The organism is Pseudomonas sp. IT-P4 (assembly GCF_949767755.1).
In the GTDB taxonomy this organism is placed as follows: domain Bacteria; phylum Pseudomonadota; class Gammaproteobacteria; order Pseudomonadales; family Pseudomonadaceae; genus Aquipseudomonas; species Aquipseudomonas monachiensis.
The window spans coordinates 57,672-115,342 of sequence record NZ_CATKPX010000111.1; the positions used below are offsets into that span (position 1 = coordinate 57,672).

General features: G+C 60.6%; 44 protein-coding genes, 4 tRNA genes and 1 pseudogene (2 of these 49 cut by a window edge). 16 read left to right on the top strand and 33 right to left on the bottom strand.

The genetic code is table 11. The features are described 5' to 3' along the window. Positions 1 to 10,207: the 5' portion of a peroxidase family protein gene (locus ACM6IT_RS28260; protein ID WP_414919134.1), read on the bottom strand. It extends 425 nt beyond the left edge of the window; only the first 10,207 of its 10,632 coding nucleotides appear in the window; the start codon lies at positions 10,205 to 10,207; the stop codon falls past the left edge of the window. A gap of 153 nt (positions 10,208 to 10,360) precedes the next feature. On the opposite strand from ACM6IT_RS28260, the gene ACM6IT_RS28265 reads away from it, so the two are divergent. The 6 genes from ACM6IT_RS28265 to ACM6IT_RS28290 all read left to right on the top strand — a co-directional run bounded on the left by ACM6IT_RS28265 (position 10,361) and on the right by ACM6IT_RS28290 (position 17,691). Continuing rightward, positions 10,361 to 10,567, top strand: a complete 207-nt coding sequence (locus ACM6IT_RS28265; RefSeq protein WP_056722315.1) for a hypothetical protein — start codon at positions 10,361 to 10,363, stop codon at positions 10,565 to 10,567. Positions 10,568 to 10,878: 311 nt separating this feature from the next. Next, complete coding sequence (locus tag ACM6IT_RS28270; RefSeq protein WP_056722316.1) at positions 10,879 to 12,615, top strand: type I secretion system permease/ATPase; 1,737 nt, start codon at positions 10,879 to 10,881, stop codon at positions 12,613 to 12,615. Positions 12,616 to 12,621: 6 nt separating this feature from the next. Further along, positions 12,622 to 13,962 carry an HlyD family type I secretion periplasmic adaptor subunit gene (locus ACM6IT_RS28275; protein ID WP_056722318.1) on the top strand — a complete coding sequence of 447 codons (1,341 nt, stop codon included), beginning with the start codon at positions 12,622 to 12,624 and terminating at the stop codon, positions 13,960 to 13,962. Between the two features lies 1 nt (position 13,963). Beyond that, a complete protein-coding gene (locus ACM6IT_RS28280; RefSeq protein ID WP_056722321.1) occupies positions 13,964 to 15,292 on the top strand; it encodes a TolC family outer membrane protein in 1,329 nt (442 codons plus the stop codon). 224 nt (positions 15,293 to 15,516) lie between these two features. Beyond that, positions 15,517 to 16,647 (top strand): nitrilase-related carbon-nitrogen hydrolase, encoded by a 1,131-nt coding sequence (locus ACM6IT_RS28285; protein ID WP_409078858.1) that lies wholly within the window; start codon positions 15,517 to 15,519, stop codon positions 16,645 to 16,647. Between the two features lie 3 nt (positions 16,648 to 16,650). After that, positions 16,651 to 17,691, top strand: a complete 1,041-nt coding sequence (locus ACM6IT_RS28290) for an AraC family transcriptional regulator (RefSeq protein WP_414912735.1) — start codon at positions 16,651 to 16,653, stop codon at positions 17,689 to 17,691. 3 nt (positions 17,692 to 17,694) lie between these two features. On the opposite strand, the gene ACM6IT_RS28295 is transcribed toward ACM6IT_RS28290, so the two are convergent. The 12 genes from ACM6IT_RS28295 to ACM6IT_RS28350 all read right to left on the bottom strand — a co-directional run bounded on the left by ACM6IT_RS28295 (position 17,695) and on the right by ACM6IT_RS28350 (position 28,543). After that, entirely contained in the window at positions 17,695 to 17,967 is a 273-nt protein-coding gene (locus ACM6IT_RS28295) for a hypothetical protein (protein WP_156385718.1), read from the bottom strand. 55 nt (positions 17,968 to 18,022) lie between these two features. Then, the gene (locus tag ACM6IT_RS28300; RefSeq protein ID WP_056722327.1) at positions 18,023 to 18,862 is read right to left on the bottom strand and encodes a DUF2242 domain-containing protein; all 840 of its coding nucleotides are present in this window, start codon (positions 18,860 to 18,862) and stop codon (positions 18,023 to 18,025) included. A gap of 203 nt (positions 18,863 to 19,065) precedes the next feature. Continuing rightward, positions 19,066 to 20,937 (bottom strand): SurA N-terminal domain-containing protein, encoded by a 1,872-nt coding sequence (locus ACM6IT_RS28305; RefSeq protein WP_414912737.1) that lies wholly within the window; start codon positions 20,935 to 20,937, stop codon positions 19,066 to 19,068. Between the two features lie 234 nt (positions 20,938 to 21,171). Next, complete coding sequence (locus tag ACM6IT_RS28310) at positions 21,172 to 21,444, bottom strand: HU family DNA-binding protein (protein ID WP_002552737.1); 273 nt, start codon at positions 21,442 to 21,444, stop codon at positions 21,172 to 21,174. 149 nt (positions 21,445 to 21,593) lie between these two features. Continuing rightward, positions 21,594 to 23,990: an endopeptidase La gene (gene lon / locus ACM6IT_RS28315; protein WP_056722330.1), complete on the bottom strand. Its 2,397-nt coding sequence runs from the start codon at positions 23,988 to 23,990 to the stop codon at positions 21,594 to 21,596. A 252-nt stretch (positions 23,991 to 24,242) separates the two neighbouring features. Beyond that, the gene (gene clpX / locus ACM6IT_RS28320) at positions 24,243 to 25,526 is read right to left on the bottom strand and encodes an ATP-dependent Clp protease ATP-binding subunit ClpX (protein WP_008048848.1); all 1,284 of its coding nucleotides are present in this window, start codon (positions 25,524 to 25,526) and stop codon (positions 24,243 to 24,245) included. Positions 25,527 to 25,637: 111 nt separating this feature from the next. Next, positions 25,638 to 26,273, bottom strand: coding sequence for an ATP-dependent Clp endopeptidase proteolytic subunit ClpP (gene clpP / locus ACM6IT_RS28325; protein WP_015094302.1), 636 nt, complete (start codon positions 26,271 to 26,273; stop codon positions 25,638 to 25,640). A 93-nt stretch (positions 26,274 to 26,366) separates the two neighbouring features. Next, positions 26,367 to 27,677 (bottom strand): trigger factor, encoded by a 1,311-nt coding sequence (gene tig, locus ACM6IT_RS28330; RefSeq protein WP_414912738.1) that lies wholly within the window; start codon positions 27,675 to 27,677, stop codon positions 26,367 to 26,369. Between the two features lie 386 nt (positions 27,678 to 28,063). Continuing rightward, positions 28,064 to 28,139, bottom strand: a tRNA-His gene (locus tag ACM6IT_RS28335). A gap of 78 nt (positions 28,140 to 28,217) precedes the next feature. Next, positions 28,218 to 28,302 (bottom strand) — tRNA-Leu (locus tag ACM6IT_RS28340). Positions 28,303 to 28,358: 56 nt separating this feature from the next. Further along, positions 28,359 to 28,434, bottom strand: a tRNA-His gene (locus ACM6IT_RS28345). Between the two features lie 32 nt (positions 28,435 to 28,466). After that, a tRNA-Arg gene (locus ACM6IT_RS28350) sits at positions 28,467 to 28,543 on the bottom strand. A 274-nt stretch (positions 28,544 to 28,817) separates the two neighbouring features. Here ACM6IT_RS28350 and folD point away from each other — a divergent pair. Both folD and pbpG read left to right on the top strand, forming a co-directional pair. After that, complete coding sequence (gene folD, locus ACM6IT_RS28355) at positions 28,818 to 29,672, top strand: bifunctional methylenetetrahydrofolate dehydrogenase/methenyltetrahydrofolate cyclohydrolase FolD (RefSeq protein ID WP_046043051.1); 855 nt, start codon at positions 28,818 to 28,820, stop codon at positions 29,670 to 29,672. A gap of 235 nt (positions 29,673 to 29,907) precedes the next feature. After that, positions 29,908 to 30,846 carry a D-alanyl-D-alanine endopeptidase gene (gene pbpG, locus ACM6IT_RS28360; protein WP_056722336.1) on the top strand — a complete coding sequence of 313 codons (939 nt, stop codon included), beginning with the start codon at positions 29,908 to 29,910 and terminating at the stop codon, positions 30,844 to 30,846. A gap of 56 nt (positions 30,847 to 30,902) precedes the next feature. Here pbpG and ACM6IT_RS28365 read toward each other — a convergent pair whose 3' ends face one another. The 3 genes from ACM6IT_RS28365 to ACM6IT_RS28375 all read right to left on the bottom strand — a co-directional run bounded on the left by ACM6IT_RS28365 (position 30,903) and on the right by ACM6IT_RS28375 (position 32,171). Next, entirely contained in the window at positions 30,903 to 31,118 is a 216-nt protein-coding gene (locus ACM6IT_RS28365; protein ID WP_007977127.1) for a hypothetical protein, read from the bottom strand. Between the two features lie 17 nt (positions 31,119 to 31,135). Beyond that, entirely contained in the window at positions 31,136 to 31,342 is a 207-nt protein-coding gene (locus ACM6IT_RS28370; protein ID WP_056722339.1) for a DUF6021 family protein, read from the bottom strand. Positions 31,343 to 31,436: 94 nt separating this feature from the next. Further along, positions 31,437 to 32,171, bottom strand: a complete 735-nt coding sequence (locus tag ACM6IT_RS28375) for a peptidase C39 family protein (RefSeq protein WP_414919135.1) — start codon at positions 32,169 to 32,171, stop codon at positions 31,437 to 31,439. A gap of 179 nt (positions 32,172 to 32,350) precedes the next feature. On the opposite strand from ACM6IT_RS28375, the gene ACM6IT_RS28380 reads away from it, so the two are divergent. After that, positions 32,351 to 32,518, top strand: a complete 168-nt coding sequence (locus tag ACM6IT_RS28380) for a hypothetical protein (RefSeq protein WP_177336458.1) — start codon at positions 32,351 to 32,353, stop codon at positions 32,516 to 32,518. A gap of 83 nt (positions 32,519 to 32,601) precedes the next feature. On the opposite strand, the gene ACM6IT_RS28385 is transcribed toward ACM6IT_RS28380, so the two are convergent. After that, positions 32,602 to 33,351, bottom strand: coding sequence for a TerC family protein (locus ACM6IT_RS28385; RefSeq protein ID WP_056722343.1), 750 nt, complete (start codon positions 33,349 to 33,351; stop codon positions 32,602 to 32,604). A 29-nt stretch (positions 33,352 to 33,380) separates the two neighbouring features. Beyond that, positions 33,381 to 33,623, bottom strand: a complete 243-nt coding sequence (locus ACM6IT_RS28390; RefSeq protein WP_414912739.1) for a hypothetical protein — start codon at positions 33,621 to 33,623, stop codon at positions 33,381 to 33,383. 135 nt (positions 33,624 to 33,758) lie between these two features. Between ACM6IT_RS28390 and nhaR the strand changes: the two genes are divergently transcribed. Beyond that, the gene (gene nhaR / locus ACM6IT_RS28395) at positions 33,759 to 34,658 is read left to right on the top strand and encodes a transcriptional activator NhaR (RefSeq protein WP_414919136.1); all 900 of its coding nucleotides are present in this window, start codon (positions 33,759 to 33,761) and stop codon (positions 34,656 to 34,658) included. On the opposite strand, the gene ACM6IT_RS28400 is transcribed toward nhaR, so the two are convergent. Then, complete coding sequence (locus ACM6IT_RS28400) at positions 34,645 to 35,805, bottom strand: MFS transporter (protein ID WP_008048831.1); 1,161 nt, start codon at positions 35,803 to 35,805, stop codon at positions 34,645 to 34,647. The genes nhaR and ACM6IT_RS28400 overlap by 14 nt on opposite strands. 345 nt (positions 35,806 to 36,150) lie before the next feature. Between ACM6IT_RS28400 and sstT the strand changes: the two genes are divergently transcribed. Beyond that, positions 36,151 to 37,383 (top strand): serine/threonine transporter SstT, encoded by a 1,233-nt coding sequence (gene sstT / locus ACM6IT_RS28405; RefSeq protein WP_046043062.1) that lies wholly within the window; start codon positions 36,151 to 36,153, stop codon positions 37,381 to 37,383. 150 nt (positions 37,384 to 37,533) lie between these two features. Here sstT and ACM6IT_RS28410 read toward each other — a convergent pair whose 3' ends face one another. The 14 genes and pseudogenes from ACM6IT_RS28410 to ACM6IT_RS28475 form a co-directional block, all read right to left on the bottom strand. Continuing rightward, positions 37,534 to 38,043 carry a DUF1993 family protein gene (locus tag ACM6IT_RS28410; protein WP_056722346.1) on the bottom strand — a complete coding sequence of 170 codons (510 nt, stop codon included), beginning with the start codon at positions 38,041 to 38,043 and terminating at the stop codon, positions 37,534 to 37,536. 75 nt (positions 38,044 to 38,118) lie between these two features. After that, positions 38,119 to 38,994 (bottom strand): SDR family oxidoreductase, encoded by an 876-nt coding sequence (locus ACM6IT_RS28415; RefSeq protein WP_414919137.1) that lies wholly within the window; start codon positions 38,992 to 38,994, stop codon positions 38,119 to 38,121. A gap of 71 nt (positions 38,995 to 39,065) precedes the next feature. Beyond that, positions 39,066 to 40,214: an acetyl-CoA C-acetyltransferase gene (locus ACM6IT_RS28420; RefSeq protein ID WP_414919138.1), complete on the bottom strand. Its 1,149-nt coding sequence runs from the start codon at positions 40,212 to 40,214 to the stop codon at positions 39,066 to 39,068. A gap of 148 nt (positions 40,215 to 40,362) precedes the next feature. Then, the gene (locus ACM6IT_RS28425; RefSeq protein ID WP_414919139.1) at positions 40,363 to 41,430 is read right to left on the bottom strand and encodes an acyl-CoA dehydrogenase family protein; all 1,068 of its coding nucleotides are present in this window, start codon (positions 41,428 to 41,430) and stop codon (positions 40,363 to 40,365) included. Between the two features lie 10 nt (positions 41,431 to 41,440). Beyond that, positions 41,441 to 42,607, bottom strand: a complete 1,167-nt coding sequence (locus ACM6IT_RS28430) for an acyl-CoA dehydrogenase family protein (RefSeq protein WP_414919183.1) — start codon at positions 42,605 to 42,607, stop codon at positions 41,441 to 41,443. Positions 42,608 to 42,617: 10 nt separating this feature from the next. Next, the gene (locus tag ACM6IT_RS28435) at positions 42,618 to 43,373 is read right to left on the bottom strand and encodes an enoyl-CoA hydratase family protein (protein ID WP_409078864.1); all 756 of its coding nucleotides are present in this window, start codon (positions 43,371 to 43,373) and stop codon (positions 42,618 to 42,620) included. 11 nt (positions 43,374 to 43,384) lie between these two features. Next, a complete protein-coding gene (locus ACM6IT_RS28440) occupies positions 43,385 to 44,452 on the bottom strand; it encodes an NAD(P)H-dependent flavin oxidoreductase (protein ID WP_414919140.1) in 1,068 nt (355 codons plus the stop codon). Between the two features lie 2 nt (positions 44,453 to 44,454). Further along, complete coding sequence (locus tag ACM6IT_RS28445; RefSeq protein WP_414919141.1) at positions 44,455 to 45,327, bottom strand: enoyl-CoA hydratase; 873 nt, start codon at positions 45,325 to 45,327, stop codon at positions 44,455 to 44,457. A 23-nt stretch (positions 45,328 to 45,350) separates the two neighbouring features. Continuing rightward, positions 45,351 to 46,139: a CoA-transferase subunit beta gene (locus tag ACM6IT_RS28450; protein ID WP_414919142.1), complete on the bottom strand. Its 789-nt coding sequence runs from the start codon at positions 46,137 to 46,139 to the stop codon at positions 45,351 to 45,353. An 11-nt stretch (positions 46,140 to 46,150) separates the two neighbouring features. After that, positions 46,151 to 47,032 (bottom strand): CoA transferase subunit A, encoded by an 882-nt coding sequence (locus ACM6IT_RS28455; RefSeq protein WP_414919143.1) that lies wholly within the window; start codon positions 47,030 to 47,032, stop codon positions 46,151 to 46,153. A gap of 11 nt (positions 47,033 to 47,043) precedes the next feature. Continuing rightward, complete coding sequence (locus tag ACM6IT_RS28460; protein WP_056722365.1) at positions 47,044 to 47,934, bottom strand: VOC family protein; 891 nt, start codon at positions 47,932 to 47,934, stop codon at positions 47,044 to 47,046. 141 nt (positions 47,935 to 48,075) lie between these two features. Next, a pseudogene (locus ACM6IT_RS28465) lies at positions 48,076 to 48,435 on the bottom strand (DUF6124 family protein). Positions 48,436 to 49,115: 680 nt separating this feature from the next. Continuing rightward, positions 49,116 to 50,237, bottom strand: coding sequence for an LLM class flavin-dependent oxidoreductase (locus ACM6IT_RS28470; RefSeq protein WP_116581264.1), 1,122 nt, complete (start codon positions 50,235 to 50,237; stop codon positions 49,116 to 49,118). A 124-nt stretch (positions 50,238 to 50,361) separates the two neighbouring features. Further along, on the bottom strand, positions 50,362 to 51,546 hold the full coding sequence (locus tag ACM6IT_RS28475) for a flavin-dependent monooxygenase (protein WP_409078867.1): 1,185 nt from the start codon (positions 51,544 to 51,546) through the stop codon (positions 50,362 to 50,364). Positions 51,547 to 52,832: 1,286 nt separating this feature from the next. Here ACM6IT_RS28475 and ACM6IT_RS28480 point away from each other — a divergent pair. The 5 genes from ACM6IT_RS28480 to ACM6IT_RS28500 all read left to right on the top strand — a co-directional run. After that, positions 52,833 to 53,348 (top strand): flavin reductase family protein, encoded by a 516-nt coding sequence (locus ACM6IT_RS28480; RefSeq protein WP_046042741.1) that lies wholly within the window; start codon positions 52,833 to 52,835, stop codon positions 53,346 to 53,348. A 9-nt stretch (positions 53,349 to 53,357) separates the two neighbouring features. Next, entirely contained in the window at positions 53,358 to 55,037 is a 1,680-nt protein-coding gene (locus ACM6IT_RS28485; protein ID WP_414919144.1) for an FAD-binding protein, read from the top strand. After that, the gene (locus ACM6IT_RS28490; protein WP_056722377.1) at positions 55,025 to 55,780 is read left to right on the top strand and encodes a glucose 1-dehydrogenase; all 756 of its coding nucleotides are present in this window, start codon (positions 55,025 to 55,027) and stop codon (positions 55,778 to 55,780) included. The genes ACM6IT_RS28485 and ACM6IT_RS28490 overlap by 13 nt, the downstream gene beginning before the upstream one ends. Positions 55,781 to 55,793: 13 nt before the next feature. Then, positions 55,794 to 56,876, top strand: a complete 1,083-nt coding sequence (locus tag ACM6IT_RS28495; RefSeq protein ID WP_414919145.1) for a 2Fe-2S iron-sulfur cluster-binding protein — start codon at positions 55,794 to 55,796, stop codon at positions 56,874 to 56,876. Positions 56,877 to 57,107: 231 nt separating this feature from the next. After that, positions 57,108 to 57,671, top strand: partial view of an SDR family NAD(P)-dependent oxidoreductase gene (locus ACM6IT_RS28500; RefSeq protein WP_414912749.1) — the 5' portion only. It continues 183 nt past the right edge of the window; only the first 564 of its 747 coding nucleotides appear in the window; it begins with the start codon at positions 57,108 to 57,110; its stop codon lies off the right edge, out of view.

Below are 57,671 nucleotides of genomic sequence, written 5' to 3' on the forward strand. Positions count from 1 at the left end.
TCCAGACCGTGTCGCTGCCAGCACCGGCAAGCTCGCTCACTACGTCCCCAAGGTCAGTGACTTCGTAGATATCGTGGCCAGCACCGCCAGCCATCGTGTCGGCACCTGAACTACCGATGATGACGTCGTTACCTGCACCACCCACGATTGTATTGGCGAGCCCATTACCAGTGCCCCTGAAGTTGCCACTATCGCCGAAATACAGATTCTCGACGTTGGCACCCAGGGTGTAGTTCGCGAGTGAAGTCCAGATGGTGTCCGAGCCTTCCCCGACAAGCTCGCTCACCACGTCCCCGAGGTCGGTGACTTCGTAGATATCGTGGCCAGCACCGCCAGCCATCGCGTCGGCACCTGAACTACCCATGATGACGTCGTTACCCGCACCACCCACGATCGTATTGGCGAGCCCATTACCAGTGCCCCTGAAGTTGCCGCTAGCGCCGTAATACAGATTCTCGACGTTGGCACTCAGGGTGTAGCTTGCCTGGTCGGTCCAGACCGTGTCGCTGCCAGCATCGGCAAGCTCGCTCACTACGTCCCCAAGGTCAGTGACTTCGTAGATATCGTGGCCAGCACCGCCAGCCATCGTGTCGGCACCTGCGCCACCGATGATGATGTCGTTACCTGCACCGCCTACGATCGTGTTGGCGAGCGCATTACCAGTGCCCCTGAAGCTGCTGCTGGGGCCGTAATACAGATTCTCGACGTTGGCACCCAGGGTGTAGCTCGCCAGCGAGGTCCAGACCGTGTCGCTGCCAGCATCGGCAAGCTCGCTCACCACGTCCCCGAGGTCGGTGACTTCGTAGATATCGTGGCCAGCACCGCCGGCCATCGCGTCGGCACCTGCGCCACCGATGAGAATGTCATTGCCCGCGTCACCATTGATGATGTCGTCGCCACCTTGGCCGTTCATGAAGTCGTTGCCATCACCTCCGCTGGCCACATCATTGCCTGCCGTGCCGATCCATGTGTCGACACCGACGGTACCGGCAAACACAGTACCGACGAGCACCGGGGCCGTGGCGTCGGATGCGACGCTTTCGCTCACACCGAAGTCATCCACGAAACTGACCACCACGCGCACCTGATCTCCGATCTGAGCCTGGCCAAGCGTGAATGTGCTACCGGTGGCTCCGGCGATGTTGACGAAGCTGACCCCGTTGGTCTCCTGCCACTGGAAGGTGAACTGCGGATTGCTGAGGCCATCGACGTCGACGAGGGTCGACAGGTTGGCGGTCAGCACTTCGTTCAGAAACGCAAACCCGAGGATGCCCGGCCCTGCGATCGGTGCGTTGTTCGCCGACGAGTCGACGATCTCCAGCGTACCATTGCCATCCTGATACACCGCCCGAACGCGGATGTTCAGACCGGCGACATCGTCCGCCACCAGATAGGTGGCGCCCGTCACCCGCGATGCCTCGCCTGCGGCGAGAATGGTGATGTCCTCATATATGCCCGAACCGGCAACGGTTTCGGCCTGCCAGTAGTAAGACACGGGACCGGTAATCGCACCGGTCACATTGGCCGCACCCTCGCTGTTGGCGTCGCGTACCGACTGGCTGCTGACGTGCAGCAGCTGGCCGGCGACAGGCGCATCGACACGCGCACCGGTGGTGGCATCGAGGATCGCCAGACGCCCCACAGGAGCACTGTTCAAGGCGGTGCCAACACCGGAGGCCTGCGCCTGGTCAGCGAACTGCAGACGCTCGATGCCTGTCAGGCGATCGACGCCATCACGCCCGGCCACCAGGTCGGTCACGATGACGGCGTTGCCCTCGACAGCGATGCTGTACTCCGACGCATTACCGGAGAACACCGCGGTGTCGAAGTTGTCAGTGCCGGTCAGGATCTCCCGCACGATGACAAGCTGGCCCGGGTTGTAAGTACCGTTCAACATCGCCTGGACCATCGGCCCCATGCTGTCGAACGTGGCGATTTCCGCGCCAGTGCCATCAGCGTTTGCCCGTACGCTGATGCGCACGTTCAGCCACTTGTCACCGTCGATGATGTCGTCACCACCGCGACCTTCAATGAGATCGCTGCCACTGCCACCGAGGATGATGTTACCGCCGTCGAAGAACGTCGCTCCGACTGGCAGCAGACCCGCCAGACCATTGATCAGGCTGATGTTGGTCAGCACACTGCCGGTTGCACCCGCGGTGGGTAGCGAGGTCGCATCTTCGCTATCACCGCGCAGGAAGTCACCGTGGGACGAACCCGACAGACCTTCCATGATGTCGAAGCGCACCAGCGCCGAAGCCCCCGAACCTGGCTGCGGTGGCACATCGAAGAAGCGGTCGCTGTAATCGACACTCACACCTTGGGCGAGATCCTTGAAGGTCGCCCAGTCATAGCCCGAGCCGCCGATATAGCGGTCACCCATGCCGAGACTGCCGACCATGATGTCGTCGCCGCCTTCGCCGTTGAACTTATCGTTCTCGTTACCACCGACGAATACATCGTGGCCAATGACCGGGTCGTTGCCCAGCGGATCGAAGTTGTCGCCAGGCGCACCGTCCGAGGTACCCTTCTCGATCCAGTCGTCGCCTTCGTTACCCATGTCCTGTTCGTTGGCTTTGCTGCCCAGGATGAAGTCATTGCCCTGGCCACCAATGGCCTCGGAGGCGTCCTCACCGGTAATGATGAAGTCGCTGCCGAACCCGCCAATGATCAGGTTGACGCCGTTGCCACCGTGCAGCACGTCGTTGCCGTCGCCGCCCTGGATGTTATCGTCGCCGCCGGTGTCGGTGATGATGTCGTCGCCTTCACCACCGCGCAGCTGGTCGTTGCCGTCACCGCCGTCGATGCGATCGTTACCACCATCACCCCAGACCGTGTCATCGCCTTCACTGGAGATGAGGATGTCTGCGTTGTCCGTGCCACCCAGCACGATGTGCTCGGCACCGTTGTAGCGGATGTAGTTGGTGTCCGCCCCCACGGTCAGCGGGTTGTCGCGGAACACCACCTGCTCGCCGTTCGGGCCGAGCGGGTCGGCGGTGAGCAGGCCTTCGTTGAATTGCCTGCCCTGATCCACTTCCAGATAGAACCCCGGATCCGAGAACACCAGGCCCGGCAAGTGAGTGGCCGACGTGTTGGCCATGATCAACTTGGCGAACGAGTTGCTTTCAAGTTCGGCATTCATCGACAGGCCAGAGGTACGCTCCAGGTAGTAGAAGCGATCGCCGTCCTGCAGTTTTTCCAACTGGTTCTCGAACACAAAGTTGAAGGTCGAGCCGAGCATGCCGCCGAACGGGGTTTTCGCTTCGGCCAGGCCACCGATCCAGAGGTCGATGGCATCGACGCCAGTGACCGTCACACCCCTGAGGTCGTCGGCAGTGCCCACCACGCCATCCGTGCCGGCCAGCGTTACGTTGGCATAGGCACCCGTGCTGTTGAGGAAGTCCAGGCGATCAGCCGGTGCACCCACACCACCGAAGACCAGCGCCAGGGCTGCCGCGCGCTTGCCATCCAGTGTGGTCGCCGCCGTGATCGTGTCATGCGTGCCATAGGCCGCGATGAAGTTGATCAACGACTCCGGATGTTTGAGGTACTGCACCAGATCGACCCAACTGGTGTACGGCTTGAGTTGGGTATCACCGGTTTGGCTGTAGATGTCGCGGCGGATCGCATTGAGTGAGGGAATCCCCACGTCGCGGCCACGGGCGATGTTGAGCGCCGGCAGGTCGAGCGGCAGGCCGAGCAGGTTATTGCGCAGCGCCTCGGTGACGAACTCGTCGATTTCGTTACCGGCTTGCCGAGTCACCCCACGTATGATCGCACTGGTTGCGTCCTCAGGTGATACGCCGCTGGCGGCGTACGCCAGAGGGTTGAGGAACGCCGCGATCAAGCCCATTTGCTGATCGGGATTAGCGCTGGCCGGATCGCCTATCACGTTGAAGTCGATGTCGTAGCGATCGACGGTCTCGGTCAGCATCGAGTGGCCAAACCGGTATACGGTATGGGCGAACTCGGCGACGATCGAGGCATCGAGGTCGACGTCGTAGACCTGGGTCGGTGCGAAGAACAGGTCGACTCTAGGCTGGATGGTCCGCGCAAACTCCTCGAACACCAGGTGCTGATACTGCATTTCGGTGCCGAACTTGGCCGCCTGGAACAAGCGCTCGCCATTCCACTGCAGCGCATCGAACTCAGCCTGGGTGGCTGGCAATGCGGCCACCGGATTGAGCAGCCACTCGTTGAGGAAGGCCACGTCACCCGAATCGAGCACGGTGTCCTTGGTCTGCTGGACCAGGCGGTTGTGCTCGGAGTGGAAGATCGCATGCACCGCGGTCAGGCCGATGTTCTCGTTGACCCGGCCGTCGCCGGCGATGTAGTGGGCGTCGAGCAGTTCATTGTCATAGGTCAGGTTGTTGCCGCCCGGGCCTACGGGTTGCGCATTACCGACAGCGGTGTCGGCATCCGCCAGCAGAACCCCGCCGACGATTACCGGTGTTGCATTGTGGGCAATATCGACGAGGAACTGGTGACCGGTGCGCACAGCATTGGTCAGGTCAAGGGGAGCAAGCGGATTGCCTTCGACAAGGACGTCATCCGCCGTGCCACCAAGACCGTCAACCCCACTCATCACCACCATCGGGAAGCCGTTCGGCCCCTTGATGAAATTGCCATAGGCGTCAGTCGCCAACAGCGGGGCATTATCGACATCGGCATCGGTCAGGTTGATTCCCAGAATGTCGCGAGCTTGCGCCTTGACTACCTTCCAGGTCGCCATGCCACCGATTTCGACGTCGTCCGCGGTACCAAACGTGCCATCCGCACCCAGGTCACGGTTGGTAATCAACCGGCCTGTCGCTACGGGGCCGCTGGCGGTAAGTTCATAACCGCGCAGGAACACCTGGTGCGACGGGTGCGAACTGTAGGTCTGGTTCTGGTCCACGAACGGCGTGGTGGAGTTGGTGTGCTCATGGATGTCGTCGGCCGTGCCAAGAATGCCATCCGCCCCTGGCTGGTTCGTTGCACGGGTCAGGACCATGAAGTTCGTCGGGCTACCTGGAACAAAGAGTGGATCATCCGGCTGAAGCGGAATGAAGACGGTACCCGAACCACCTTTGGTGACCAGGTCCAGACCATGATCGAAGAACTGCCCGAAGAAGGTCATCCAGGCGTTGAACGGCGCGGACAATCCCGCATCCGCCGCAGTGTTTTCGAACAGGTACACATCATGGTCGTCGGCAGTACCGAACTGACCATCCATCCCGGGGCTGGCGACAATCTGTACGCCATCCTTGAGCACGTCGTCATTACCCACGGTGCCGAAGTTGAGCACACCGTCCAGGCCCGGGTCGAAAGCCGTGGCATAGGCCGCCGGGTTGTTCGACGTCTGGTCGACGATCAGGTTACTGATGGTGCGCGGCTGCGAGTCAATCACAAGGCCGCTGGTCTGCGTATACGATGTTCCCCCTTCCGCCGGATTGAAGACCGGATCGCTTATGCGCGGAAAGAGGTTATCGGCGGCACCAAACTCGGTGTTGTTGTTGCCGTTGAGGTTCATCAGGTTGTTGTTCGACCCGTCGACCGCACGCAGGCCCAGCGGCGCGCGAATATTCGGGATCAGCGAGAGGATGTCCTGACCGGCCGCTTCCGCCTCGGCAATCTTGATCTGGTCAAGAATGAAGTTGAGGTCGGAACGGACCATGTGCAGGCCCGCGCCACCCGCGGTGGCATCGACTACAGGTACCAGCGGCGTTGGCGTGACCGGTGCACCGGCGGCGATGGCAGCCGTCGGCGTGGAGAACAGGATCTCCGTGGTGCCGTGACCGTCCTGATAGATCGCCTTGACCCGCAACGACAACCCGGCAAGGTCAGGAGAGACCTTGAACGCGGTACCGTCGGCGCTTTGGAACGCCAGGTCGCCAGCTGGCAACAGGATGATGTCCTCGAATACGCCGCTGCCTGGAGTGGCTTCGAACTGCCAGATGTAGGACACAGAGGAGTTGGTGATCAACCCCTGCGGATTACCCGCCGCGATATTGTCGGCATCGGTCACCCCGGCCACGCTGACCGTCAGCGTATCGCCCACGGTGAGTTCGCCGCCGTTACCATCCGCGACAGTCGGACTGCCATCCGGTTGGGCATTGAGCCCCGCCACCAGCACTTGCTGGTTATCGGCAAACTGCAGGCGTTCGATATGCAGCAGGGTGTCGATGCCGTCGCGACCCGCTACGGTATCGGCCACTGTCCAGACATCGTCCGTCACATCGGCGGTGCCACGGTCGTCGACAGTCACCGCATATTCGGCCTCGAGGCCGGAGTAAATGGCGGTATCGAAGGCCGCCCCGCCAGTCGAGGTGCCGGGCATGATTTCCCGCACGGCCTTGAGCTGACCAGGGTTGAAGGTGCCATCCAGCATGAGCGGGATCATATCGACCATGCTGTCGAAGGAGGCGATCTCGGGGCCGGTATGGTTGATGTCAGCCGCGTCATAAACGGCAATCCTGACGTTGATCCATTTGTCGCCATCGATCAGGTCATCGCCACCGCGACCTTCGATCAGGTCACTGCCATCACCACCGAGGATGATGTTGCCGGTGGCAAAACCGGTGACCGGCAAACCGGCATCGGCCAGGAACTGGTCCAGTCCGCGGATCAACGCGACATTGGTCAGCGCACCGCCCGTGGCACCACCGTGGTTGACGATAGTGACTGCATCGACATCATCGCCCTTGAGCACATCGCCGAAACTCGAACCGGACAAGCCTTCGACCTCGGCAAAACGGTCAAGAATCGAGGCAGGTGAGGCACCGACCGGATTGAAGACCCCGGCGTTCTGGTTTGGTGCATTGCCGTGTGGCTGCGCCAGCGCGGCCAGGCTCAGGTCAACGGTCACGCCGATCCTGTCATTCTTGTAGGTCACCCAGTCGAAACCGGACATGCCGTCCATCTTGTCCTGGGCATCGCTGCCGACAAAGATGTCGTCGCCACCCTCGCCGATCATTTCGTCAAAACCGCCACCACCGATGAAGATGTCGTTGCCGATCACATCGTCAGTGAGCAGTGGCGCGAAGTTATCGCCTGGCGCACCGTCCTGGGTGCCCTTCTCGATCCAGTCGTCACCTGCGTTACCGGTAGGTGGCAGGTTGGTCTTGGCACCGAGGATGAAGTCGTCACCCTGGCCACCGAAGGTGGTGGTGATGTCTTCCGTGGTGACGATGAAGTCCTGGCCATCGCCGCCCAGGATCAGGTTGCCTGCAACCAGCATGCTGCCGGCCACGATCACATCGTTACCGGCATTGCCTTCCAGACGGTTGTCACCGAACGAGTCGGTGATGATGTCATCACCCGCACCACCCAGCACCGCATCGTTCCCGGCACCGCCTTCGAGGCGGTCATTGCCGGCGTCACCGTAAAGGGTGTCATCGCCGTCACCGGAAATAAGGATGTCATTGCCGGCAGTGCCGCCCAGGACGACATGGTCTTCACCGGTGTAGTGCAGATAATTGGTGTCCGGCCCCACGGTATCGGGGTTGTCGCGAATCACCAGCGACACGACTTCCACGCCGTTGATCATGATGCCGCCGGTCGGATCGTCTCGGCCGCCCGCGCCAAGGCCGGTGAACTGAGTGGTCTGATCCACCTCGAGGGTGAACGTCGGCGTCAGGAACACGGTGTTCGACAGGTGGGTGACATCGGAGTTGAGCATGATCAGCTTGGCAAAGGAGTTGTTTTCCAACTCGGTGCCGAAGTTCAGGCCCGCGGTACGCGACAGGTAGTAGAAGCGGTCGCCGTTCTGCAACGCCTCCATCTGGGTTTCAAACACGAAGTTGAAGGTCGAGCCGAGCATGCCGCCGAACGGCATTTTCTGCTCGGCGAGGCCACCGACCCAGAAGTCGATGTCGTCGACGCCCGTGACCGTCACACCTGTCACGTCATCGGCAGTACCCAGTACCCCATCCGCACCGGCCGTCGTTACGTTGGCGTAGGCACCGGTGCTGTTGAGGAAGTCCAGGCGGTCAGCCGGCGAACCCACGCCACCCAATACCAGCGCCAGGGCTGCAGCGCGTTTGTCTGCCAGTGTGAGCGCCGCCGTGATCGTGCTATGGGTACCATAGGCCGCGATGAAGTTGACCAGTGACTCGGGGTGCTTGAGGCTGTCTGCCAGGTCAGCCCAACTGATGTACGGCTTGAGTTGGCTGTCTCCGGTTGATTCGTAGAACTCCCGGCGCGCCTCATTCAAGGTAGGGATACCCGTGTCGCGACCACGTGCCAGGTTCAGGGCCGGCAAATCGAGCGGCAGACCGAGCAGGTTGTTGCGCAACGCTTCGGTGACGAACTCATCGATCTCGTTACCGACCTGGCGGGTCACACCGCGAATGATTGCCCCTGCCGCCTGATCCGCAGTCAACCCGCTGCTGGCGAACGCCAGCGGGTTTAGGAAGGCCGCGATCAGCCCCATTTGCGAGTCCGGGTTGGTGGGGTCAGTGAGCAGCGGATTGAACGCAGGATCGAAGCGATCGACGGTCTCGGTCAACATCGAGTGACCGAAGCGGTATACCACGTGGGCGAACTCGGCGAGGATGGCCGGGTTGATCGAGGTGTCATAACCGTTGGGCGCAAGGAATCCGTCGATCTGTGGCTGAACGGTCCGCGCGAACTCCTCGAACACCAGGTGCTGGTATTGCATCTCGGTACCGAACTTGGCGGCCTGGAACAGGCGTTCGCCGTCCCATACCAACGCCGCAATCTCGGCAGGTGTAGTCGGTATTGCAGCCACGTCGTCCGCCAGCCACTCATTGAGGAAAACCAGGTCGCCGGAGGCAAGGATGGTGTCCTTCGATTGCTGGACCAGGCGGTTGTGCTCGGAGTGGAACACATGGTGCACGGTGGTCAGGCCAATGTTTTCGTTCACCCGGCCATCGCCGGCAATGTAGTGGGCGTCAAGCAGTTCATTGTCATAGGTCAGGTTATTGCCGAGCCCGTCAACAGGCTGCGCATTGCCGACAGTCGTGTCGGCATCCGCTTGCAGAACCCCGCCGACGACTACCGGCGCGGCGTTGTGGGCGATGTCGTCGAGGAAGGCATGCCCGGTACTCACGGCACTGGCCAGGCTGATAGGAGCGGCCCGGTTGCCTTCGACCAATTGAGTGACGTCGTCCGCTGTCCCGGCGACGCCATCAGCGCCATTACTGATGCGAATCACCACCTGCGGCATGCCGTTAGGCCCGCGGATGAAGTTGCCGTATGCATCGGTTGCCAGCAATGGCACGTTGTGTACGTCAGCGTCAGTCAGGTCAATGCCGAGAATGTCACGGGCCTGCGCCTTGACCACCTTCCAGGTCGCCATGCCGCCGTTTTCGCTGGCGCCATCATCGGCGGTGCCGAACAGGCCATCGGCGCCGAGGTCGCGGTTGGTGATCAAGCGCCCCGTTGCAACAGGTTCGCCTGCCGCATTGAGGACATACTCACGCAGAAACACCTGATGCGACGGGTGCGAGCTGTAGGTCTGGCTCTGGTCGACGAACGGCGAGGTGGTGTTGGTCTGGCCATCATCGGCCGTGCCGACTACTCCGTCCGCGCCGGCGGTACGTACTGCACGTGACAGCACCATGAAGTTGGTCGGGCTGCCCGGTACGAACAACGGATCGTCCGGCTGCAGCGGAACAAACACGACGTCGGTAGCGCTCTTGGTGACCAGGTCGAGGCCGTGGTCGAAGAACTGGCCGAAGAAGGTCATCCACGAGTTGAAGCTGGCGGTCAGGCCGACGTCCGGCGAGACGTTGGGCATGAAGAACACGTCCTTGTCATCGGCCGTGCCGAACACGCCATCCAGCCCGGGGCTGGTGACTATCTGTACGCCATCCTTGAGTACGTCGTCATTACCCACCGTGCCGAAGTTGAGCACACCGTCCAGGCCCGGGTCGAACGCCGCGGCGTAGGCCGCCGGGTTGTTGGCAGTCTGATCGACGACCAGGTTACTGATAATCCGTGGTTGCGGATCGATCACCGTCCCTGGCGCGGCGTATGCGTCCAGAAACGAGGGATCAAGCAGGCGCGGGAAGGCACCGTCCGCGGAGCCAAAATCACTCTGGCCGGTGACCAGGTTGTTGAAGCTGCCATCGACGGTACGCAGGCCGAATGGCACCTGGGTGTTGGGAAGCAAATCAATGAGGCTGGCGCCGTCGGCGTTCGCTTCTGCGATAAAGATTTGCTTGAGGATGAACTCCAGGTCCGACTTGCTGAAATTGGCCATTTTGAATTGCCCTCGATATGTCTGGGTAAAGGCACGGGACGAGAAAACCCTCCCGCGCCAAGTCAAGTGCTGGCTTGCGCAGTTTGTTGGTTATGTTTTTTTGCGAGAGCTGGCGTTACCCGGGACCCGGGATTCGCGCCTGGAATTCGCGATATGAATTGCTCGCCGGGCGATCAGGCAGAGCGGATTCGAGCCCTGGGCGGGCCATGGAATCTGGAAGTGAAGGCAAACGTCCTGGAAAGCCCCTTCCCTCTGCAAAAGAACGAAATGATCGACATGATTCTGCTCCTCTCGGGAAAAACACCGCGCCTTGCGCTGCCAAAGCAATGGCAGGCTTCAGGCGGGCGGGCCCCCCGATAACTAAGACTAAAGTTCCATAGCAAATCTTTGTCAATATTACGTCGTTAAAACAGACGACTGGTGGTAGACATCCCAAGTAGCTGTTTTTAAAAGACATATAGAAAGTTGTGTGCTGGTATAGAGCGAAATGTTATTTCGGACTGTTTAACCGCCACCTACGCTGCTGCATAAGGGAGCAACGCAGCGATTTCGGAAGACTCGCCATCCACAGAGCGACCAGCCTGCGTGTCCAAAAGCTGTTTACAGGGCTACATTTACTGTTAGCTGTTGCGCCTCAGGGGCAATCGGCTTTTCGCAGTGGGAGGATCAACATGCCCAAGCAGTCGAGCATCCGTTCCGAACTGGCCGACGCGCTCTTTCGCATGCGCCGCAGTTTTTATTCGCTGGCAGCGTTCAGCGGCGTCATAAACGTCATGATGTTGACGCCAGCTATTTATATGCTGCAGGTCTACGATCGAGCCCTTGTCAGTCGCAACGTCACGACGCTGGCGATGTTGACGGTTCTGGTGGTGGGTCTGTTCCTGCTGATGTCCACACTGGAGATGGTTCGCACCCGCGTGCTGATCCGGGTCGGCAACTGCCTGGACATGGACCTCAACCGACGCATTTTCACGGCGGCATTCGAGCGCAACCTGAGCCGCGCCGGAGGTAACCCGGCCCAGGCCCTGCAAGACCTCGCCCAGGTTCGTCAGTTCGTCACCGGCAACTCCCTGTTCGCGTTTTTCGATGCACCGTGGACGCCGATCTACCTGCTGGTCGCCTATCTGATTCACCCGATACTCGGACTGATCACGCTGATCGGCTCACTGATTCTGATGGGCCTGGCCTGGCTCACTGAAAAGGCGACGCAGAAGCCGCTGGCCGAAGCCAATCAGGCCTCCCTCTCCTCCGCCCAATATGCCAACAACAACCTGCGCAACGCCGAGGTCATCGAGGCCATGGGCATGCTGCCGTCGATCAGCAAGCGCTGGTTCCAAAGTCATTTGCGCATTCTGGAAATGCAGACCCTGGCCTCCGACCGCGCCGCCTTTATCAGCAGCACCGGGCGCTTCGTGCGGATCACTTTGCAGTCTTTGATCCTCGGTGCCGGCGCGCTGCTGGCGATCGAAGGCAAGATCACCCCGGGGATGATGATTGCCTGCTCGATCCTCACCGGCCGCGCACTGGGTCCGGTGGAACAGGTCATCGCATCGTGGAAACAACTGCTCGGTTGCCGTACGGCCTGGGGCCGGCTCAACGAGATGCTGCACGACTATCCGCGCCGGCCACCGAGCATGTCGCTGCAGCGGCCAATGGGCATGCTGGCGGTAGAGAATGTGTATGCCGGAGCCCCGGGTACCAACAACACGATTCTGCGCGGGGTGAGCTTCAGCCTTGTCCCCGGCGAAAGCCTTGGCATCATCGGCCCATCCGCCTCGGGCAAGTCCACCCTCGCCCGCCTGCTGGTTGGCGTCTGGCCGGCCCAAGCCGGCAAGGTGCGCCTGGACGGCGCAGATATATTCAACTGGAACAAGGGCGAACTTGGCCCCTGGCTCGGCTACCTGCCACAGGACGTGGAGCTGTTCGAGGGCAATATCGCCGACAACATTGCGCGCTTTGGTGAAGTGGACAGCGAAGCAGTGATCCGCGCCGCCAAGATCACTGGTGTACACGAGATGATCCTGCGTTTTCCGCAGGGCTATGACACCCGCCTGGGCACCGATGGCAGCCCGCTATCCGGTGGCCAGAAGCAGCGCATCGCCTTGGCCCGGGCGTTGTATGGCGAGCCCAATCTGATCGTGCTGGACGAGCCGAACGCCAACCTCGACGACGTCGGCGAAAAGGCCTTGGTCGATGCCCTGGCCGAACTCAAGGGCCGTGGCGCCACCGTCATTCTGATTTCTCACCGTCCCAACGTACTCTGCGCCGTCGACAAGGTGCTGATGCTGCGTGACGGCGGCGTGCAGATGCTCGGTACGCGCGATGAAGTATTCGCAGCGCTGCGCAAGGCCAGTGTGATCCCTGCAGGCGCGTCGACTCCGCTGGCCTCCGTCAAAGCACGGGAGTGACCGATCATGCAAATGAGCCAACATACCGACATGATTACAGCCGATTCCAGGAGCATGGTAGACCTGGACGTCGGCAAACCCGCGCGCTGGGGCGTGTGGCTGGTGCTCGCCGGCTTCGGCGGCTTTCTCCTGTGGTCATGGCTGGCGCCGCTGGATGCCGGCGTGGTAGCGACAGGCACGGTCAAGGTCACCAGCAATCGCAAAGCCGTGCAGCATCTGAGCGGCGGCACCGTGGAAGCCATCCTCGTTCGCGAAGGCGATCTAGTGACAAAAGGCCAGGAGGTAGTCCGCCTCGACTCGTTGCGTGCCCTTGCCGAACAGGGAGCGGTCAGCGCCCAGTACATCGTCAGCAAGACGGTGGAAAACCGTCTGGAAGCGGAGCGTGACAACCGCGACGTGGTGAACTTTGATCCTGAACTGCTAAAGCGCTTCAAGGATGACCACCGCCTGGAAGCCGCCATGGACCTGCAACAGCGCCTGCTCGACACCCGGCGCGCCGGTCTCGCGGGTGAGATCAGCATCCTGCAGGAGAACCTGGCGGCGTCGGCCGTGCAGCTCAAGGGCCTGCAGCAAGTCTATAGTGCCCGCGCCTCGCAAATCAGTTTCCTCAACCAGGAACTGCAAGGCACCCGCGTGCTGACCGCCGAAGGCTATGTACCGCGCAACCGCCTGCTTGAGCTGGAGCGCAGCAACGCCGACCTTTCCGCCGGCCAGGCCGAGAACCTCAACAACATCGCCCGGGTGCGTAGCCAGACCACCGAAATCAAGCTGCGCATCCTGCAGCGCCAGCACGATTACCTGAAAGAAGTCGAATCGCAGTTGACGGAAACCGCCAAGGAAAACACCACCCTGGCCGATCGCTTGCGCGCACTTGACTATGAAGTGACCCACACGGTGATTCGGTCACCGATCGATGGCATGGTCCAGGCCTTGAGCATCGCCACCGTCGGCGGGATCATCCAGCCCGGCTTCAAGATCATGGAAATCGTTCCGCTCAACGAACCGTTGCAGGTCGACGCGATGATTCCCGTGCAGGCCATCGACAAGATGGTCCCCGGACTGCCCGTGGACATTTCCTTCCCGGCCTTCAACCATGCCAAGACACCAAACATACCCGGCCGAGTGATGACCATCTCCGCCGACCGCCTGATGGACGAGGAAAGCAAGCAGCCGTTCTATCTGGCCCAGGTGGAAGTCACCCCCGATGGCATGGGCCTGCTTGGCACCAATCACATTCGCCCTGGCATGCCTGCCAGCGTCACCATCAAGACAGGCGAACGCAATATGTTGAGCTATCTTCTTAAACCAATGCTCGAACGTGTGGACAGCTCATTCAAGGAACAATGAAATGGACCGTCATTGCCTGCTCTTCTGCCTGATGGGGTTGGCCTTGCCGGCCGACGCCATGGACCTCAAGCAAGCCTGGGATCTGTTGCAGTTCCAGGGCCCCATCTACCAGGCCTCCGTGCATGAAAAAGAGGCCGGCCAGGAGAACCGCGCCATCGGCAAGGCCGGCCTGTTACCGCAGATCAATGCCTCGGCCTACAACAACAAGGTCAATGGCTCCCAAAGCCAGAACAACATCGACAGAGATCTCCATTACGACTCAAAGGGCGCTAACGTGCGCCTGCGCCAACCACTGTTCAACAAACAGAAAATGGCCGAGTACCGCCAGGGTCAGCAGCGTGCCGACTACAGTAACGCGGTATTCGATGCCAAGAGCCAGGACGCCGCAGTGCGCCTGGCCGAAAGCTATTTCGATGTGCTCCTGGCCAGCGAAACCATCACACTGGCAAAGTCCAAGCTGAGCGCCTTCGACGAACAACTCGCCTCGGCGAAACGGCGCCTGGAACTGGGGGCCGGCACCGTCACCGACGTCGACGAATCGACCGCTCGCCGCGACCTCGCCGAAGCCGAACTGATCGAAGCACAAGACAACCTGGTCAACGCGCGCCGCAAGCTCGAGGAATACATCGGTGAAACCCCCGAATCGCTGACCACCTTGCGTCCGAGTTTCGATACACCACCGCTGGTACCAGGCAACCTTCAGGACTGGTTGGTCAAAGCCCAGGTCGATAGCCCACTGATCCATGCGCGCCGCTATAGCCGCGACCTCGCCGAAGAGGAGGTCAAGCGTGCCAGTGCCGGCCACTGGCCAACCCTGGATTTCATCGCCGGCTACACCGCGGGTGAGAGCCAATCACTCTCCGAGTTGAATCAACGTAACCACTACGGCTCGATCGGGCTGGAAGTCAATATCCCGCTGTTCAGTGGTGGCGGCGTCAGCGCGCTGACACGCCAGGCCAGCGCCAATAGCGATAAGGCCACGGACGAACTCGACGCCGCACGACAGGAAGTCATCACCGGAACCACCCGTGAGTATCAAGGCATCCTGAGCGGTGCCAAACGCATTCGCGCGCTGGAGAAAGCCGTCGCGTCCAACGAACGCTCACTGGCATCGTCACGCAAGGGCTTCAAGGAAGGCGGCACCAGCACCAACTCGGATGTCCTCAATGCTGAAGAACTGCTCTTCGTCGCACGCCACGATCTGTTCGATGCCAAATTACGCTATTTGATGTCGCGCCTGCGCCTGGCCTCTTCGGTAGGCAGTCTGGGCGACGACGATATCGACCAGATCAACAACTACCTCGGCCCGGAACTGCTGGTCACCAACTGACGCTCACCTGCCGGCCGGTCGCGCAAAATGATGGCTGACCGGCGCCCCTTCTCCCATGATCCCCCACCCAGCCATTCATTGCCGCGTCTGAGCACAGAAAGGCAGCCGCCAGCAAAAAAACAGTCATCGCTGAAAGCTACCCACTAAACCCTTGATTCCCTTTATGCTCGATCCAGCTCCAAATCAAAAGCCACGCCAGGCTCCAGGCTGTAAACTGTCTCCCCATGCGCAAACTTTTGTACCTGACATTTTCCATGGCGTTGCTCGCCGCCCTCACGACCTACGCGATGTGGGCCGCAGACCGGCCGGTGGGTCATTACCTTTCGGACCTGCGGATCAGCCTCGCTGTCGACCAGGGCACGCCTGCGGACCGTGGCAACCTGTTGGGCATCCAGCCCGAACTGTTTCCTACCGACTACCAAAGTCCCGAGCGTTTGCACCGCAAGCTCGCAGCCTATCTGCAGGCAGCCCGGGACCAGGGTTTGCTGAACGGCAAGACCGTCGTCGTGTTGCCGGAGCACGTCGGTACCTGGCTGATGGTCAGCGGTGAAAAGGATGAGCTGTATCAGGCCAGCACCCTCAAAGAGGCCATGAACTGGCTGGCGGTAAGCAATCCCCTGAAGTTCGCCAAGGCGTTGATCAGCGCCGAGGGCGGCAACCGTCTGGACGATGCCCACCTGCGCATGAAAGCCAAGGCAATGGCCAGGGACTACCAGACATTGTTCGGAGGCCTGGCCAGGGAGTTCCACGTGACACTGGTCGCGGGCTCCATCGTGCTGCCCGAACCGAGCATCATCGACGGCACCTTGAGAATCGGCCGCGGCGCGCTGTACAACAGCAGCGTGGTGTTCAACAGCGAAGGCCTGCCGATCGGCCAGCCCCAGCGCCAGATACACCCGTTCTTCGCAGAACAGAACGGGATCAAGGCGAACGGTGAGCACTCGCTCAACGTCGTTGATACCCCCGCAGGAAGGCTGGGCGTATTGATCGGCCACGACAGCTGGTACCCGGAAAACTACCTCAAGCTCAACGACCAAAGCGTACAGCTGGTTGCGGTACCGGCCTTTGTTTCCGGCCGTGGCACTTGGGATCAACCGTGGCGCGGCTACAGGGGTTCGTCGGCGCCGGCGTCGGTCGGCTTGAAACCTGGAGAAGTCAGTGAAGGCCAGGCCTGGCAGCGCCTGACCCTCACGACCCGGATGCCGGCCAGTCAGGCCGTCGCTGGCATGAGCGTGTTCCTTCGGGGTCAGTTCTGGGACCAGGGCAGCGCCGGGCATAGTTTCCTCAGCAGCAACGGCCAGCACTTTGCCGATGGCAACGCCCATGGTGCGCGCTTGCTGAACCTCTGGTTGTAGGCCATGAATCCACAGCCGATGCGCCTCGGCGATCTGTCGGTGGGCTTTGTACATAGCCTGGCCGATGCCGTACGCAGTCACGGTGTCGATCCACAGCCACTGCTCGATCAATACGGTCTAGATGCCGCGCGCCTCAGCGAAGCCGGCGCCCGGTTGTCGATACCGCGCTACATGCGCCTGGGCCACAGTGCCATTCAACTGACCGACAACCCGGCCCTTGGCCTGCGCATGGGTCAGTTCAGTCGCCTGAGCCAGGCTGGCCTCGCTGGCGTCACCGCGGCCCAGGCACCGACGGTACGAGAAGCCGCGCGCTGCCTGATTCGATTCGAAGCCTTGTACGGCTCCAATTATCGCGGTCAATCAAGCTTTCACGAAGACGCCCGGGGCGCCTGGCTGCGGTTCTACTCGATCAGCCCCTATAACGCCTACAACCGCTTTGTGGTGGATTCGATCATCGCCGGCTGGTTACAGCAATTGTCCAGTGTCAGCCCTGCCCCGCTGCGTGCCGAACGTATCGAGATCGAATTCGAGGAGCCCGGCTACCGCCAGGCCTATGACGTGTTGGGCGACTGTCCGATCCAGTTTGGCGGCGAACGCAATCAACTGCGCTTGAGCCTGGCCAGTCTCGCCCAGCGCAACCCCGAGCACTGCCCGAGCACCTGGCGACATTTGCTGCAACTGTGTGAGCGGGAACTGGAACAACTGACACGCACCCGCAGCCTGCGTGAACGCATCATCGCGCTGCTGGGACCCTTGCTCAATGGTGGCCGGGAGCCCGACCTGCAGGAGGTGGCGGCACGCCTGAAGCTGCCCACCTGGACCTTGCGCCGCAAGCTCGCCGATGAAGGCACGCAGTTTCGTGCAATTCTCAACGACACCCGCCGCGACCTGGCCATGACTTACATACGCGACACCGAACTGGCGTTCGGAGAGATCGCCTACCTGCTGGGCTTTGCCTCAGCCGAAGCGTTTCAACGCGCATTCAAACGCTGGAACGGGCAGACACCCGGCGAATTTCGCCGCAGCCATCGCCAATCCGCTTGATGCCTACAACTCGGTAGCGTCTTCCGCCGGCTCCAGTGGGTCAAGTTCAAAAGCCTGGTACTCGAGCAGCTCTTCTTGATAATCGTCCATATTTGAATTCCCCAACCGTCTGAATAAATAACCAATTCCCTGAGCATAATGTGCCCGCATGAAAGAAAAATGACGCGGGCACGACACTCTGTCGCTACTCAATAAAACGTAGCAGCTGGTCAGGAATTTATCATCGGTTTTTTCGCGCAAGGCCGCAGAACAGCGGACCTTGTTGATGAGGGTCAATCTTTGCGCCCGCTACGGGATCGTTACTCGCTGGCCGATCCCGTAACGCGATCGATCACTGGCCAGAGACAGGAATCGCCTGAATCGGCTCGCTCGGCGGTGGTATGTCCGTCGGGTTAGTCGGTGGCGTGATGGTTTCTGCCGAAGGCGCCGGCTCTGCGTTCTGAACCGGGGTAATCGGCGCCGCTTCAGGAGGCGGGGCAACCGGCTCGGAGGCCGCTGGAACCGCTTCTACGGGCGCGGGCGCAGCAGGTTCTACAGCAGGAGTCACTGCCGGGGCCGGTGCCAGCGGTGCCGGTGCTGCCTTGGCTTCTGGCATTCCCAGGTCCGTTTTCGGCTTTTCGGGGATGTGCGCGGCCTTTTTCGCTTCCGGCGGCAGGAACAACTCGACCAGTGCGAAGAAACGCTCGTAGAACTTGGCGGACGATACGGTTTCGCTGGCGACCTTGACCATCGAGTCATCTGAGGAGCCGATCGGCATCGATACCGAGCCCAACACACCCACACCGAGACTGGCGGAGTTGTTGGTCTTCTTCAGCGCATAACGATCCTGCAGGGCATTGGCGAATATGGTCGCGTGGTGCCCTTCGCTGCCGTCATCGGCACAGACCACACTGAAGCTGATCTCCATGTGATTCTCGCCGGTCTGCTGGAAACTCTTGTGACCGCTGACCAGCTTCGGATCGTTGCTGGTGATGATGTAACCCTGGCTGAGCAAGGCGCGACGGGCGGCCTCACAGCTCTGGGTATCGCTGACCGGATAGTTTCGGGAAAAGGTACCGGAGTCGTCGAAATTCTCATGCTCATAGATGGCGGCCTTGTTCGATGAACAACCAGCCGCGGTGGCAAACACGGCTGCCAGCCCGACAACCCGCATGGGAAGTGATTTAAACATTGAACATCCTGAGGAAAACGGTTCGGGGCGTATTGTGCAACAGATCGATGCTTAGCGGAGCATCGATCGTGTCTTAAAACGGTTACAGGCTGATTGACCCCGGTTTTGCGCAAAAGTCACCGCGACAAATGACGTACGGCCAAACAAAAAGACCCCAGCCTTTCGGCCGGGGTCTCATGTACCGCGTTAAACCTGGTCAGGCATCAGTAACGCTTGATCTCCGCCTGGCTTTCCAGCTGCTTGCGGTAAGCCGCGAAGTCTTGCTGGCCGATGCGGGAAGCGAGGTAGCGACGATACTGTGCTTTCTCTTCTTCGGTCGGTGCCGCGGCTTCGTTCACGCCATTGAGGCGCACGATCATCAGGCTGCCATCAGCCAGCGTCACGCTGGTGAAGGTCGGTTTATCCTTGGCCGCAGGCTTCGCCATGCGAAACAGCGCTTGCAGCACCGCAGGGTCGATCCCTTCCTGGGCACGAGTTGCCGCGTCGGTGACTTTCCAGGACTGGCCGTCGATCACCCGATCCAGCGGGGTCGTGCCGTCGCGCAGGCTGGCAATCAGGGCGTCAGCCTTGGTCTTGGCATCGGCGCTGGCGTGCTCCTTGGCCAATTGCACACGGATCGCGGCAGAGACGCTTTCCAGCGGCAATTGCGAAGGCTTCAGGTGCTCCTTGGCACGCAACACGACCACGGTTTCAGGATCCAGTTCGATGGCGGTGCTGTTCGCCCCCTCATCCAGGACTTCCGGGCTGAACGCAGCCGTGATCACCGCACGGTTGGCCGTAATACCCTCACCACCTTCCCGGCCGAACGGCTTGGACGTGTGGACGGTCAGTTTCAAGTCCTGCGCCGGCTGAGCCAGATCAGACGCTTCGAACGAGGCATCCTCCAGCTGCTTGGTCGCCTCGACAAAACGCTGTTCGACCTGCTGGGCCTTCAATTCGCGGGTCAGCTTGTCTTTCAGGCTGGCGAATGTCGGTACCTCAGGCGCTTCCACGCCCAACAGCTTGATCAGGTGGAACCCGAAATCGGTGCGAACCGGCGCGGAAACCTGATCCTTGGTCAACGAATACAGGGCTTTTTCGAACGCAGGGTCGTAGACGCCAGGACCGGCATAACCCAGATCACCGCCGTTGTTCGCCGAACCAGGATCCTGGGAGAATTCCTTGGCCAGCGCCTCGAATTTCTCACCCTTGGCCAGACGGGCCTGGATCTCTTCGATCTTCGCCTTGGCTTGCGCCTCGGTGGTCTTGTCGTTCACTTCAATCAGAATGTGCGCCGCCTGGCGTTGCTCGGACAGGTTCGCGATTTCTTTCTGATAAGCCGCCTGCAGGTCTTCGTCATTGACGCTGACCTGATCGAAGAAGGAAGCCTTCTTCAGCTCGAGGTAATCGATGACCACCTGATCCGGCGTCATGAATTCCTTGGCGTGTTCGTCGTAATAGGCCTTGACCTCATCGTCGGTCAGCTTCACCGCCGCCGGGTCGACCTTGATGTTCAGGGAGGCGAAATCGCGGGTCTGTTTTTCCAGACGGGCAAACGCCAGCACCTGTGCATCGGTCACGAAACCGCTACCGGCCAGACCGGCACGCAACTGACCAATCAGCATTTCCTGAGCCATCAGCTGGCGGAATTGCATGCGGGTGTAGCCGAGTTGGCGAATCACCTGGTCGAAACGCTCGGAGCTGAACTTGCCATCCACCTGAAAGTCAGGCGTTTGCAGGATGACCTGATCCAGAGCCGCTTCGGAAAAAGCGAATTTCGAGTTTTCTGCGCCTTGCAGCAGCAGTTTGCGATCGATCAGGCCTTTGAGAGCCGACTCGCGCAGCATTTTTTCATCGAGCAAGGAAGCATCGAAATCCTTGCCCAGCTGTTGCATGAGCTGACGGCGTTGCATATCGACCGCCTGGCTCAGCTCGTTCTGGCTGATTTCTTCGCCATTGACCTTCGCCGCCTCATTCTTGTTCGTCGTGGCCTGAAAAATGGCGTCGAAACCGGTCAAAGCCATCAGTGCAACGATGACCCCGATAATAGTCTTGGCAATCCAGCCTTGTGAATTGTCCCTGATATTCTGCAGCATGCGTCCCCCAGAAACGGTTGAACTTCAAAAATTAGGCAACCGTGGAGCGTGGGTAGAATCCGAATAGAAGAAAGGCGCATCCGAGGATGCGCCTTCTCGTAACTGGCGGAGCGGATCGAGGGGCTCGAACTGGCGACCCTCGGTGTCTTGAACCGGCGACCTGCAGTCAGGACTGCCGCTCCGCTGCCAAGTCAGGCATGACCTGACCCGGATGGGTAAAAACCTGAATCGAACTTAGTTGACAGCTTCTTTCAGTGCTTTACCGGCTTTGAAACCTGGTTTTTTGGCTGCTGCGATTTCCAGCGTCTTACCGGTCTGTGGGTTACGACCAATGCGAGCTGGGCGATCAGTTACGGAGAAGGTACCGAAACCAACCAGAACAACAGAGTCGCCAGCCTTGAGAGCGCCAGTGACGGATTCGATTACAGCGTCCAGCGCACGGCCAGCAGCAGCTTTCGGGATATCAGCGGATGCAGCGATAGCATCAATCAGTTCCGACTTGTTCACTCTAAGTCCCCTTATATCTATTTGAGTATGATTCTAAGTTTTTTTGGTGAAAGCAAAAACGAGTGCTGAATGGCCTACAGACACTTAAGAGCCGCTTTATAACAAGGGCTCTAAAAAGCTGTCAAGAAAGCCCCCCAGGCAAATACGTACTAATGCGTGCTAATTCTTTCCTTAGAATCTGCGTCGCGTTTCTCATCCTTCGCGACTATCTCCGGAGCCACATCCGGCAAGGGCTCCGGCGCGTATTGCAGCGCAATTTGCAGGACCTCGTCAATCCATTTAACCGGTTTAATCTGTAGATCCTGCTTGATATTGTCCGGAATCTCTTTGAGATCGCGCACATTCTCTTCAGGAATGATCACGGTCTTGATTCCGCCACGATGGGCAGCCAGCAGTTTCTCTTTCAAGCCGCCGATGGCCAATACCTGGCCACGCAAGGTGATTTCGCCGGTCATGGCGACATCCGCGCGTACCGGAATGCCGGTCAATGCCGATACCAGGGCCGTGCACATGCCTACACCGGCGCTAGGGCCGTCCTTGGGGGTCGCCCCTTCCGGCATATGGATGTGCGTGTCACGCTTCTCATGGAAGTCCAGGGGGATCCCCAGACTCTTCGCCCGGCTGCGAACAACGGTCAAGGCCGCGGTGATCGATTCGACCATCACGTCACCCAGGGAACCGGTCTTGATCAACTGGCCCTTGCCCGGCACGACGGCCGCTTCGATGGTAAGCAGTTCGCCACCCACCTGAGTCCACGCCAGCCCGGTCACCTGACCGATCTGATCCTGCTGCTCGGCCAGGCCATAGCGGAATTTGCGCACGCCCAGGAAGTGCTCCAGCATGTCTGCGGTGACCTTCACCGAGAAGCGTTTTTCCAGCGCATGCTCCTTGACCGCCTTGCGGCAGACCTTGGCAATCTGGCGCTCCAGCCCACGCACACCGGCTTCACGGGTGTAGTAGCGGATGATGTCGCGGATCGCTTCCGCGTCAAACTCCAGCTCGCCTTTCTTCAGGCCGTTGGCCGTAATCTGCTTCGGCGAAAGGTATTTGACGGCGATGTTGATCTTCTCGTCTTCGGTGTAGCCCGGCAGACGGATCACTTCCATCCGGTCCAGCAACGCTGGCGGGATGTTCATCGAGTTCGAGGTGCACAGGAACATCACATCGGACAGGTCGTAATCGACTTCCAGATAGTGATCGTTGAAGTTGTGGTTCTGCTCAGGATCGAGCACTTCCAGCAACGCCGATGCCGGATCGCCACGCATGTCGCTGCCCATCTTGTCGATTTCGTCGAGCAGGAACAGCGGGTTGCGGACACCCACCTTTGTCATCTTTTGAATCAATCTTCCTGGCATCGAACCAATGTAAGTACGGCGATGACCACGAATTTCCGCTTCATCACGCACGCCACCGAGGGCCATGCGCACGAATTTGCGGTTGGTGGCGTGAGCGATCGACTCCGCCAGGGATGTTTTACCCACACCTGGAGGACCGACCAGGCACAACACCGGACCACGGATTTTCTTCACGCGCTTTTGCACGGCGAGGTATTCGAGGATGCGTTCCTTGACCTCTTCCAGGCCATAGTGGTCGGCGTCCAGAATGTCTTCTGCACGCGCCAGGTCCAGGCGCACCTTGCTCTGGGCCTTCCACGGCACTTGAACCAGCCAATCGATGTACGAACGCACCACGGTCGCTTCCGCGGACATCGGCGACATCTGCTTGAGCTTGTTCAGCTCGGCCGTTGCCTTGGCCAGCGCGTCTTTCGGCAGGCCGGCGGCGTCGATACGCTTTTTCAGCTCTTCGACTTCGTTGTGACCTTCGTCGCTGTCGCCGAGCTCTTTCTGAATGGCCTTCATTTGCTCATTCAGGTAGTACTCGCGCTGACTGCGCTCCATTTGTTTTTTGACGCGGCCACGAATGCGTTTTTCGACTTGCAGCAGATCGATCTCGGCATCCAGCAGCGCCAGGACGTGCTCGACCCGGGCCGACAAGTCGATGATTTCGAGGATTTCCTGCTTCTGTTCGATCTTCAGGGCCATGTGCGCGGCCATGGTGTCTACCAGGCGGCCCGGCTCATCGATGCTGTTGAGCGACGACAGGACTTCAGCCGGGACTTTCTTGCCCAACTGCACATATTGTTCGAACTGGGACAGCAGGCTGCGAACGAACACTTCCGACTCGCGTTCCGGCGCTTCAACTTCGTCGATCAGGGAGACTTCGGCACGGCAGTGGCCATCCACTTCGCTGAAGCGCTCGACAGCGCCCCGTTGCTCACCTTCGACCAGAACCTTGACCGTTCCGTCAGGCAGCTTCAGCAACTGCAGAACAGTGGCAATCGTACCCACGCGGTACAGGGCATCCTCACCGGGATCGTCGTCAGCCGGGTTTCTCTGGGCCAGCAGAAGAATCTGCTTGTCACCCGTCATCGCAGCCTCGAGGGCTTCGATGGATTTCTCGCGCCCCACGAACAGCGGGATAACCATGTGCGGATAAACCACGACATCACGCAATGGCAGGAGAGGCAATTCGATGGTTGTCTTCATGATTTCGCCTCTACGGCGGCCGTAAGGCCGTAAACAGATGGAAGTAAGCTTGAAACCAAGATGGGGGCTGCTTTGGAAAAAAACAAGCGGATAAAAGTACGACTTAAAAGATTGCAACCGATGGCAGCGTTTGTGATGGTCCGGACACACCCGGAAAATCAGATTGGCTGTCAGTTCGCCTTCGCTGGCAGGCCAGCTTCCACAAAAGCAAAGGGGCCCGAAGGCCCCTTCTTTATTCAAGCTGCGTGACACTTAAGCGTCTGGCGCGGCCTTGGCGGTCGGCTCACTGTTCTCGTAGATATACAGTGGCTTGGACTTGCCCTCTATCACGCTTTCATCGATCACTACTTTGCTCACCTCGGACTGCGAGGGGATTTCATACATAGTGTCGAGCAATACACCTTCGAGAATCGAACGCAGGCCACGGGCACCGGTTTTACGCTCCAGGGCACGCTTGGCGACCGATTTCAGAGCGTCGGTCCGGAATTCCAGATCCACGCCTTCCATCTCGAACAGCTTGGCATACTGCTTGGTCAGGGCATTTTTCGGCTCGGTGAGGATCTGCATCAGTGCAGCCTCGTCAAGCTCGTCGAGCGTGGCAAGTACCGGCAGACGACCGACGAATTCCGGGATCAGACCGAACTTGACCAAATCGTCAGGCTCGACTTCACGCAGGGATTCACCGACTTTCTTGCCTTCTTCCTTGCTGCGCACTTCTGCGTTGAAACCGATGCCACCCTTGGTGGAACGGTTTTGAATGACCTTCTCAAGACCCGAGAACGCGCCACCGCAGATGAACAGGATGTTACGGGTGTCGACCTGCAGGAATTCCTGCTGCGGATGCTTGCGACCACCTTGCGGTGGAACGGAAGCGACCGTGCCTTCGATCAACTTGAGCAGGGCCTGCTGCACGCCTTCACCGGAAACGTCCCGGGTGATCGACGGGTTGTCAGACTTGCGCGAAATCTTGTCGATTTCATCGATGTAGACAATGCCCATCTGGGCCTTTTCCACGTCGTAATCGCACTTCTGCAACAGCTTCTGAATGATGTTCTCGACATCTTCACCCACATAACCCGCCTCGGTGAGGGTGGTTGCGTCGGCGATGGTGAACGGAACGTTCAGCAAGCGGGCCAGGGTTTCGGCAAGCAGGGTCTTACCCGAGCCTGTCGGGCCGATCAGCAGGATGTTGCTCTTGCCGAGTTCGACGTCGTCATTTTTTTTGTCACGCTGATTCAGGCGCTTGTAGTGGTTGTACACCGCTACGGCCAGAACCTTTTTCGCACGCTCCTGACCAATCACATACTGATCAAGGATGCCGCTGATTTCTTTAGGCGAAGGCAATTTATGCGCACTGCTTTCGGCCTGTGCTTCCTGCACCTCCTCGCGGATGATGTCATTGCACAGGTCGACGCACTCGTCGCAGATAAAGACCGAGGGGCCGGCAATCAATTTGCGTACTTCATGCTGGCTTTTGCCACAGAAGGAGCAATAGAGCAGCTTGCCGTTGTCCTCGCCGTTGCGGGTGTCAGTCATTCGTTCGATCCAAATCCGATAGGCTTGCAACACAAGATGAAGGCTATTGCGGGCTTTTTCAAGCCCGCAGGTGTCGGACCCGCCGACCAACCTTATTTTGAGCTGCTTATTTTAAGCAGGACGCTGGCTGATCACTTCATCGATCAAACCGTACTCACGCGCGGCGTCTGCACTCATGAAGTTGTCGCGGTTGGTATCGCGCTCGATTTCTTCGAGAGTGCGCCCGCTGTGCTTGGCCATCAGCGTGTTGAGACGCTCGCGAATGAAGAGGATTTCCTTGGCATGGATTTCGATATCCGAGGCCTGGCCCTGGAAACCGCCCAGTGGCTGGTGAATCATCACACGCGAGTTCGGCAGGCAGTAACGCTTGCCTTGTGCACCGGCCGTCAGCAGGAACGCGCCCATGCTGCACGCCTGACCGATACAGGTGGTCGACACGTTGGGTTTGATGAACTGCATGGTGTCGTAGATCGACATGCCTGCAGTCACCGAACCGCCCGGGGAGTTGATATAGAGATGGATGTCCTTGTCCGGGTTTTCCGCTTCAAGGAACAGCAATTGCGCACAGATCAGGTTGGCCATGTAGTCCTCTACCGGACCAACCAGAAAGATCACCCGCTCCTTGAGGAGACGCGAGTAGATGTCGTAGGCGCGCTCGCCACGAGCGGACTGCTCGACAACCATCGGGACCAGGCCGCCTGCGGCCTGGATATCAGAGTTCTGCTGAATATACGAATTACGGAACATGCTCTGCAGTCACTCCCAAATAGTTATGTCTTGAATACGCATAAGCCAGCTCGAAGGCTGGCTTATGGTGTTTGCTTCTTATCGCAAAAGTGATCAGTCGGCTTGTGGTGCTTCTACCGGCTTGACCGCTTCTTCGTAAGAGACCGATTTGTCGGTCACGCTAGCTTTCTGCAGAACAGTATCCACAACTTGCTCTTCCAGCACAACCGAGCGAACTTCGTTCAGTTGCTGGTCGTTCTTGTAGTACCAGGACACAACTTGCTCAGGCTCCTGGTAGGCCGAAGCCATTTCCTGAATCATCTCGCGAACGCGGGTTTCGTCAGGCTTGAGGTCGAATTGCTTGACCACTTCAGCCACGATCAGACCCAGCACTACGCGGCGCTTGGCTTGCTCTTCGAACAGTTCGGCCGGCAGTTGGTCAGGCTTGATGTTGCCGCCGAACTGCTGAACAGCCTGCACGCGCAGACGGTCAACTTCGTTGGACAGCAGGGCCTTTGGCACTTCGATCGGGTTGGTGGCCAGCAGACCGTCCATTACCTGGTTCTTGACCTTGGATTTGATCGCCTGACGCAGCTCACGCTCCATGTTCTTGCGAACTTCGGCGCGGAAGCCTTCCAGACCGGTTTCCTTGATGCCGAATTGAGCGAAGAATTCTTCGGTCAGTTCTGGCAGTTTTGGCTCGGAAACGGTATTGACGGTCACGGTGAACTCGGCGGCTTTGCCAGCCAGGTCCAGGTTCTGATAGTCCTCTGGGAAAGTCAGGCTCAGAACGCGTTCTTCACCGGCTTTTGCGCCAACCAGGCCATCTTCGAAACCAGGGATCATGCGGCCGGAACCCAGAACCAGCTGGGTACCTTTGGCGGAACCGCCGGCGAACACTTCACCGTCGACCTTGCCGACGAAATCGATGTTCAACTGGTCTTCGTTCTGGGCAGCACGATCGGCCACTTCGAAACGGGTGTTCTGCTTGCGCAGGATGTCCAGCATCTTGTCCAGATCGGCGTCAGTCACGTCAGCGCTCAGGCGCTCTACGGTGATACCTTCGAAACCGGCAACGGTGAATTCAGGGAACACTTCGAATACGGCTACGTATTCCAGGTCCTTGCCCGCTTCCAGGGATTTTGGCTCGATCGAAGGCTGACCAGCCGGGTTCAGCTTCTGCTCAACCACAGCTTCGTAGAAGGAAGACTGGATCACGTCGCCTACAGCTTCCTGGCGAGCGTCAGCACCGAAACGGCGCTTGATTTCGCTCATTGGCACTTTGCCTGGACGGAAGCCAGCAATCTTGGCCTTTTGGGCGGTCTGCTGCAGACGCTTGTTGACCTGGCTCTCGATGCGCTCAGCCGGCACGGTGACGCTCATGCGGCGCTCAAGAGCAGTAGTATTTTCAACAGAAACTTGCATGGATATTCCTCGTTGCACAGACGTTAGCCGGCCGTTTCCGACCCCAGAATCAAGGGCATGCATTCTAGTGGGTCAAACTCAAGAAGTCACCCTACTGAAAACGGGTAAAAACGCAGCAGGCAATTTATAGGTGCGAATGCACGAATGCACCTCGCCCCGATGGCAAATACAACCAATCACGCCAGGGCTCTGCGCCAACCTTTCCCTATATAGAGAAGGCAGCCAATCATCTCCCTGACAGCCGATCTCGCAAGCAAGGCCGGCGGGCAGGACTGCATCATCGAGAAACATAAATACGACGAAACACCCTGCCCCTGCGACCCGGAACCTGCGGCCACTGAAACAAAAAAGGCGCCAGACTTTTCAATCTGGCGCCTTTCGAAATATGGGGTGGACGATGGGGATCGAACCCACGACAACGGGAGTCACAATCCCGTGCTCTACCAACTGAGCTACGCCCACCATATTGCCTGTTAAAGAAGCCAAACAAACTTCTTTATCAAGCTCCAGCCAGGCCAAATGCCTGAGTGAAGCTTTAATTGGTGCGGATGAAGAGACTCGAACTCTTACGCCTCGCGGCGCTGGAACCTAAATCCAGTGTGTCTACCAATTCCACCACATCCGCGGGTGAAGCTTTTAAAGCAAAGGCGCCAGACTGTTAATCTGGCGCCTTTCGAAATATGGGGTGGACGATGGGGATCGAACCCACGACAACGGGAGTCACAATCCCGTGCTCTACCAACTGAGCTACGCCCACCATATCGCGCTACTTGTGCCAAAGCTGCCTAATGGCGCACCCGGCAGGACTCGAACCTGCGACCATCCGCTTAGAAGGCGGATGCTCTATCCAGCTGAGCTACGGGCGCCTTGTTAGCTGTAACCTTGGAGGACTACAAACTAAGTGCTTTCCAGTCTCGCAGAATCGTAATCCCGCTCAACCTTCCTAACCAGTGCTAGGCTGTGCCCGACAAGTGCGACGAATAGTATAGAGCCACCCGAAGGTCGTCAAATCCTTTTTAAAAAAAATTCATTTAATTAAAGGAGTTAGGGGAATTTGCAGACCAAGCGCCTTTGCCCTCACCGCATGACATGCGAGAATGCGTTCTCTTTTTTTCCCCTCTCGATGGTTAATCACGCGCAATGACTGCACAACTTATCGACGGCAAATCGATCGCCGCCAGCCTGCGCCAGCAGATCGCCCAACGTGTCACCGAGCGTCGCCAGCAAGGCCTGCGCACGCCCGGCCTTGCGGTGATCCTGGTCGGCAGCGATCCTGCCTCTCAGGTTTATGTCTCGCACAAGCGTAAAGACTGTGAAGAGGTCGGCTTTCTATCCCAAGCCTATGACCTGCCTTCGGAAACCACTCAAGAAGCGCTGACCGAGCTGATCGATCGCCTGAACGACGATCCTGCAATCGACGGCGTCCTGCTTCAGCTTCCGCTTCCCGAGCACCTGGACGCCTCCAGGCTGCTGGAACGCATTCGTCCGGATAAAGACGTCGACGGTTTCCATCCTTATAACGTCGGCCGCCTGGCCCAGCGAATCCCGCTGCTGCGCCCATGCACCCCCAAAGGCATCATGACCCTGCTGGAAAGCACTGGTGTCGACCTTTACGGGATGGATGCCGTTGTCGTCGGCGCATCCAATATCGTTGGCCGCCCAATGGCCATGGAATTGCTGCTGGCCGGTTGCACCGTGACGGTCACCCACCGCTTTACCAAGGACCTGGCCGGCCATGTCGGCCGTGCGGACCTGGTCGTCGTCGCTGCCGGCAAGCCGGGCCTGGTCAAGGGCGAATGGATCAAGGAAGGCGCGATCGTGATCGATGTCGGCATCAACCGCCAGGACGATGGCAAGCTGGTCGGTGACGTGATCTACGAAACCGCCCTGCCCCGCGCCGGCTGGATCACTCCGGTACCGGGCGGTGTCGGCCCGATGACCCGAGCCTGCCTGCTGGAAAACACCCTGTACGCTGCTGAAACCCTGCACAGCTGAGTTTCAACGCGCACGCGTTCAGCGTGACAAGGAACCCCGCCCTGGCGGGGTTTTTTTTGCCCGCGAAAAACACCGACCGCCTGCCGGAAAATGACTTTCTTTTCATGTTTCTCAGGACTTTCACCTGTTACTTGATCAACCATCGACAGTTATTCAGCCATACTCCAGAATGTCGCGCTTTTTACGAAATAGCCCGTTACAAAACGGCTTATCAACACCTTACGAGTCTGCCAGCGTGAAAATCCGTCTTTCCATCCTGAGCCTATTTTTTGCAGTTACAGGGACTTTCATCACGCCAATCGCCAGCGCTGGCGAAACCACGGCAGCGCCTCGAGACACCTCGCAACTCAAGCTCGCCTCCGGCAGCTCTTTACTGCTGGATATGCAGACCAACAAAGTCATCTATGCCAGCAATCCGGACGTCGTCGTTCCCATCGCGTCCGTCAGCAAATTGATGACCGGCCTGGTCGTGGTTGAAGCCCGGCAAAACATGGATGAATACATCAACATCAACATCAGCGACACACCGGAAATGAAAGGTGTGTACTCCCGGGTCAAGCTCAAGAGCGAACTGCCGCGCCGGGAAATGCTGCTGATTGCCCTGATGTCATCTGAAAACCGGGCCGCGGCAAGCCTGGCCCACCACTATCCGGGTGGCTATGCCGCGTTCATTGCTGCAATGAACGCCAAGGCCCGGGCCTTGGGCATGACCAATACCCATTTCGTCGAACCGACAGGGCTCTCGCCGCGCAACGTTTCGACAGCTCGCGATTTGAGCAAACTGTTGATCGCCGCGCACAAGTACCCGCTGCTGACCGAACTGAGCACAACCAAGGAAAAGACCGTTTCGTTTCGCAAACCGAACTACAGCCTGGGTTTCCGCAACACCGACCATTTGGTGCGCAAGCAGGACTGGGACATCCAGCTGACAAAAACCGGTTTCACCAACGAAGCAGGTCACTGCCTGGTGCTGGTGACCCGAATGGGTAACCGTCCGGTGGCCTTGGTGATCCTTGACGCTTATGGCAAGTACACCCATTTTGCCGATGCCACGCGCATGCGTAATTGGGTAGAGAGCGGAAAAAGTGCTGACGTGCCTTCCGTCGCCTTGCAGTACAAGGCAGACAAGAACCTCAAGCAGCGCCAGAGCGGCGTGGTTGAAGCGTCGAAGTAACCAAGCGGCAGCGCACGAAAAGCCCCGATCATTCGGGGCTTTTTTTCGCCGGATCTTCAGTCGTTGGGCAGCGGCATCTGGTCGTCATCCGGGATGCCGTCACCAGTACTTGGATCTCTCCAACCCTTCGGCTTTTCAGTGGGCACCACCGTTGGCCGCGCCAGGGGATCGCGCAACGGGCTGTCGGGATCCATCACCGGATCGGTGCTTTGCTCGGGGGTTGTAGGGACAGTTTCCGGACGTTTGTCGTCGAAACTGGAATCAGTAGACATACGCACCTCCATTGGACCTAAGGCTTCAGGTCACCCAGTGGATCATAGGGCTTGGCCGGAGCCTTGGGGTTGTCACCCGGCTTCACGTCCCTCGGTGCCTTGGCAGGCCCGATCGGGTCGACCTGAGGATCGGCAAGGTCCGGGGAGTCGGGATCGAAACCCAGCTCATCACCAGACGAATGTTCAGACGAGTGCGGACCGACGGGCGTTTTGGAATGAGCCATGGGTACCTCCTGATATGGACCCGAAGCAATGTTCCGGCCCCTTAAGATCAGAGACTGGCCATGGGCAATGGTGCCCGGCGGGTGACCAACGGACTTACTGGCTGGCCAAGGCTTTTTTCGCCCTGGCGGCGGCCTGTTCCTGACCGGCCTGGGCCAGATCGTTGGCGGCGTTGAGCCAACGCTGCTGATCGACCTGGGCCGGGATTTGGCTCGGATTCTGGATCAGCACCGCCCAACCACCGGCATCCTTGAACGCCGACTCGAAGGAACTGAAGCTCATCAGTTCGCGGCGGTTCATCCCGGCCCGCACCAGGACCGTCTGCTTCTGGCGGTTGTAGCCGGCCAGAATGGCGTAACGCGGTTCGGCCCACATGGCCGAGCCTTCGGTAAAGCGCACCATCACCGGATAACCGGCGGCAACTTGGGTCAACAGGGCGGCAAGGTTGCTATCGAGGGGGTAAACGACCATCCCGTACTCGCGGGCCAGGTTCTGCATGTTCTGTTGTAACTGGGCTTCGCCTCCCGGCAAATGCAGGGGTTTGTCGAGCAGTCCCGGGGTAATCACGATGCCCTGCTGGGACAGCATGCTGGCCAGCACCTGCGGCCCGCTTTGATACGCATCGCCCCGGTAGAACCGGCCGCTGAGTTCGACTCGTTCCGGCAGGCGCTTGATCTCGGGCGCAACGCTCCCGGCACAGCCCGCCAGGCTTGCCACGCAACCGGCGATCAGCATGGTCGACAAAATTCGAGAAAATACCCGCACCATCATCTCTCTCTTGTTCAGGTTCAGACGCCAGGCAATCCCATTCCCGGCTTGGGCGTCGATCATAGGTCGCCGCGCCGCTACGGTATAGCTCTAAACGGTAGCGGAGTGCATTCGATAGAGCGAACTGGTTGGTGACAGACGACTTTCGGTCAATAGCCTGAAATGCAGCAACGGCTAGACTGTTCACTGAAGAGACGACAGCGAAGCGTGAGTGCCCATAGAAGGGCAAAGAGGAGGCACAGATGAGCCTGACCATGATCATTGTAATGTTGGTTTGCGGCTGGCTGGCGGTAGCTGCCGCCATGCTGTGGGGCGTGCTGCGCATCACTCGCCGCCACCATTATCCTGTCCAGCCGGCTCCTGCGCCGGAAGCGGACAAGACGCCGAACCAACACGCCAACGCTCACTGACCACACCACACCTTTACCCGAGACCAACAAAAACGGCCGCCTGCACTCCTTCGAGTTCAGGCGGCCGTTTCGTTCAGCGTGGGTCAGGCCTCGGTGGCTGCCCGCTTTTCCCTGGACCGACGGGACATCATGTTCAACACCTCGATCGCAGCCGAGAATGCCATGGCCGCATAGACGTAGCCTTTCGGTACATGGGCACCGAAGCCTTCGGCGATCAGTGTCATGCCAATCATGATCAGGAAGCCCAGGGCCAGCATCACCACCGTCGGGTTGTCGTTGATGAACTTGGCCAGCGGATCAGCCGCCAGCAACATCACCAGTACCGACACCACCACCGCGATGACCATGATCGGCAAATGCTCGGTCATGCCGACAGCGGTAATGATGCTGTCGATGGAGAACACCATGTCCAGCATCAGGATCTGACCGATCGCGGCAGCAAAGCCCAGGGTCACGGTCGAGGTCGCCGATTTCGGATCTTCCGGTGCCGGGTCCATGCTGTGATGGATCTCGGTGGTCGCCTTCCACAACAGGAACAGGCCACCGGCAATCAGGATCATGTCTTTCCATGAGAACGCGTGGCCGAGAATCTCGATCACCGGATTGGTCAACTGGACGATGAACGCAATGGTGCTCAGCAAGCCCAGGCGCAGGATCAACGCCATGCCGATACCGATGCGTCGTGCCCGCTGGCGATTGTGCAAGGGCAGCTTGTTGGTCAGGATCGAGATGAAGATCAGGTTATCGATGCCGAGCACGATCTCCATCACAATCAGGGTGGCAAGGGCGACCCAGGCGGTGGGGCTGGCGGCAAGTTGTAAAAGGTAGTCCATGGGTCAGTCCTGACTCGTTGTAATACGGTTTAGATTTCCTGGGAGGAAGATTCGGTTTTTTCCGATTCTTTTTCCGATGATTCTTTTTTACTGATCAACCCGCTGGTGGCGTCACTGAGCGCCTGTTCGGCGGCCTTGTGGGTATCGTCAATCACCTGTTTGGCGCTTTCGGCAGCCTTGCCCATCAATTGTTGCGCGCTTTTCTCGGCCTGGTCGCAACCGGCCAGTACCAGTAAAGACGTAATCAGCAGTGCCGTGGCTTTAAGCTTCATGATGCTTTCCTCGATAGAACGAACGGGACCTAAACGATGGCCCGTTGATAGCGATGCATTCTAGGGAAGCAAACACTTCAGGAAAATTCGTATTTTTAGCGGTTATACTTCGACTTTTACGAAGTGTTAGACGCCATGCTCAATTATCGGCAATTGCATTACTTCTGGGTGGTGGCCAAGACCGGCAGCATCGTGCGCGCCTGTGAGCAGCTCAATCTCACGCCACAAACCATCAGCGGGCAGATTTCATTGCTGGAACAGACCTTTGGCATCGAGTTGTTCCGGCGCGTCGGACGGCAACTGGAACTCACCGAGGCCGGCCGCCAGGCCCTGCCCTACGCCGAACAAATGTTCCAACTCGGTGGCGAACTGGAACTGATGCTGCGGGCACAACCCAATGAACAGCAGATCCTGTTTCGTGTCGGTGTGGCCGACGTGGTGCCCAAGTCCATCGTCTATCGCCTGATCGCACCGACCATGGAGCTGAGCGAACCGCTGCGCATCACGTGCCGCGAAGACAAGCTTGAACGTTTGTTGGCCGACCTGGCGATCCAGCGCCTGGACCTGGTGATCTCCGACAGCCCGATGCCATCACACTTGGACATCAAGGGCTACAGCCAGAAACTCGGTGAGTGCGGGATCAGCTTCTTCGCCACCCCGGAACTGGCGGCCCGTTACGGCCGGGACTTTCCGCGCAACCTGCACGGTGCGCCGCTGCTGATTCCCGGGCCGGAAACCGTGGTGCGCAGCCGCTTGCAACGCTGGTTTGCCGAGCAGCAGATCCAGCCGCAAATCGTTGGCGAGTTCGACGACAGCGCGTTGATGCAGGCTTTCGGGCAATCCGGTAGCGGGATCTTCATCGGCCCGAGCGTGATTGCCGATGAAGTGCAACGCCAATGCGGCGTGGAGGTGATTGGCCAGACCGACGCGGTGAGCGAGTCGTTCTATGCCATCTCAGTGGAACGCAAGGTCAAGCACCCCGGCATTGTCGCCATTACCGAAGGTGCCCGACGCGAGCTGTTTACAGCGCTGTGACCTCTTCGCGGGGCTTGAAGGTCATCAGGGCGATGGCCAGCAGGATCGACGCCAGAATGAAAGCGGCGGCGGCGAAGCCAAGGCCTTGCAGACCGACGCTGTCGATCACCCGACCACCGATCATCGCCCCCAGACCGATACCGAGGTTGGCCCCGGCGATGTTCAGCGACGCGGCGAAAGCCGGCGCTTCGGGCGCCGCTTTCATCAGGCGCACATGGCTGACCAGGAACAACGCCGCCTGGGTCACGCCCCAGATGCCCATCGCCGCCGCCAGGCCGAGGGGCGAATGGATGTTCGGCACCAGCGCCACCAGGCCGGCGATCATGAACGCACAGAACATCATCGACGCCATCAACGGGTGACGATCCACCGCACGGCCACCCAGGGAGTTGCCGATCAGCCCGACCGCGCCGAAGCCCATCAGGCACCAGCCGACCACGGTGCCGTTGAAGCCTGCCAGGCGCTCAAGAATGTCCGCCAGATAGGTGTACGCGGTGAACATGCCGCTGAACACAATCACAGACAGCAGCACGTGACCGAGCATCAGCGGGCTGCGCAGGATCTTGAACTGCGAGCGAAAACTCACCTGATGCTGGTGCAGGTTGGTCCTGGGCAGATAGATAAACAGCAGCAACGCCTTGGCAAAGGCGATGACCGCCAGAATCGCGAAGGCACTGCGCCAGCCGAACGCATCGGAAATCAGCGTGCCCACGGGAATGCCAAACACCGTGGCGCAAACGATGCCGAAACCGATCTTGGCAATGGCGCGCCCGGCGTAATCCGGCCCGACGATATCCACCGCCGTTTCGCTGGCCAAGGCCCAGAACACCGGCAGCCCCAGTGCCGGGATCAAACGGGCAAACGCCATCACCCAGATATTCGGCGCCAGCGCTGCGAGCGTGTTGGCCAAGCCAAACATGATCAGCACCGAGATGAACAGCTTGCGCCGCTCGAAGCGGGCGAAATACGCCGTCAGGAACGGCCCGAACGCGGCCACGGTGAAAGCGAACAGGGTCACCAGCAAACCGGCCTGGGGGATGCTGACCTCCAGGTCCCGGGCGATGGCCGGCAACAGGCCGACGATGATGAACTCCGTGGTCAGCACCGTGAAGCCGGCGGCGGACAACAGAAGAATGGGCAACAGCATGCAAAACTCCAGAAAACGAAAACACCAGCGATAGCCCGAAGGCCCACTGGCAGAGATGAAAATGAGGATGGCGAATCTTAACAGAGTGTTTTCGGATGCGGTTGCACGAACCTGCAATTCGCGTTGAATGCCAGGGTGGCAGTTCGTCACAGGCCTGAAAGATCGTTCCTGCGCTGTGATAAAGTCCGCGCCCTTTGTGGCGAGGGAGCTTGCTCCCTCGCCACAGGAATCAGCGCTGGCATTAGCGCCGTGTTCCCCTCTCGGTTTCCCGTCTGCGGCCTGCCCTGCTTGTTGCTGCAACTGCGGTGAAACCTCGCACTTATAAAAAATCAGAGATGCCGTTTTATGACTGCTTCATCCCCTTCTCTATTGCAACGCCTTAAACGCTTGAGCCTGGTCACACAGATCGTGATCGGCCTGATCGCCGGTATTGCCCTGGCACTGATTGCCCCCGACCTGGCCAAGTCCACGGCGTTCATCGGCAAAGTGTTTGTCTCGGCACTGAAAGCCGTCGCGCCAATTCTTGTGTTCGTGCTGGTCATGGCGTCGATTGCCAACCACAAGCACGGCCAGGAAACCCATATCCGGCCGATTCTGTTCCTGTATCTGCTGGGCACTTTCGCCGCCGCCGTGGTCGCGGTGGTTGCCAGCATGACGTTCCCTTCGAGCCTGGTGCTGTCGACCCAGGACGTCGCGGTCACTGCGCCAGGCGGGATTGGCGAAGTGCTGCAAAGCCTGTTGCTGAGCGTGGTCGATAATCCGGTCAGCGCCCTGATGAATGCCAACTTCATTGGTATTCTGGCCTGGGCCATCGGCATGGGCATTGCCATCCGCCACGCCGGCGACACCACCCGTGAAGTGCTGGGCGACCTGTCCAACGGCGTGACGGTGATTGTGCGCCTGGTGATCAGCTTCGCCCCGCTGGGCATCTTCGGCCTGGTGGCCTCGACGCTCGCCACCTCCGGTTTCGGCGCCCTGATCGGCTACGCGCACCTGCTGGCCGTACTGCTGGGCTGCATGCTGTTCGTGGCGCTGGTGATGAACCCGCTGATCGTGTTCTGGAAATTGCGTCGCAACCCGTACCCGCTGGTGCTGACCTGCCTGCGCGAAAGCGGCATCACGGCATTCTTCACCCGTAGCTCGGCGGCGAACATTCCGGTCAACCTGGAGTTGAGCAAGCGCCTGGGCCTGCACGAAGACACCTACTCGGTATCGATCCCGCTGGGCGCGACCATCAATATGGCGGGAGCTGCGATCACCATCACCGTGCTGACCCTGGCGGCCGTGCACACCCTCGGCATCGCCGTGGACATTCCCACCGCGATCCTGCTGAGCGTCGTCGCAGCCATCTGCGCCTGCGGTGCTTCGGGTGTGGCCGGTGGTTCGCTGTTGCTGATTCCACTGGCGTGCAGCCTGTTTGGCATCCCGAGCGAAATCGCCATGCAGGTGGTGGCGGTCGGTTTCATCATCGGCGTGTTGCAGGACTCGGCGGAAACCGCGCTGAACTCCTCCACCGATGTGCTGTTCACCGCGGCGGCTTGCCTGGGTGAAGAGGCAAAAGCAGAACGCCTGGCCTAACGAAGATCAAAAGATCGCAGCCTGCGGCAGCTCCTACATTGGCTCACCGTACACCCTGTAGGAGCTGCCGCAGGCTGCGATCTCTGGCTCCACCAACGAAAAAGCCCGCCAAGGTGCAAACCTTGGCGGGCTTTTTTGTACCTGGACGGTTTAGAACGCGCCCATGTAGTCGCGCTTGCCCACTTCCACGCCGTTGTGGCGCAGCAGTGCGTAAGTGGTGGTGACGTGGAAGAAGAACTGCGGCAGGCCGTAGGTCAGCAGGTAGGACTGGCCGCTGAAGCGCTTCTCTTTAGGCGTGCCCGGACGGGTCACGATCTCGATGCCTTCCTTGCCGTTGATCTGCTCCGGCGTGAACTCGCCGATGTAGGCCAGAACCTTGGCGATCAATGCTTGCAGCTCGGCGAAGGTGGTTTCAGTGTCGTCGTACTTCGGCAGTTCGACTTCGGCCAGACGCGAAGAAATGCCTTTGGCGAAATCAACGGCGATCTGCACCTGGCGTACCAGCGGGAACATGTCCGGGAACAGGCGCGCTTGCAGGAAGGCATTAGGGTCGATGTTTTTTTCGGTAGCGTGGGCTTCGGCCTTTTTCAGCACACCGCTGAGGGCGTTGAGCATTTGCTGGAGAACAGGGATGGAAGCGTCGTACAGGGAAATGGTCATGGCAGTCTCGTGTGATGACAGGAGGGAACGTGGGGCCGATTATAGCCACCCGCGCCCTCCCGAGACCGTTCTTTTTCAGCTGCCGTAAACCTTCGCCGCCGGAACGGCCTGAGTCATCAGCTGCGCAATCGCTTCGCCCATCTCGCCAACCGCCCAGCGGCCCTGGCGATCCAGTTGCGGACCACGGCGCCAGCCGTCGGCGATCGACAACTTGCCGCCCTCGACTTCGAACATCTGCCCGGTCACCCCGGCGGAAGCCTCGGAGCCCAGCCACACCACCAGCGGCGCGACGTTTTCCGGGGCGAAGTAATCGAAGCCTTCTTCAGGCTTTTTCATGGTGTCGGCGAACACTTGCTCGGTCATCCCGGTGCGCGCGGCCGGCGCCAGGGCATTGGCGGTGATCCCGTAGCGGCGCAGTTCAGCCGCCTGCACCAGGGTCAGCGAGGCAATACCACCCTTGGCCGCCGCATAGTTGGACTGGCCGACGGAGCCCTGCAACCCGGCGCCGGAGCTGGTGTTGATGATCCGCGCATCGACCTTGGCACCGCCCTTGGCCTGCTCGCGCCAATATTTGACGGCGTGGCTGGAAATGCAGAAATGGCCCTTCAGATGCACGGCCACCACGGCATCCCAGTCGGCTTCGCTGAGGCTGGCGAACATGCGGTCGCGGCAGATGCCGGCGTTGTTGACCACCACATTCAGGTCGCCAAAGGTTTCGATGGCCTGGCGCACAATCAGGCCCGCCGAGTCGTAGCGGGTGATGTCGTCGCTGTTGGCCACGGCGCTGCCGCCTTGCCCCAGGATTTCGCCGACCACGGCCAGCGCTGCTTCGCGGTTGATGTCGTTGACCACCACTTTCGCGCCTTCGGCGGCGAAAGCCAGCGCGTAGGCGCGGCCCAGGCCACCGCCGGCACCGGTGATGATCACCACACGGTTTTCACAGATTTTCATATTGCTCATCCTTCAAATTCATCACTCGTTGCCACAATCCCGCTCCCACAGGTTCAGTGGGCATCTTGAAATCACAGGCGTTCGATAATCGTCACGTTGGCCTGACCGCCGCCTTCGCACATGGTCTGCATGCCGTAGCGTCCACCGCTGCGTTCCAGTTCATGCAGCAAGGTGCACATCAAGCGGGTGCCGGTGGCACCCAATGGATGGCCGAGGGCAATCGCGCCGCCGTTGACGTTGGTCTGTTCATGGGGATAGCCCGTTTCTTTCAACCAGGCCATGGCCACCGAGGCGAAGGCTTCGTTGATCTCTACGCGGTCGATGTCTTCCAGCTTCATGCCGGCACGCTTGAGTGCGTAAGCGGTAGCCGGGATCGGCGCGGTGAGCATCCAGATCGGGTCTTCGGCGCGCACGCTCAGGTGATGGATGCGAGCCCGTGGTGTCAGGCCGTAACGTTTGAGCGCCGCCTCCGAAACGATCAGCATCGCACTGGCCGCATCACAGGTCTGGCTCGACACCGCGGCGGTCACCCGGTCGCAGCCGAACAGGAACTCCAGCTCGGCCATTTTTTCCAGGCTGGTCTGGCGTGGCGTTTCGTCATGCAGCACACCGGCCAGTGGCACGATCTCGCGATTGAAGCGGCCTTGCTCGATGGCCTGCAAGGCACGTCGATGGGACTCCAGCGAATAGGCTTCAAGCTGCGCCCGGGACAGGTCCCACTTTTGCGCGATCATCTGCGCCGAACGGAACTGCGTTGGCGGTTGCGCGCCATAGCGCCGCACCCAGCCTTCGGAACCGCTGAACGGATCGGTGAAGCCCAAGGGTTCGGCGGCGATCATCGCCGAGGAAATCGGGATCTGGGTCATGGTCTGCACGCCACCGGCGACGACCACATCCTGGGTACCGCTCATCACCGCCTGGGCGGCGAAGTGCACCGCTTGCTGGGACGAACCGCACTGGCGATCGATGGTGGTGCCCGGCACCGCTTGCGACAGGCCGGCCGCCAGCCAACTGGTACGGGCGATGTCACCGGCCAGCGGGCCGATGGTGTCGACACAGCCGAAGATCACGTCGTCGTAATCCTCGTCGGGAATGGCGTTGCGCCCGACCAGCGCACGCAATACGTGGGCGCCCAGGTCGGCGGCGTGGATCTGGCTCAGACCACCCTTGCGCCGCCCGGTGGGCGTGCGCAGGGCGTCGACGATATAAGCTTCAGGCATGGTGTATCCCACAATAAAAGTTGAAGTCAGGCGCCGATAACCTGTGGGAGCGGGCTTGCTCGCGAATGCGTCAGTTCAGTCGACAAAAATGTTGAATGTGCTGCCGCCTTCGCGAGCAAGCCCGCTCCCACAGGGGATTTCGTCACCCTTACTGACGAGTCAGAAACGTACTGCCCGCACCCAGCGCGGGTGTGCCGTCAAACAGCGCCGCGCGAATCCGCCCTTTGTGCAGGCCGCGATCACCCCAGACCTTGTCCAGCACCCAGGCGCGTTTCATGAACAGGTGCAAATCCACTTCCCAGGTGTACCCCATGGCACCGTGAGCCTGGATGGTGTTTTTCGCCGCGAGCATGGCCGCTTCTGCGGTCGCCAATTTGGCGTGGGACACGAATACGTCCTGCTCCGGTTGTTGTTCGGCGATGGCATAAGCGGCGCGGTACAGCGGGCCCTTGGCGAACTCGATATGCACCGCGACGTTGGCCATCAGATGCTTGACCGCCTGGAACGAACCCACCGGTTTGCCGAACTGCTTGCGCTCGAAGGTGTAGTCCACCGCCAGGTCGACCATGCGTTTGGCCAGCCCGAGCAATTGCGCGGCACTGGCGAGGGCGCCACGGTTGAAGGCGGCTGCCCACAGGCGTCGGCCCTGTTCACCACTGGCCACACAAGTGGCGGGGGTTGGCGTCCACTCGACCTGAAACAACTGACGGCTCGGATCGACCGACTCGTTGCGGGTCAAGCGCACGGCATCACGCTCCAGGGCGTGCACTTCGTCGCCATTGGCCAGCAGCAGCAGATCAGCAACGTGGGCATCACTGACCAGCGGGTTACCTGGCTCGGAAACCGCGAGACGTGCACGGCCCTCGGCCACTTGCGACAGCCATTTTTGTTTGAGCGACGCGTGTTGCTCATCCAGGGCGGCAAGCAACGGCACGCCGATCAGCATGGTGTCCACCAACGGTTCTGGCAGCCCGGCATAACCGCATTCCTGGGCGATCAGCACGAAGTCCAGCTCATTCATGCCCATGCCGTCCTGCGCCTCGGGGACGGTCAGGGCGGTCAGGCCGAGTTCCACCAGTTGTGCCCAGAGCTGATCACTGCGCCCGTTGTCGCTCTGCCACAGTTCGCGGATGCGTTCCGGGGTGACTTCGTTGATCAGAAAGCTGCGGACGTTGTCCTGAAACAGCAGTTGGTCGCGGCTGAAACTAAAGTCCATGGTCTATTCCTCAGGCACGCGGCATGCCGAGCATGCGTTCGGCAATGATGTTGCGCTGGATCTCGTTGGTGCCGGCGTAGATCGGACCGGCCTGGGCAAACAGGAAACCTTCCAGCCAATGGCCGACGTCACCGGCGGCCGGTGCATGCGGCAGCAGTTCGCCGCGCAGGCCGAGAATGCTCATGGCGGTGTCGTGCATGCGCTGGTCGAGTTCGGACCAGAAGATCTTGTTGGTCGACGACTCCGGCCCGATCTTGCCGCCCTGCACCAGTTGCGAGGCGGTCATGTAGGTGCTCAGGGTGTAGGCCTCGGCATCGAGCCAGGCACGCATCACCGCTTCACCGATGGCCGGGTCGCGGTCGGCCTGCTCGCGGTTGGCCAGGTACAGCTGCACCAGACGCTTGGCGGTTTCCTGGAAGCGCGCCGGTGAGCGCAGCAACAAACCCCGCTCGAAACCGGCGGTAGACATCGCCACATGCCAGCCCATGCCTTCGCCACCGAGGGCGTTCTCCACCGGCACCTTGACGTCGTCGAAGAAGATCTCGGCGAAGCCCGGCAAGCCGTTGAGCTGCGGAATCGGCCGCACGGTGATCCCCGGCGTATCCAGCGGCAGCAAAATGAAGGTCAGGCCGTGATGACGCTGGGACTGCGCGTCGGTACGGAAAATACCGAACGCCCAATCGGCCCACACCGCACGGGTCGACCAGGTTTTCTGGCCGTTGATCACGTAGTGGTCGCCCACGCGTTCAGCCTTGGAACGGATCGCCGCCATGTCGGAACCGGCGCCCGGCTCGGACCAGGCCTGGGCCCAGATGTCTTCGCCAGTGGCCATGCGCGGCAGAAAACGCGCCTTTTGCTCCGGGGTGCCGTACTCCATCAGGGTCGGGCCGAGCAGGAAGATACCGTTCTGGTTGACCCGTGCCGGCGCCCCGCAACGGTAGTATTCCTCCTCGAAAATCAGCCACTCGATCAGGTCGCAACCGCGCCCGCCGAGCTCGGTCGGCCAGGTGACCATGCCCCAACGGCCTTCGTTGAGCCTGGCTTCCCACGCCCGGTGCTGGGCAAAGCCAGCCTCGGTGTCGAACGATTGCAGCGGTTCACTCGGTACATTGGTCGCCAGCCAGGTCCGTGCCTCGGCACGAAAGGCCTGCTGGGCCGGGGTATAGGTCAGGTCCATGGATATGCCTTCAGCCGTTGAATCGGGCATCGCGTTTCTCGACGAACGAGTCGCGTGCTTCCTGAGAGTCCAGTGAGCGGTAGGCTTCGAGGGTGAAGCCCTGCTCCCAGCGGTATTTGTCTTCCAGATTGCCGTCTTCGATGCCGCTCAGCGCTTCCTTGGCCAGGCTGATCATGCCGGGGCTCTTGGCGGCGATGGTGCGGGCGATCTGCAACGCGGCGTCGCGCAAGTCTTCGCGCTTGACCACCCGCTCCACCGCACCCAGGCGGTAGGCTTCGGCGGCGTCGATAGCCTCGCCGGTGAAGTACATGTGGCGGACTTTCTGCACCGGGAACAGGCGCTGCAAATGCGCACCGCCGCCCATGGCCCCGCGATCCACTTCCGGCACGCCAAAGGTGGCGCACTCGGACGCGACGATGATGTCGGCGGCGCCGCAAATGCCGATGCCGCCGCCCAGCACGAAACCGTGCACGGCGACGATCACCGGTTTCGGGTTGCGGTGGATGGCCTTGAAGCTGTCGTAGTTGCCCTTGTTCACCGCGACGATCAGGTTACCGTCGGCGGCCAGTTCCTTGATATCGACCCCGGCGCAGAAGCCGCGACCTTCGGCACGGATCACGATCACCCGCACGTCGCTGTCGCGGCCCAGGCCCTCGATCTCGCTGGCGATATCGGCCCAGCCCTGACTGCTGAAGGCATTGACCGGTGGCCGGTCGAACACCAGTTCTGCGATGCCGCTATCAATACTCACGCTAAATGGTTTCATGCCTTTCCCCTTCACGACACACGGCGGCACAGCTCGCCCAGGCGCGCTTCGGCGTCGCGGACGATCTGTTCAATCAATTGGGCGCAGCTGGGCAAGCTGTCGATGGATGCAGCGATTTGTCCGGCAGGCAACACGCCCTCGGCCGGACGCCCGTCGACCATGGCTTTCTGGATCACCATCGGCGCGTTAGCGGCCATGATGCTTTGCGCAGCGGTCAGTTCACCGGCACCGCGCATTTTCAAGGCACTGCTCAGCAACTGGGTCAGGCTCATGCCCGTGTGGCGGCGGTAGGCCAGGCCACTTTGCAACGCCAGCAACAGGCGCTTGAGACCACCGCTGTTTTCCAGCTGGTTGAGCAATTCGTTGCGGATCATCCGTTGCGGCATGCCGTCGATGGCGCGGCTGATGATGATGGCCGCCGGGTCCTTGACCGCCAGGTACCGCGCCAGGGTCGCCTGGGGCACCGGGCTGTCGGCGCACATCAAAAAACGCGTGCCCATGGCGATGCCTTCGGCACCGTAGGCCAGGGCTGACACCAGGCCCCTGCCGTCCTTGAAGCCGCCGGCCGCCACCACGGGCACCGACACGGCATTGACCACCTGATCAAGCAGCATCGAAGTAGGAACGGAACCGGTATGCCCGCCGCCCTCGCCGCCCTGTACAGTCACCGCATCGGCGCCCATTTCCACGGCTTTCTGCGCATGCTTGAGCGCGCCCACCGTGGGGATGCACACCACACCGGCATCCTTCAGGCGGCTGATCATGTGCTTGCCCGGCGAACGGCTGTAGCTGACCGCCCGGACTTTGTGGCGCAATACCAGCTCGACGATCTCGCCGGCATTGGCCTGGTACATGTGGAAGTTCACGCCGAACGGCTGGTCGGTCAGGCGCCGGGTTTCGATAATCACCGCTTCCATCTGCTGCGGTTCGATGGTCGCCCCGGCGAGAAAACCAAAGCCGCCAGCATTGCCCGTGGCCGCCACCAGTTTCGGGTCGGCGACCCAGCCCATGGCGGTCTGGATGATCGGGTAGCGGCAACCGAGCAGTTCAGTCAAACGAGTATTCAACGAGATCGCCATGCTCACGCCTCGCCCGTTTTGCGCTGGGAACTGGCCATGGCCTTGGCGTCGTAGCCGCCGAGGCGGTCGCCGGACACCAGCTCATTGTGGGCATGGGCGAAGTGATGCAGGCCGAACACCATGTCCATGGTCGCGCGCTTGCCCATCAGGTCTTCGGCGTTGTTCACCGCTTGCTTGCTCAGTTGCAGGCCCAGGCGCGGCATCTGGGCGATGCGCCCCGCGATGTCGAAGGTCTGTTGTTCCAGCTCGTCGCGAGCCACCACCCGATTGAGCATGCCCATCTGATAGGCCCGCGGCGCCGGCATGCGTTCGCCGAGGAACAGGAACTCCTTGGCGATGCGCGGATTGAGTTCATGCACGTGGGCGAAATACTCGACCCCGGGAATGCCCATGCGTACCACCGGATCGGCGAAATACGCATCCTCGCTGGCGACGATCAGGTCGCAGACCCAGGCCAGCATCAAACCACCGGCAATGCACGCGCCCTGGACCATGGCGATGGTCGGCTTGGGCATCTCGCGCCACCGACGGCACATGCCCAGATAGACTTCCTGCTCGCGGGCATAGAGAAACTCACCGCCCGGTTTGTTCACATGGTCGTACCACAGGCTGGCGCGGTCGAAGGTTTTGTCGACGTCGCGGCCCGGGGTGCCGATGTCATGCCCGGCGGAGAAATGCTTGCCGGCGCCGCGCAGCACAATGACCTTCACTTCATCGTCATCGCAGGCCCGGCGAAACGCCGCGTCCAGCGCATAGGTCATCTGCGAGTTCTGCGCATTGTGGAACTCGGGGCGGTTCATGGTGACCAGGGCCACCGCGTCGCGCACCTCGTACAGCACCACCCCGGCCTGATTGTTATCGTTATGTTCAGCCATCACTTTTCTCCGCAACGCGTTGCTCAGCGTTGGCCTGGCGGGTTGTCTTTGAGTTGCAGGGCGCGCAGGTTGTGCGGATCCAGGCGCTGGATCAGCTGCAACTGCTCGGCCGTCGGTGCCTCCGTGGTCGGGCAAACGTCCGGCACGTGCAGCTCGAAGCCGGTGTTGTCCTGGACTTGCGCCGCCGTCACGCCGGGGTGCAGCGAACGGATGCGCATCTGCCGCTGCGGGCCCTGGAAATCCAGGACGCAGAGGTCGGTGATGATCAGGCGGATGTCGATGTCGTCCAGCGACCAGCCCCGCGCCAGTCGGGCCGGGTTGTAGCCGACCGAGGCAACCATATCGACCTCGCCTTCGACGAATACCCGCCGGTTATGGCTCGGCACGCAAAACGAGTTGGCGTGGCTGATCGAGTTGCCGGGGAAACCGCGCACGCCGAGCATCTGCGCCTTGGGTTTGGCGTAGTCACCGATGCAGGAAATGTTGGCTTGACCGTAACGGTCGATCTGGGTCGGGCCGACCAACGCATGGCGCTTGCCGCCCCAGACGTTGTCGAAAATCCGCGAGAAACCCATCCAGCTGTCGCGCTTGGGCTCGTAGCCCTTGCGTGCGCCCAACGGCACCGGTTCGGCAACCATGTAGGCTTCGGAATCGGTCATCAGCAGGTTCGGGTTGCTGGTCAACATGGCCAGCGAAGCGGCCAGACGCGGGATCACGCCGATGCCGGAGGCCAATACTTCGCCGTCTTCGCGCCAGGCTTCGGAGGCCGCGCAGATCATCAACTCAGCGAGGCTGAAATCAGTAGTGCTCATCGAAAGGCTCCTTAGAAAATCGGCAATGGCAGTTCACGGATCGCAGCCAGGCCGCCGACCTTTTCCAGATACTGTTCGTGGGTGCAGTCGACGTAGTCGCGCACATAACCTTCCCAGCCATCGGCAGCCTGGACCGTGGCGTTGTAGGCTTTGAAGTGCGCAATATCGAAACCGTACAGCGGCGCGCACGACGACGGATGCGCCCCGCCCGGCACGTGGGCCACGGCGGTGGTCAGGTTGCGTTCCCAGAACACTTGATGGGCATGGGCGCTGTCCTGATGGAAATACTCGCTGTCGACCAGCTCATCGCAGGTCACGTAGCTGTGGGTCGCGGCCCGCACGAACAGGTCGTCCATGTAGTGATCCGGACCGCTGATCTGACACACGCCGCGTGCATCGGCGCGGTCGACATGCACCAGCGCCGCGTCGAGCTTGAGCGCCGGCATGGCGACCCAGTCCTTGCCATCGGCATAGGGCGAGGCGATCAACTTGATCTGACGGTTGTGGCGCAGCACGTCGGTGCCCAGGCCCACGGCGGTCGGAATGAACGGCACATTCATCGCTGCGGCGCGCAGGCCAAGCAGCAACATGCCTTCGTCGATCTCCATCACTTCCAGCGCCGCTTCCTGGCGCGCCTTGCGGAAGTACGGCTCCAGTGGAATGAAATCCAGGGACACGAAGGCGAACACCAGCTTCTTGATCTTGCCGGCCGCGCAGAGCATGCCGACGTCCGCGCCACCATATGCAACAACAGTCAGCTCCTTGAGGTCCGAGCGCAGAATCTCGCGCACCAGCGCCATCGGCTTGCGGCGCGGGCCCCAGCCACCGATACCGATGGTCATGCCGTCACGCAGTTGGCCGACAATCCCGGCGGTGCTCATTTGCTTGTCCATCGTCTTGTTCCTCATTGGCGACCAACACTGAAGTCGTGGCCCCAGTGGCTGACCACGGTGCTTTCGAACGGTGTGTGGCGGTCCCAGTCGACCACCAGGCCATCGCAGCCGTATTCCAGGTCAAACCCGGACGGGGTCTTGATGTAGAAAGAAATCATCTGGTCGTTGGTGTGCTGGCCGAGGGTGGCCGACAGCTTCACGCCGTTGGCATGAACGCGATCCAGGGCGCGGCCGACTTCGTCCAGCGCGTTGACCTCGACCATCATGTGCACGCAACCGTGGGGCATCGGGCACTCGAAAATCGCCAGCGAGTGGTGGCGGCCGTTGTTGCAGTGCAGGAAGTGAATACGCTTTTGCGGTTCGGCCGGGTCCGGGGTGAAGCGGACTTTCATCAGGTCCGACAGGCCGAAACCCATCACCTGCTCGTAGAAGTCGCGGCAGCGTTCGAAGGCCGGGGCTGGCAGTACGACGTGGCCCATGCCGAGGTCGTTGGTGACAAAACCTTTGACGCCCACCGGCGAGACGAAACGGGCGAAATCCTGCAACGGGCCCCAGAAAATTTCGTGGCGATTGCCATCCGGGTCGCTGAAGTGCACCAGTTCCTGGACCTTGCGCAGTTCCGCTTCGGCGGCGGTGCCACGGATCACTTGCACGTCGGCCTGCTGCAACTCGCTGACCGCCTGTTCCAGCGCCGCCTTGCCGGCCACCTCCCAACCGCAGGCACCGAAACCGTTCTCGGCGTTCTTCTGCACGAGGATGCGGTAATGACGCTCGTCCATTTTCAGGTACAGACGCTCATCATCGCCGCTGACCATCATGCCCAACACCTGGCTTGCGTAGTGGCGCCATTGCGCCAGGTCGCTGGACAGCAGGGTGACGTAACCCAGACCACGGATATCCATGGATGCACTCCTCGTTTTTCTCAGGCCGTGCCGCCCTTCGGCTGGTGCCGGGGGAGACTTTATGTAGGGGCTATTCAAACGGGTTCGGGGAGGGGCAACATCGTCCAATGGGACTAGCGGAAAACAGGCAGAACGCAATCGCTACTCTCGCGGATCGACTTGATCGAGCACGCGGTTCGCGGTGATCTCAGCCAGCATGACGCTATTGGAAATACCCAGCAGCGCATTACGGTCACCGCCCTCCAGATGATCCACCAGTTGATGCACCATCACATCGACCGAGGCCAGGGTCTCGACCAGATAGACCACCAGGGTTTCGGTCGTGGCCCCGGGGTCGACGCTGAACAGCGTGCTGATGGTTCGAGGGGTGGCTTTGATGTCGGCGGTCTAGGGGAAGTGGTAAGCGAGGGCACGCTCGGCGGCTTCGTTGAGTTTTTTTGAATCGGGTTCGTACGGGGATGCTGGATCGGTGTCCGGCGGGTTTGGTGTGACTTTGAACATATCTCAGGTTCCTAATGATGTGCCAACCTCCTGCTGCTAAACGAAGAGGGTGGCAGCTGCACGCAGGTTAGCAGACCGGGGAACCTAAGAAGCCGGCGCGCCCAAGGGCGCCCTGCGTACAGCCACCATCAAAATACAGGCACAAAACCTGACTGATAGAAGCGTCGTACGACTTAGGTTATACCCGAGCTGCTAAACCCGATCACTGATGAGCAGTGACGCGAATCAAGTTACCGAGGGGCTCCAAGGCGCACAAGCCGGCGGATTCTGGCGTACCTGTAGGCAACGACGCAAGGCGCTGTAGCTTTCAAGACGTTAATCCGACAGGCATTAAACAACCCTCACTAACACCTTTGTAGGAGCTGCCGAAGGCTGCGATCTTTTGATTTTGTTTTTCCAGATCAAGATCAAAAGATCGCAGCCTTCGGCAGCTCCTACGGGGATGGTCTGAAATATCTGAGGCATAAAAAAACGGGCCTTGGGGACCCGTTGGAAAAGTTGGCCTGACGTCCGTGCCTGGCCTGAAAAAATGAGGCATTGGGGCATGACACTGAACCTGTGGGAGCGGGCTTGCCCGCGAAGGCGATCTGTCAGCCAACTGAAATGTTGAATGTAATGCCCTCATCGCGGGCAAGCCCGCTCCCACAGGGATGGAGTTGTTCGACGCCCTGTGCTTTCCGTTATCCCTTGCGGAAATGCGGAATCACCTTCTCGCCAATGTTCTTCAAGGTCTCCAGTTGTGCCCACTGCGGCACGGTGCCCATCTGGCAGATGAACAGAATTTCGTCGGCGCCGGCATCGATCAGGCGCTGCACGTAGCCGATGCAATCCTCGACGGTGCCGTAGGCGTGGTTCGGGTTCATCATGGCCATGGTCGGGTCGGAGAAGTCGACGCTGACTTCTTCGGAGGCGAAGCGCGACTTGATCACGCTCTGGCCGTTGCCATCGACGAAGGTGTCGTCTTTCCACTTCTCCGGGTCCGGACGTTCGCCGCCGCCGTACCAGTAGCCCAGGGACTCCATGAAGTAGCGCTGGCCACGGATACCGATGCGGCGCGCTTCTTCGTTGTCGTCCAGCACGATGGCCGGGCACAGCGCGGCAATGTGGCGATTAGGACGGAAGCCCACTTGCTTCTTCTCATCGCGGTTGTCGTAGGCCGTGTGATACACCTCGACCTTCTTGGCGATTTCTTCCGGGCCACCGAAGCCCAGCACCAGCGCGCCCATGCCACGACCACCGGCATTCTTCAGCGACTCGGTGTTGGTGCACGCCAGGTACATCGGCGGGTGCGGATCCTGGTACGGCTTTGGATGGATCGGGCGCTTGGGGATCTGCACGAAGTCGCCGTTGTGCTCGATCTCGTCCTGCACGAACATTTTCGGGATCAGGTACATCATCTCGTCGATCTGCGGCTGCAAGGTCGCCAGGTCGTAGCCGAAGGTGCCGGCTTCCTGCTGGGTGCCGCCCTTACCCACGCCAAAGTGCACACGGCCCTTGGACAGCAGGTCGAGGGTGGCGATGCGCTCGGCGACTTTCACCGGGTGGTTCATCGCCGGCGGCAGGCAGACCACGCCGTGGCCGATGCCGATGCGCTCGGTTTTACCGGCCACGAAAGCCAGCATGGTTTCCGGCGCGGACATGTGCGAGTAGTTGCTCAGCGCGGTGTGTTCCACGCACCAGAAGGTGTCGAAACCGAGCTTGTCGGCGAGCACGGCCTGTTCGACGGTGTCCTCGAAAATCTTGCGGTCGCCTTCGCGGCTGGAGTCCACCGTCTGGGCTTCGTAAATCAGGGAAAATTTCATGGTTGATCCTTGTGCTTATTTGGATGCGCAGTCGGCGCCGTAGACCATCGCCTTACCGCCAATGCTCGTGCATCGGCGGGGCGCTCGAATCACGCAAACGGACTAGCCGATTTGTAGGGCAGCGTCAGAGGAAAAAGTCGCTGCTGTCCTGGCCCATGCTCACGCCGCCAAGGTTCCAGGCGTACTTGGCCGGGCTGTTGGCAACGTGGGCGCGACCGGTGTGAATGTCGCGGAACGCACGGTTGATCGGATGGCTGCGGAAGATCGTCGAAGCACCGCTGTTGAACATCAGGTCGCCAACGGCCTTGGCGCACTTGTCGGCCACCAGCGCCGAGTCGTAACGCATCTTCACCCGCTCGGGCATGCTCAACGGCTCGCCCTTCTGCGCGCGCTCGAGCATCAGGGCGAAGTTGCGATGCAGCACGGTCTTGCACTCGTCGACGCAGACCATCGCATTGGCCAGCGACGATTGCGCGGCCGGGTCCTGGACCATCTTGCGACCGTCATTGACTCCGACCCGGGCGCGGTTGTGCTCGACAAACTGATCCACCGCGCCTTGCAGGGCACCGATGGCCGAGGACGAAACAGCACGCACGAATATCTGCCCGAACGGCAGGCGGAACAGGGGCGCAGTGTTCACCTCGTTGCCCGGACTGTTCTGCATGAAACCGTCGAACGCGCGATGGGTGCGGTACTCGGGCACGAAAGCGTTTTCCACCAGGATGTCGTGGGAACCGGTGGCTTCCAGGCCCATGACGTTCCAGTTATCGAGAATCTGGTAGTCGCTGCGCGGCACCAGGAACGTCCGGTAATCCGGCGCCCCACCCGCCTCTGCCGACGGCACCAGCGCACCGAGGAACGCCCAGTCGCAATGCTTGCTGCCGGAAGAAAAGCCCCAGCGCCCGCTCAACTTGAAGCCACCCTCGACCCGCTCGACCTTGCCCACCGGCATATAGGAAGAGGAGATCAGCACGCTGGAGTCGCTACCCCAGACATCCTGGGCCGCGCGGTCGTCGAACAGCGCCAGTTGCCAGTTGTGGATCGCCACCACCCCCAGTACCCAGGCCGAAGACATGCAGCCTTCGGCGAGCGTCATCTGCACGTCGAAGAAGTCCTTGGGCTCCAGCTCATAGCCTTCCCAGCGCGATGGCTGAAGGATGCGAAAGAACCCGGCGTCGTGGAAATCCTTCAGGGTTTCTTCAGGCAACTGGCCTGCTTGCGCGGCATTCAGGGCGCGTTCACGCAGGATCGGCACCAACTCGCGGGCACGTTGGCTCAGACGCTGGCGAATCAGGTCTTGGTTGAGCATTTTTATTGTTCTCCTTTGTTCACCCCGTCCGCCGGGGCGCGCGTGCAACGGGGCGGGTGTAGCGCCCCTACACTGGCATTCAAACAATGCGCAAAGCGGCGGGCATCCCTCAAACGGACCATGTGGGATTGGGGAAAAGTTTTTTGGAGGTGAATCTGAAAGGGGAGTGTTGGCTGGCAGGCCGTCTTCGCGGGCAGGCCCACATTGAGTCCCCTGTTTTACTCGGGACTTGTGGCCACTGAAGATCCCTTTGGGAGCGAGCTTGGTCCGGGCGGCGTTCCGACGATGGCTTTGTGTCAGGCGACGAGTGTTTTGTGGGTGTACATATCCATTGCTGCGGTCACGGCCACTTAGGGTTCCGCCCTTACGGCGGGTCACTTTGGAAAAGCCCCAAAGTAACCAAAGGGCTCTTGCCCCTGACATTCGGTGCCTCGCCTAGGCTCGGCATGCCCTCGCTCCGGTCCTGCTCCGTGGGCCCGCCGCCATCGGCCATCCATGGCCGGGGGCGGCTAACCCGGCATCCATGCCGGGTTGCCCACTGCGCAGAACCTCCACTCGGCCTCACGAGGGGGCGTGTACCGCAACAGCGCCCGAGGCGGCCTACCGGCCGGCCTGTTCGCGGGTTTCGTTCGTCTGGGAGGTACCTGGTCGGCTGGCAGGCCGCTATCGTCGGAACGCCGCCCGGACCAAGCTCGCTCCCACAGGTGCTGAGTACATCTGTAAGGAATTGGTCGGCTGGCAGGCCGCCATCGTCGGAACGCCGCCCGGACCAAGCTCGCTCCCACAGAAAAGCAAAAGCAGAGCGGCGTACACCCACGCTTCTCACCACTCATCAGGCCGAGCGTTAGCTCGCCTGCAGCTCTTGATCTTGATCCACCCGCCCCCTCGGCAGGCTGAGTGGAGGTGTTCATCCGGGGATTGGCGCGCAGCGCCGTTCGACGCAGTCGAACTCATTGCATGTAGGTCGAAGCGAAGCCGACCGGAGGGCAATGCCCCCGGATGAATACCGCAGCGAAGGAACGCCGAGCCTCAGCGAGGGGCCGTACGTAAGGGGCGAGACCTTTGGTTCCTTTGGGCTGGGCCGGCACTCCGGCGTTTGCCAAAGGGACTCGCCGTAAGGGCGAAACCATAAGTCGCCGTTACCGCAGCAACGGATATGTACCCCATCAACCAAGAGCCTGGTCGGCCCAGAGGCCGCCAAGGCCTAGTCCCCTCGGACGATGCCCCAGACAAGAGCCAGAGCAAGAATCCATCGCACTCCCCAACCAACAAAAAGGCCCAGTGCGATGAACGACGTCAATCTCAAAGCCGACATGCTCCAGGCCATGCGCCGCCTGGCCAAGTCAGTCACCATTATCAGCACCAGCAACGGCTCCGAACGCTTCGCCATGGCCGCCACCGCGGTCGACTCCCTGAGCACTGAGCCGCCATCACTGCTGATCTGCGTCAACAAGACCGCCTCGCCCCACGCCGCACTGGCGACCGGTGCCGACTTCTGCGTCAACATCCTCGGCGTCGAACAACAAGACCTGGCCAACCTGTGCAGCGGCGCGATCAAGGGCGAAGCGCGCTTCGACCGTGGCAACTGGCTGACCAGCCCCGGCGGCATTCCTTACCTGGGTGACGCACAGTCGGCGATCCTCTGCCGCCAGGACGGCCACTTCAGCTACGGCACCCACACCGTGTTCATCGGGCGCATCCTGCAGATCCACACCACTGATGCCATCACCCCGCTGGTCTACCTCGACGGCAGCTACACCACCACCGCCAAACCCGCACCTTCTCTCGCTGCTGCTGGCTGAGGCCCGAACATGGACAGCCTGAACCGGTTGACGGCGTTGCGAGTGAACAGCGCCGACCAGTTGCCATGGGATGACCGCTGCGACTTGCTGATCGTCGGGTTTGGCGGAGCCGGTGCCTGTGCCGCCATCGAAGCCGGCACTCGCGGCCTGTCGGTGCTCGCACTGGATCGCTTCGAAGGCGGCGGCGCCACGGCACTCAGCGGCGGCGTGGTGTATGCCGGCGGTGGCACGCCGTATCAGCGACAGGCTGGCTATGAAGACAGCAGCGAGGCCATGTTCAATTACCTGCGTCAGGAAGTCGGCGAAGCGATCAGCCACGCGACGTTGCGCAACTTCTGCGAAGGCAGCCGCGAGCAACTGGCCTGGCTGGAGCGCCAAGGCGCGGCCTTCGAAGCCAGCGTGCCGCCGCACAAGACCTCGTACCCGAGCGACCAGTACTACCTCTATTACTCCGGCAACGAAGCCGTGCCGGCTTATGCCGCCAGCGCCAAGCCGGCGCCCCGTGGCCACCGCACCAAAGGCCCGGGCATGTCCGGCGCCAGCCTGTTCGCCCCGCTCAAGGCCAGCGCCTTGCGTAATGGCGCACGCCTGCGCAGCCAGTGCGAAGTGCGACGACTGGTGCTCGACCTCGACGACAAGGTCATTGGCGTCGAAGCCTGGCAGTTGCCGTCGGGTAGCCGCGCCGCCAAACAACATGCCCGTCTGTCACGCTGGGCCGCTGCCATCCATATGTACGCTCCGGCGTTGGCCGACCGCTTGCGCGCCCGTCAGCGCTGCATCGAACAGGCCAGCGCCATTCGCCAATTGATTCGTGCCGAACAGGCGGTGTTGCTGAGCAGCGGCGGCTTTATCTTCAATCGCGATCTGGTTCGCCAACACGCGCCGCAGTACCTGGCGGGTCTGCCGCTAGGCGCCACCGGGTGTAATGGCAGCGGCATCGCCCTGGGCCAAAGCGCCGGTGGCAGCGTGGCGCGAATGGAAAAGGTCAGCGCCTGGCGCTTCATCAATCCACCACTGGCCTGGGCTCGCGGACTGATCGTCAATGCTCGCGGGCAACGTTACGCCAACGAAGAAATCTACGGCGCGACCCTCGGCCACGCCATGGTCGAAGAACAGGACGGCCGCGCCATTCTGATTCTCAATCGGGCGCTGGTTCGAGAAGCACTCAGTCAGGTCGGCCCCGGCAAAGTGTGGAATTTCCAGCGCCTGCCAGTGCTGCTCAACCTGTTGTTCAACGCCAAGCGCAGCACCAGTCTGGCCGGGTTGGCCAAACGCTGCAGCCTGCCGCCGGAACTGCTGCGCCAGAGCGTCGAACGCTATTCCCGCGCGGCACGGGGTGAGGTCGCCGACGAGTTCGGCAAATCCGCCGCGATGCTCGCCAACCTCGAACAAGGCCCGTGGTACGCCCTCGACCTGTCCTTCGACAGCAAACTTTTCCCCTGCCCGGTCATCACCCTGGGCGGGCTGAAGGTCTGCGAGGACAGCGGTCGGGTACTGGACCACACCGGCCAGCCAATAGACGGCCTGTACAGCGCCGGCCGCAATGCGGTCGGGGTCGCGTCCAACCTGTACGTCTCCGGCCTGTCCCTGGCCGACTGTATTTATTCCGGTCGCCGGGCTGCCGCCCACGTGGCCGACCAATTCGCACTTCAAACCGCACGATCAGGAGAACAACAATGCAACGTGTAGAAGGCAAAGTCTGCATCATCACCGGCGCCGCCAGCGGCATCGGTCGCGAAGACGCCCTGCTGCTGGCCCGCGAAGGCGCCAAAGTAGTACTGACCGACCTCAACGAAGAGGCTGGTCGCCAGGTGGCTGCAGAAATCGGCGCCAACGCGCTGTTCATCCGCCACGACATCGCCAGCGAAAGCGATTGGCAGCACGTCGTTAAAACCACCGTCGAACACTTCGGCCGCCTCGACGTGCTGGTCAACAACGCCGCGATCCTGGCCCTGGGCAGCATCGAAGACACCACGCTGGAGCTGTGGCAGAAGGTGCAGAAGATCAACGGCGAAGGCTACTTCCTCGGCTGCAAGTACGCGATCCAGGCGATGAAGGAAACCGGCGGCGGGTCGATCATCAACATGTCGTCGGTGGCCGCGTTGGGCGCGATGCCGATGTTCTGCGCTTATTCGGCGTCCAAAGGCGCGGTGGCGGCGATGACCCGTTCCATTGCCCTGCACTGCAAGCAGCAGGGTTACCGCATCCGCTGCAACAGCGTGCACCCCGATGGCGTGAACACGCCGATGACCCAGGCCCTGGCCGGTGGTCAGCCAATCCCGCAGGAAGCGCTGGACCAGGACCCGATGAACCGCATGGCCGCTCCGCGGGACATTGCCAACGTGGTGCTGTTCCTCGCCGCCGACGAGTCGCGATTCGTCAACGGTGCCGAGATCCGCGTCGACAATGCGCAACTGATCAGCGGGCTCTGAGGCCGAGGTGAACATGGGCACGCAACAGCAGAACCTGACCCCGGCCGAACACACGACGGCAAGCGTCTCATTGCAAGTGTGCGCGGTGATCGACGAGACCGCCGATGCGCGCTCGCTGGTGCTGGACATACCGCCAACCCTGCGTGAGCGCTTTCGCTACAAACCGGGCCAGTTCCTGAGTTTTCGCGTGCCCTTGGCCGGCAAACTGCTGACCCGCTGCTACTCCATGGCCAGCTCGCCCCTCGCGGACGCGCTGCCCAAGGTCACGGTGAAACGGGTCGACGGCGGCCGGGTGTCGAACTGGATGAACGAAGTGCAGGTCGGCGACTGGCTGGAAGTATTGCCACCGGCCGGGTTGTTCTGCCTGGACCCGCAGGCGGACACCGAAAAACCCCTGGTCCTGTTCGGGGGCGGTTCGGGCATCACCCCGGTGTTTTCCATTCTCAAATCGGTGCTGCACAGCAGCCGGCGGCCGATCAAGTTGATCTACGCCAACCGCGATGAGGCGTCGGTGATTTTCAAGGACGAGCTGTGCCGGTTGATCAAGGCGCATCCTGATCAACTGCACGTGGTGCACGTCCTCGATTCGGTGCAGGGTTTCCTGACGGACCATCAGGTCCGTCATCTGCTGCGCGGATCGGCCGGTGGCGAGTACTTCATCTGCGGGCCGGGACCGTTCATGGACACCGTGGAGCGCACGCTGCTGGCACTGGGCGAAGCGGCCGAGCGGATCCATGTCGAACGTTTCGTCTCGCCACCGGACCCCGACGAGCTGCTGGCCGAAGAAGCTGTGGCACGGGCTGCAGCCATGGATTCGCAGTGCGAAGCGCTGATCGTCGAACTCGATGGCCAGCAACACGAGATTGCCTGCCAGCCCGGCGACACCCTGTTGCAAAGTTGCAAGGCGGCGGGCCTGGACGTGCCGTCGTCCTGTGAAGAGGGTTTTTGCGGGGCGTGCATGTGCGTGGTCAAGGAAGGCGAAATCCAATTGGCGCGCAACGACGTGTTGAGCGCCAAGGAACTGACCGATGGCTGGACACTGGCCTGCCAGAGCCGACCTACCGGTGCCCGGGTACGCCTGAAATTCCCCGATTGAGGCTACACCTGCCCCTGTAGGAGCTGCCGCAGGCTGCGATCTTTTGATTTTTCAGAAGCGAGATCAAAAGATCGCAGCCTGCGGCAGCTCCTACAGGGGACGTGCGTTCATTTGCGATCAGGCCGATTGAGGCGCTCTGTCGCCATAGTCTCAACGGACGATCATGTCCGGCCCGGTCTGCGGTTAGACTCGGCCCAAGCATTAGCCCACAACAATAAAAGAGGTGCAGTTATGGCTCGTTTGCAGAATAAGGTCGCGGTAGTCACCGGCGGCGCTTCGGGTATCGGTCTGGCCTGTGTACGCCGTTTCGCCGACGAAGGCGCGCAAGTGATCGGACTGGACATCGGCAGCGCACCGGCTGACTTTCCCGGCCTGTTCATGACCCTGGACGTGCGCGACGAAGCGCAGGTGCAGCAGGTCATGCAAGAAGTCATCAGCCGCTTCGGGCGCATCGACGTACTGGTCAATGCCGCCGGCGTCGCCGACCAGGGCAGCGTGACCCAGACCACCACCGCCAACTGGCAACGGGTGATGGACATCAACCTGACCGGCAGCATGCTCACCAGCAAGTACGCGCTGGCGTCGATGGTTGAACAACGCAATGGCTCGATCATCAACGTCGGTTCGATCTTCGGCCTGCAAGGCTGCGACGGCAACGTGGCCTACAACGTGTCCAAGGGCGGCATCAACCAGCTGACCCGCTCGATGGCCATCGACTACGGCTACGCCAACATTCGCGTCAACGGCCTGTGCCCGGGCCTGATCGAAACGCCGATGACCAGCATGGTCCGTGAC

Bases quoted from the DNA above. Each gene is read 5' to 3' on its own strand.
- ACM6IT_RS28265 (WP_056722315.1), top strand. From the start codon at position 10,361: ATGAATTGCTCGCCGGGCGATCAGGCAGAGCGGATTCGAGCCCTGGGC.
- ACM6IT_RS28270 (WP_056722316.1), top strand. From the start codon at position 10,879: ATGCCCAAGCAGTCGAGCATCCGTTCCGAACTGGCCGACGCGCTCTTT.
- ACM6IT_RS28275 (WP_056722318.1), top strand. From the start codon at position 12,622: ATGCAAATGAGCCAACATACCGACATGATTACAGCCGATTCCAGGAGC.
- ACM6IT_RS28280 (WP_056722321.1), top strand. From the start codon at position 13,964: ATGGACCGTCATTGCCTGCTCTTCTGCCTGATGGGGTTGGCCTTGCCG.
- ACM6IT_RS28285 (WP_409078858.1), top strand. From the start codon at position 15,517: ATGCGCAAACTTTTGTACCTGACATTTTCCATGGCGTTGCTCGCCGCC.
- ACM6IT_RS28290 (WP_414912735.1), top strand. From the start codon at position 16,651: ATGAATCCACAGCCGATGCGCCTCGGCGATCTGTCGGTGGGCTTTGTA.
- ACM6IT_RS28300 (WP_056722327.1), bottom strand. From the start codon at position 18,862: ATGTTTAAATCACTTCCCATGCGGGTTGTCGGGCTGGCAGCCGTGTTT.
- ACM6IT_RS28305 (WP_414912737.1), bottom strand. From the start codon at position 20,937: ATGCTGCAGAATATCAGGGACAATTCACAAGGCTGGATTGCCAAGACT.
- lon (WP_056722330.1), bottom strand. From the start codon at position 23,990: ATGAAGACAACCATCGAATTGCCTCTCCTGCCATTGCGTGATGTCGTG.
- clpX (WP_008048848.1), bottom strand. From the start codon at position 25,526: ATGACTGACACCCGCAACGGCGAGGACAACGGCAAGCTGCTCTATTGC.
- clpP (WP_015094302.1), bottom strand. From the start codon at position 26,273: ATGTTCCGTAATTCGTATATTCAGCAGAACTCTGATATCCAGGCCGCA.
- tig (WP_414912738.1), bottom strand. From the start codon at position 27,677: ATGCAAGTTTCTGTTGAAAATACTACTGCTCTTGAGCGCCGCATGAGC.
- folD (WP_046043051.1), top strand. From the start codon at position 28,818: ATGACTGCACAACTTATCGACGGCAAATCGATCGCCGCCAGCCTGCGC.
- ACM6IT_RS28365 (WP_007977127.1), bottom strand. From the start codon at position 31,118: ATGTCTACTGATTCCAGTTTCGACGACAAACGTCCGGAAACTGTCCCT.
- ACM6IT_RS28370 (WP_056722339.1), bottom strand. From the start codon at position 31,342: ATGGCTCATTCCAAAACGCCCGTCGGTCCGCACTCGTCTGAACATTCG.
- ACM6IT_RS28375 (WP_414919135.1), bottom strand. From the start codon at position 32,171: ATGATCGACGCCCAAGCCGGGAATGGGATTGCCTGGCGTCTGAACCTG.
- ACM6IT_RS28380 (WP_177336458.1), top strand. From the start codon at position 32,351: ATGAGCCTGACCATGATCATTGTAATGTTGGTTTGCGGCTGGCTGGCG.
- ACM6IT_RS28385 (WP_056722343.1), bottom strand. From the start codon at position 33,351: ATGGACTACCTTTTACAACTTGCCGCCAGCCCCACCGCCTGGGTCGCC.
- ACM6IT_RS28390 (WP_414912739.1), bottom strand. From the start codon at position 33,623: ATGAAGCTTAAAGCCACGGCACTGCTGATTACGTCTTTACTGGTACTG.
- nhaR (WP_414919136.1), top strand. From the start codon at position 33,759: ATGCTCAATTATCGGCAATTGCATTACTTCTGGGTGGTGGCCAAGACC.
- ACM6IT_RS28400 (WP_008048831.1), bottom strand. From the start codon at position 35,805: ATGCTGTTGCCCATTCTTCTGTTGTCCGCCGCCGGCTTCACGGTGCTG.
- sstT (WP_046043062.1), top strand. From the start codon at position 36,151: ATGACTGCTTCATCCCCTTCTCTATTGCAACGCCTTAAACGCTTGAGC.
- ACM6IT_RS28410 (WP_056722346.1), bottom strand. From the start codon at position 38,043: ATGACCATTTCCCTGTACGACGCTTCCATCCCTGTTCTCCAGCAAATG.
- ACM6IT_RS28415 (WP_414919137.1), bottom strand. From the start codon at position 38,994: ATGAAAATCTGTGAAAACCGTGTGGTGATCATCACCGGTGCCGGCGGT.
- ACM6IT_RS28420 (WP_414919138.1), bottom strand. From the start codon at position 40,214: ATGCCTGAAGCTTATATCGTCGACGCCCTGCGCACGCCCACCGGGCGG.
- ACM6IT_RS28425 (WP_414919139.1), bottom strand. From the start codon at position 41,430: ATGGACTTTAGTTTCAGCCGCGACCAACTGCTGTTTCAGGACAACGTC.
- ACM6IT_RS28430 (WP_414919183.1), bottom strand. From the start codon at position 42,607: ATGGACCTGACCTATACCCCGGCCCAGCAGGCCTTTCGTGCCGAGGCA.
- ACM6IT_RS28435 (WP_409078864.1), bottom strand. From the start codon at position 43,373: ATGAAACCATTTAGCGTGAGTATTGATAGCGGCATCGCAGAACTGGTG.
- ACM6IT_RS28440 (WP_414919140.1), bottom strand. From the start codon at position 44,452: ATGGCGATCTCGTTGAATACTCGTTTGACTGAACTGCTCGGTTGCCGC.
- ACM6IT_RS28445 (WP_414919141.1), bottom strand. From the start codon at position 45,327: ATGGCTGAACATAACGATAACAATCAGGCCGGGGTGGTGCTGTACGAG.
- ACM6IT_RS28450 (WP_414919142.1), bottom strand. From the start codon at position 46,139: ATGAGCACTACTGATTTCAGCCTCGCTGAGTTGATGATCTGCGCGGCC.
- ACM6IT_RS28455 (WP_414919143.1), bottom strand. From the start codon at position 47,032: ATGGACAAGCAAATGAGCACCGCCGGGATTGTCGGCCAACTGCGTGAC.
- ACM6IT_RS28460 (WP_056722365.1), bottom strand. From the start codon at position 47,934: ATGGATATCCGTGGTCTGGGTTACGTCACCCTGCTGTCCAGCGACCTG.
- ACM6IT_RS28470 (WP_116581264.1), bottom strand. From the start codon at position 50,237: ATGAAATTTTCCCTGATTTACGAAGCCCAGACGGTGGACTCCAGCCGC.
- ACM6IT_RS28475 (WP_409078867.1), bottom strand. From the start codon at position 51,546: ATGCTCAACCAAGACCTGATTCGCCAGCGTCTGAGCCAACGTGCCCGC.
- ACM6IT_RS28480 (WP_046042741.1), top strand. From the start codon at position 52,833: ATGAACGACGTCAATCTCAAAGCCGACATGCTCCAGGCCATGCGCCGC.
- ACM6IT_RS28485 (WP_414919144.1), top strand. From the start codon at position 53,358: ATGGACAGCCTGAACCGGTTGACGGCGTTGCGAGTGAACAGCGCCGAC.
- ACM6IT_RS28490 (WP_056722377.1), top strand. From the start codon at position 55,025: ATGCAACGTGTAGAAGGCAAAGTCTGCATCATCACCGGCGCCGCCAGC.
- ACM6IT_RS28495 (WP_414919145.1), top strand. From the start codon at position 55,794: ATGGGCACGCAACAGCAGAACCTGACCCCGGCCGAACACACGACGGCA.